The following is a 57671-nucleotide window of genomic DNA, read 5'->3' on the forward strand; positions in this document are numbered from 1 at the left end:
ATCTTCAACTACTGGTTCTTCGAGCATACGCTGCTCGGCAAGAAGCTGCAGGCGACTTCGCAGGATAAGGAGATGGCGTCGCTGCTCGGCATCTCCGTCTCCACCATGATCATGATCACCTTCATCTATTCCGCGGTGCTTGGCGGGCTCGCCGGCATCCTGGTGGCGCCGGTGCTGTTCGTCTCGATCCAGATGGGCTCGACGATTGCGCTGAAGGCGTTTGCCGCGACCATCATCGGCGGTTTCGGCGACGTGGCGGGCGCCATCATCGGCGGGCTCGCGCTCGGCGTCATAGAGACCTTTGGCGCCGCCTATATCTCCGTTCCCTACAAGGACGGTTTTGCGTTTCTGGTGCTGGTGGCGTTCCTGATCTTCCGGCCGCAAGGCATCTTTGGCGAACGCGTGGCGGAAAAAGCATGAGCGTGGGAAGCGAGAACATGACCGCTCAAGCGCCTGCCATCCGCAGCAAGCCGCTTATCCTGCGGCATCTGCCGTATTTCATGGCTGCTGCCGTGCTGGTCGCGCTCGCCGCCGGCATGCGGTTCGACGGCTACATCCTCAACATCCTGATGCAGGCGACGACCTTCTCGATCGCCGTATTCGGGCTCTCGGTCGTGCTCGGCCTGTGCGGACAGATCAATCTGGCGCAGGCCGCGTTCTTCGGCTTCGGCGCCTATGCCATGGCGATCGGCACGGCCGATCTGCATATGAGCTACTGGCTGTGCCTGGTCGCAGGTTGCCTCGTGGCGCTCGTCGCCGGTGCTTTCCTCGGCATGTCGACCTTGCGGCTCGGCGGGCACTACCTTGCCATGGTGACGATCTCGTTCCAGCAGATCGTGACGCTGGTGATGATCAACGCCATCTGGCTCACGCACGGGCCCGATGGCGTCTCCAATATCGGCCGTCCGCAGCTGTTTTCCAATTCGCAAAGCTATCTCGCGTTTTGCGTCGCGGTGCTCGCGATAGTCGGCTATCTGGTCTGGCACTTGCCTGACACCAAGCTCGGCCGCGCCATGCGCGCGGTGCGTGACAATGAGCTTGCGGCTGGCGTCAACGGCATCGACGTGTTCCGCACCAAGATCGCGGCCTTTGGCATTTGCGCTGTGCTCGGCGGTCTGGCGGGCGGGCTGTTCGCGGGCGGCTTTGCCTATATCAGCCCCGACCAGTTCGCCTTCTCCGATTCCATCGTGTTCCTGACCATGGCGCTGCTCGGCGGCGTGGCCTCGCCAATCGGCTCGGCGATCGGCACGGGGCTGTTGATCCTGATCCCGGAATGGCTGCGTTTTCTGAAGAGCGTGCCCGGCCTTTATCTCGCGATTTACGGCCTGTTCGTGATCCTGATCATCCGCTTCATGCCCGACGGCATCTGGGGCTTTGTCGCCGGCGCCTTCGAGCGCTGGCGGGCGAAGACGCAGGCGCCGCCTGCGAAGCGGGCCCTGGTGCTGAAGCCCGCCACCACCGGCGGCGACATCGTGCTCGAAGTGCGCGGGCTCTCCAAACATTTCGGCGGCCTGAAAGCGGTCGATGGTGTCGATATCGCGGTGAGGCGCGGCGGCGTGCATGCGCTGATCGGGCCGAACGGCTCCGGCAAGACCACGACGCTGAACGTGCTATCCGGCCTCTACAAGGCGACGTCCGGCGTCATCCTGCTCGACGGTACCGACATCACCAACATGCCGCCGCACCGGCGCACCGCGGCCGGCCTGGGGCGTACCTTCCAGAACATCCGCCTGTTCCGCTCCATGACTGCGCTCGAGAATGTCGAGATCGGCGCCGAGCGGCCCGGCAACAAGATGATCGGGCAGGGCGGCGCGGCATCGCTCACCGAGCGCGCCATGGAGGCCTTGACCTTCGTCGGGCTCGGCCATCGCGCCAACGAGGTGATCACGAGCTTCTCCTATGGTCACCAGCGTCTGATCGAGATCGCCCGCGCACTCGCCGGCAATCCGACACTGCTCCTGCTCGACGAGCCCGCCGCCGGGTTGAACTCGACCGAGAAGCTCGAGCTGCATGAGCTCTTGAAGCGCATCGCAGCGCAGGGGCTGACCATCCTGATCATCGATCACGACATGACGCTGGTCTCGGAAGCCGCCCAACACATCACCGTGCTCAATTTCGGCCGCCGCATCGCGGACGGCGAGTCAGTGGCCGTGCTGCGTCATCCCGACGTCGTCTCGGCCTATCTCGGAAGCGAATAATGGCTCTGCTCGAAATCCGCGATCTCGTGGTCCGCTACGGTGAAATCGAAGCGCTGCGCGGCATCTCGCTTCAAGTCGAGCAGGGCAAGGTGGTGACGCTGCTGGGCGCCAACGGCGCGGGCAAATCGACCACGCTGCGCGCGATCTCGGGGCTGGAGAAGCCGGCCTCAGGCGACATCCTGTTCGACGGCAAATCGATTGCAGGGCAGGGGCCGGAGGCGATCGTGCGGCTCGGCATCGCTCATGTGCCGGAAGGGCGGCGGGTGTTTCCCGGCCTGACGGTGAAAGAGAATATCATGTTGGGGGCCTCCAATCGCCGGGTCTCGAGCCGGGAGATCTCGCGCGAGGCGGACGCGATGTTCGACCTGTTTCCGGACATTCGCACCTTTGCCAACACGCTGGGCTGGACGCTATCCGGCGGGCAGCTGCAGATGGTTGCGGTCGCGCGCGGGCTGATGGCAAAGCCACGCCTGTTGCTGCTCGACGAGCCGTCGCTGGGACTTGCGCCCGTCATCGTGCAGGCGGTGTTCCGCATCATTTCCCAGATCCGCCAGACCACCACCGTCTTGCTTGTCGAGCAGAATGCGCGCATGGGACTGTCGGTCGCCGATTTCGGCTATGTGCTGGAAACCGGCCGCATCGTGCTCGGCGGCAAGCCTGATGAATTGTGGGGCAACGAAGCCATCCGCGCCGCCTATCTCGGCGGCCATGCCAAAGCCACTGCCTGAGAGGACGAAAGACTGATGGTCACAATCAAGGTGGACAATCTCATCGATTTCGTCGCTGATGTCTTCGGTCACGCCGAGTCCTCGGCCGAAGAGGCCCGCCGCATCGCGACCTACCTGACGACAGCCAACCTCACCGGCCATGACAGCCATGGCGTGATCCGCGTTCCCGTGTATATCCGCTGGAAGAAGACCGGCAATGTCGTGCCGAACCAGACCGCGGAGGTCGTGGTCGATACGCCCTCGCTTGCGGTGGTGGATGGCAAGTTCGGCTATGGCCAGACGGTAACGCCGGTGGCGGTGAAGCTCGGCATCGAGAAATGCAAGAAAGCGGGGCTCGCTGCTGTGGCGCTCCGCAACGCCGGCCATATCGGCCGTGTCGGCGACTGGGCCGAGATGGCGGCAGCAGAAGGTCTGGTCTCGGTGCATTTTGTCAATGCTGCCGGCTCGCTGCTGGTCGCGCCGTTCGGCGGCGTCGAGAAGCGTCTGTCGACAGCGCCATACTGCGTCGGCATCCCGCGCGAGGGGCAGGACCCGATCGTGCTCGACTTCGCGACCTCGATTGTCGCGGAAGGCAAGTGCCTGGTCGCGAGCCGTGGCGGCAAGAAACTGCCCAAGGGCGCGCTGATCGACGCCGACGGTACCTTGAGCGAAGATCCGCATGTACTCTATGGCCCCTACACACCGGACGGACCGCGCGACCACACCAAGGGAACCGGTGCGATCCGCGCTTTCGGCGAGCACAAGGGCTCAGGCCTTGCCTTCATCTGCGAACTGCTCGGCGGGGCGCTCACCGGGACCGGCGCGACCGCGCCCAACCGGCAATTCGCCAATGGCATGCTCGCCTTCTACATCGACCCCAAGGTGGTCGATCCCGCCAATTTCTTCGACGGTGAAATCGCCCGCTACAGCAATTTCATCCGGGAGACCAAACCGGTCGCCGGCGTCGATCAGGTTCTGATCCCCGGCGATCCCGAACGCATGACGCGCGCAGAGCGCACCAAAAACGGCATCCCCTTGCCTGACGATACCTGGGCGGCGATAGTGAACACCGCGCGCGAGGTGGGCGTAAGCGAAGTCAGCATCCAGCGGGCCACGGCTTAATAAGGGCATCGTCATTGCGAGCGCAGCGAAGCAATCCAGGACCGCCCGCGAGACTCTGGATTGCTTCGTCGGTTCGCTCCTCGCAATGACGGCGGATACGGGCAGAAAAGGAAGGAACGCAAAGTGGCAAATAACAAGGTCAAGCAAATCTGGGCGTCCGGCAAAGCGGTGGTGAATGCGTGGCTGGCGATTCCCTCCGGCTTCTCTGCCGAGATGGTCGCGCAATGCGGCTTCGACAGCGTCACCGTCGACATGCAACATGGCGTGCAGGACTACCTGTCCATGGTGCAGTGCTTCCAGGCGATGGACAAGCATCCGGTCACGCCGATGGTGCGCGTGCCCTGGAACGAGCCCGGCGTCATCGGCAAGGTGCTCGACGGCGGCGCCTATGGGGTGATCTGCCCGATGGTCAACACCCCGCAGGAGGCGAAGAACCTCGTTTCCTACGCTAAATATCCGCCGCAGGGCGTCCGCTCCAACGGCCCGATCCGCGCCGGCATGTACGGCACTGCGGGCTCCTACCAGAAGACCGCCAATGACGAGATCGTGCTGCTGCCGATGATGGAGACCAAGACCGCGGTCGAGAACATGGAAGCCATCCTCGACGTGCAGGGCATCGACGGCGTCTATATCGGCCCGTCCGATCTCGGCTTCTCCTACGGCCTCGAGCCGAAGCTCGACCGGAGCGAGCCCGAGATTCTCAAGATCTACGAAAAGATCATCAAGGAGTGCGACAAGCGCAAGCTCAACCCGGGCATCCATTGCTCGGGCGCCGAAGGCGCAGTGCGCGCGATCAACATGGGCTTCAAGCTGGTCACGCTGTCGAACGAAGTCGGGCTGATGGCCACCTACGCCAAGATGCAAGTGAATCAGACTCGCAAGGATTCAGCCGGCAAGGCCTGATCCACGCGAGCGACGCTCTAACCCTCATGCTGAGGAGGCCCGAAGGGCCGTCTCGAAGCACGAGGTCCCCGCGGCATCCGCGGTCATCCTTCGAGACGCCGCGCAAGCGCGGCTCCTCAGGATGAGGTACGAGGATGCTGCGGCATCTTTACAGGGAGACACCACCATGACCCCGGCACCCGTCATCCGCCTGCATCCTGACGACAGCGTCCTGATCGCACGCGCGAGCCTGCCGCCGGGGATGGTTGTCGCCGATGGCGTCACTACGGCGGAACGGATTCCTGCCGGCCACAAGGTCGCGATCAAGCCGATCGCGTCGGGTGAGCCGATCCGCCGCTACGGCCAGATCATCGGCTTCGCGCTCGTCCCGATCGCACCCGGCCAGCATGTCCACACCCAGAATTGCGGCATGGGCGATTTCGCCAAGGACTATGCCTATGGTGTCGACGTCAAGCCCACGCCGAATTTCGATTTGCCCGCGACCTTCGACGGCATCCGCCGCCCCGACGGGCGCGTCGCCACCCGCAACTATATCGGCATCCTCACCTCGGTGAATTGCAGCGCCCATGTCGCGGGCCTCGTCGCCGACGTCTTCAAGAAGAATCCCTTCACCGGCGAAAATCCTCTCGCCGACTTTCCCAATGTCGACGGCGTGGTCGCGCTCACCCACAAGACCGGCTGCGGCATGACCCAGGACGAGCCGCTGGCGCTGCTCCGTCGCACGCTCGGCGGTTATGCGCGTCACGTCAATTTCTCCGCGGTCGTCGTGCTGGGCCTGGGTTGCGAGGTGAACCAGATCGGCGGCTTGATGCAGGAGCAGAAGCTCGCCGGCCGCCTCCGTGCCATGGACATCCAGGAAGTCGGCGGCACCCGCAAGACCGTCGAAGCCGGCGTCGCGTTCGTGAGGGAGGCGCTGATCGATGCGAACAAGGTCAAGCGCGAGGCGGTGCCGGCGAGTGAATTGACGGTGGCGTTGCAATGCGGCGGCTCCGACGGCTATTCCGGCGTCTCGGCGAATCCGGCACTGGGTGCGGCGAGCGATCTCATCGTGCGCCATGGCGGCACCGTGATCCTCTCGGAGACACCGGAGACCTACGGCGCCGAGCATCTGCTGACCCGTCGCGCCGTGAGCCGCGAGGTCGGCGAGAAGCTGGTGTCGCTGATGCGCTGGTGGGAGGAATATACCGAGCGCGAGGGCGCGGAGATGAACGCCAATCCGAGCCCCGGCAACAAGGCCGGCGGTCTCACCACGATTCTCGAAAAGTCGCTCGGCGCCATGGCCAAGGCCGGCAGCACCAATCTCGTCGACGTGCTGCACTACGCGGAAGCCGTCACCAAGAAGGGTTTCGTGTTCATGGATACGCCCGGCTACGACCCGGTTGCAGCGACGGGGCAGGTGGCCGGCGGCGCCAATCTCGTCTGTTTCACCACCGGACGCGGCAGCGTGTTCGGCTGCAAGCCCGCGCCATCGATCAAGCTCGCGACCAACACCCCCATGTACAAGCGCATGGAAGACGACATGGACGTCAACTGCGGCACCATCCTCGACGGCGAGGAGACCGTGCAAGCCTGCGGCCAGCGCATCTTCGACCTGATCCTGCAGACGGCGTCCGGCAAGCCGACCAAGAGCGAGAGTTTTGATTTCGGCGGTGCCGAGTTCGCCCCATGGGTGCTCGGCGCGACGATGTAAGCACCGGCTCCGAGCGGTATGCCGAATCACTGCACCGGCCTATACTTCGGCAGTATTCCGTGAATCGCCGCATCGGATGACCAGCGCTTCCCGGGAGCAATCCCCGGGGGGCCTCGACATGAACCGGAAATTACGCCGCGCCAACGAAGCGGCCGCGAGGCGAAGCGGCGCGCCGTCGGACCCGCGCGTTGCGGGCCTGTTTTCATCCGGCCTCGTCCATCACCAGGCCGGCCGGCTTGCGCAGGCCGAGACGCTCTATCGCGAGACGCTGGCGCTCAAGCCCGATCACGCTGATGCGCTGCATCTGCTCGGCGTGATTGCGTCCCAGGTCGGGCAGCATGACGTCGCCATCGATCTGATCGAGCGGGCGATCGCGCACGATCCGAAAAGTCCGGTCTATCATTCCAACCTCGGCCTCGCGCTCGCCGGCCGGCAACGCTTCGCGGAGGCGATCAAGAGCTACGACCGCTCCTTGTCGCTGCGTCCTGGCGACGCCGAGGTGCTCTACAGCCGCGGCAATGCCCTGGTTGCGCTCGGGCGACCGCGCGATGCGCTGGAGAGTTACGAGCGCGCGCTGCTTGCAAGGCCAGACCACACCGAAGCGCTGTGCAATCGCGGCGCGGCACTGGCCGCGCTCGGCCGCAACGAGGAGGCGCTGGCAAGCTACGATCGCGTGCTCAAGGTCGCGCCAGATCATGCCGAGGCCCTGTCCAACCGCGGCAACGCGCTCAAGTGCCTGGCGCGCTTCGACGACGCGCTGGCGAGCTACGACCGCGCCTTGACGGCCCGGCCGGAGGACGCGCAGGCGCTGTTCAACCGCGGCGTGACACTGCACGACTTGAAGCGCTTTGCGGAAGCGCTTGCAAGCTACGATCGCGCGCTCGGCGTCGCACCCGATCACGCCGAGGCGCTGTCGAACCGCGGTGACGTGCTGCGCCAGCTCGGTCGCCGGGAGGACGCGCTCGCAAGCTACGACCGCGCACTCGTCGCGCGACCTGATTACCCCGAGGCGCTGTCCAACCGCGGCAATGTGCTGAAAATCCTCGGTCGTTTCGACGATGCGCTCGCAAGCTATGACGCCGCGCTCCGCCTCAGTCCGGATTATGCCGCGGCGCTGTCCAATCGTGCCGTGACGCTGCAGGCCCTCGATCGCCTCGACGAGGCGCTGGCAGATTGCGACCGCGCGCTTGCGTTGCATTCTGATTCGGTCGAGGCGTTGACCAACCGCGGCAGCCTCCTGCAAGAGCTCAACCGCTTCGACGATGCGCTCACGGCTTACGATGGCGCCGTTGCGATCGCGCCTGCATCTATCGATGCGCAGATGAACCGGGCCTTCCTGCTGCTGCTCACCGGCGATTTCGCGCGAGGATGGCCGGCCTATGAATGGCGCCGCAAGCTCCCGAGCTGGGTCGAGCGCGGCTTTGCGCAAGCCGAGTGGTCGGGGCAGGACATCGCAGGCAAACGGCTACTGCTGCATGCCGAGCAGGGGTTCGGCGACACCATCCAGTTCGCCCGCTACGCGCAGCTTGTAGCCGCGCGCGGCGCCAACGTCATTCTCGAGGTGCAGCCGCCGCTCAAGCCGTTGCTTGCCGGGCTATTCGGCGTCGAGGTGGTCGCGGCCGGCCGCGAAGAGCTTCCACCGTTTGATTTGCACTGTCCGTTGCTCAGCCTGCCGCATGTATTCGCGACAACTGTCGCAACGATCCCGGGCGGCATTCCCTACATCGCCGCGCCGGCAGACCGGTTCGCCGCATGGGCGCCACGCCTGCCGAAAGACGGTTTGCGTATCGGTCTCGCCTGGTCGGGCCACCGCGACAACGCCCGCGACCACGAGCGCTCCATCCCGTTCGCACGCCTGGCACCGCTGCTCGCTATTCCCGGTACTAGTTTCGTCAGCCTGCAGAAGGATGTCCGCGCCACCGATGCGGACGACGTCCGCAACTGCGGCAACATGCTCGACCTGGGCTGCGAGCTGAACGATTTCGCCGACACGGCGGCCGTCATTGCCGGGCTCGATCTCGTCATCACCGTCGACACCGCGGCCGGCCATCTCGCGGGCGCCATGGGCAAACCGGTCTGGCTGCTGCTGCCGCGCGTCCCCGACTTCCGCTGGCTGCGCGATCGCACCACAAGCCCGTGGTATCCAAGCGCACGCCTGTTCCGCAAAGGCCGGGCGGATACGTGGGATGAAGTCATCGCGGGTGTCGCCGCGGAGCTTGAGGCGGCGGAGCTCAGATAGCGCGCGGTCCGGGAGCGTCGTCGGACTCTCCACCGGGCGTGCGTGAAGAGAACTCGCCGATCTTTCGCGCCATCCAGATCGCGCCGATCGCCACCACGATGCCGGCGAGGACATCAACCAGATAGTGTCCTCCGCCCAGGGGTGTCGCCACCAGCATCATGGCGTTCCAGGCGACGGCCAACGGTCTTACCCAGCGCAGCGGCCAGAAAGCCCATCCATAGAGGATCGCCGATACCGCGTGGAAACTGGGAAAAGTAAGGACGCCGGCCAGATGCGTCACGCTCAATTCGCGCAGCGAGCCGTCGCGCACAAGCGGCGCATCACGCAGGGTCGCGTAATAGCCGCCCGGCTCGATCTGCGGGAAATCGGACGGGTGCAGGCCGAGCTCACCATAGACGCCGATGGCCGGCACGAGCGTCGAAATGATGGTCGTCACCAGGACGGCGAGCAGGTATGCGCAAAGCATCTCCCCACTTCGTCGGTAATATCCGACGAGGGGCAGAAGTAAGGTTGCTGTGAGGAGCTGCGGGCCGATGGAGTTGTATGAGCTGGCGAGCGGAGGGATCAGCTCGCGGTGACGATTGGTCAGATCGAGCAGGCTCCGGAAGTCGAACCCCAACGCACGGTCCCAGGCTAGCAGTCTGGCGTCTTGCAGTGGCAGGTCGATGGAGGTCGCGATGTAGGTCAGGGTCACGGTGATCGGCACCGCCAGCACCAGTTGAGCCAACGCGATGAGGCCAAAGAACAGCTTGGGATGGGTTTGTGCCGCTGATTGCGCGCCGCGTTGTCCGAACCACCAGTACACGCCGGCAACCGCGAAGACTGCGACATATCCCGCAGGTTGAATATAGAATTGGGATGTGACAAGCGACGCGACGATCACTCCGATGATGCCGGCCAGCACACGCCAATTGAAGCGAAACAGACTCCATGCCGCTGCGACTTCGGGATCGGCAAAAGTCAATGGTGGTCGAACCGGCCGTAGTGCCGGCGATGGTGTCCCGTGCATCGTGTTGTTCTCTTCTTGTTGATGCAGATGCGGGAAAACGCATGCCTGCGTGGGCGAGCGATTTCCCGCCCCGGCCGGTGCCGTCGTCCCAAAATGTTTGGATATTTCCGCAGAGCACGACGCGTCGTTGAGCGATGACCTGCAGGCAGGTCGTCGTCACTTAGCTCGAGATGCGCAATCGTATTCGGCAAAAATCGGTGCTAGCCGCCCTGCTGATTCGCTTGACCAGGCGCCGCCCGATGAGGGCAAAGCTCATTCCATGCGCAATATTCCATTCCAAATTACTATCTAAGGTAGAAATACGATCATAACATCTAAGGTTGTGTAAATATACGATCTGTTTTTCAGGTGGCGGTTGGACTCGGTGCCGGCGTGGCGGCCGCTGCGCTCGCGCGTGCGCAAGAGAATGCGGAGAACATAAACCCGTGCAGGTTTTGCGGTGACCAAATCGGGCCACGCTGCTCGTCCAGCGTGGACATCACATGATGCCGGTCGTTCCGAGGTGAGGAGATGCACAGACGCGACTGGTCGCCGCCGGTTGTCGAGCCTGCGCAGAGCCGCGCAAGACCCTATGCACCGGCCGAAGCTTTGGCGCGACCAAGTTCATAGGCCGCGACATGCGCTCGGGCCAGGTCGAGCAATGGCGTATTCACGTCCAGCGCTCGCGCGCGGCTCGCGAGATCACCCAGGATATGGTCGCCCTCGGTGACCGAGCCGCGTTCGATGTCCCGCAACATCGATGCCTTCAAGGGCGAGCCCTCCGTTGAAAGAAGCGTGTGGTCGAACTCGATGAATGCGGGACGCGGCCTGAAGCCGGCGGCGGTCGCGACGGCGCAGCATTCATCGAACAGTTGAAAGATCGCTTCGCGGCCGCGGGGCACCGCGAGAATGTCCCCGATGCTAGCCCGCATGATGCAGGTGATGCCGGCGACCGTGCTCAACTGCACAAACTTCTCCCACATGTCATGCATCACTGCTGGGCTTGCGCGTCCCTCAACGCCTGCGCTCGTGAACATGGAAGCAAGTGCAGCCGTTCGATCGCTCGGTCCACCCTGCAATTCGCCGAACAGGAGTTGGTTGTTGGGGAAGAACTGGACGATCCGGCCCTCGGTATCCAGCCCCGCGCTGATATTGGCCATCCCTCCCAGGACCTGGCCCGCACTGAATCTCGATGTCAGCCGGTCGATATGTTTCAGACCGTTGAGGATGGGCAGTATCATCGTGCCCGGCCCGACCACGTGGGCGAATTCCTCCATCGCTTCATCAAGGGAATAGGCTTTGACCCCGACCAGGATGACATCAAAGCTCCCTGCGAGGTCCTTCGCAGCCACGAGCTTGGGGGATACGACGAAGTTGTCGTGCGGACTCACGATGCTGAGACCGGTGCGGGCAAGTTGCTCGGCCCGCCGTGCGCGCACCAGGAAGGTCACGTCACGCCCGGCGCGAGCCAGGCAGCCTCCGAAATAGCCGCCGAGCGCTCCGGCGCCAATAACAAGCACTTTCATTCGACAACCCTCGAGGCCAACAAGTCTACTCCACCAGTCTGCAGCGGAGGGTGGAAGCACATCAAGGGCCGGCAACAGGCACTGCGAGGGTATTTTGAGCTACCCGATCTTGCTCGTCGGGCGACTCAAGCAGACAGCCCTGGCCGGCCGAGCAGATGGCATCGGCCAGAGCGTCAAAAATTAATTCGCGTAAAAGCGAGTTTCGAGAGCGATTTCAGACTGATCCCATGGCTGGCCTCATGCCCGGCAAATTCTTCTTTCTTTTTTTCAGAAAGTATGCTTAGCTATCTCCATTCCGAGCCGACACGAGGGGCGTTACGCGTCGTCACGAAACGTGGTGCGGAATTGCGGTGGACGTGGAGGTGCCGGAGACGTGCGGCATCATCGCGGACGGCGAAGTCGTGTGGTCCTGGCGCCCCAAGGTTCCGGCGCTAAGTGGGCTTTCGATGCTCAGGCATCGCGGCCTGCGACGGTGGCAAACGGGATGGTTCACCGAGGAGAGTACGTATAAGCCGTAAAACCACTGCGCAGGGAAGGCCGGGCTGATCCCGCCTGTACCTGTGGTCAACGCGCTCTTCGCGCAATCTTTTGCGCGGAGGCCCCGGGTGCATGCGGTCACCCGGTCTTCCCTGCGCCCTCGGCTTTTGAAGAGGGTGAAGAGGTCAGCAAAACTCGGGCGATTGGCGTCGCGAGGATAAGTCGTCGTGGCCCATGCGGACCCGCTTCATAATTCGTAGGATGCGTTACCGATCCTACGGCCGGGACGATGGGATACTTCGTAGGCATTTACTGCCCGTTGTTAATGCTTGATCCGTCCCCCCAGCAATGTTCTGCTTAAAAAAGCTGCTGGAGCGCTCCGCCTGTGTCGATCTTCGTCGCATTACATCACGTCACGCACTACAACTACGACCGTCCGATCGATCTGGGCCCGCAAGTCATCCGCCTGCGCCCCGCTCCGCACACCCGCACGCCGATCCTTTCCTATTCGCTGAAGGTCACGCCCGCGAACCATTTCGTGAACTGGCAGCAGGACCCGCAGGGCAACTGGCTCGCGCGCTACGTCTTTCCGGAGAAGACGACCGAGTTCAGAATAGAGGTCGACTTCACGGCGCAGATGACGGTCGTGAATCCCTTCGATTTCTTTGTCGAGCCTTACGCCACCAGCTTTCCGTTCGAATACGGCAAGGACTTGAAGACCGAGCTTACGCCGTATCTGGAGACCATCGAGCCGGGGCCGTTGCTCAAGGCGTGGCTCGATTCCATCCCGCGTGAGGCGGACTCGACCGTCAACTTTCTGGTCGAGCTCAACGCGAACCTGCAGAAAAGGATTCGCTACATCATCAGGATGGAGCCGGGCGTTCAGGCGCCGGAGGAAACGCTCTCTTCTTGCGCCGGCTCATGCCGCGACTCCGCGTGGCTGCTGATCCAGACGCTGCGCCATCTCGGCCTCGCCGCGCGCTTCGTCTCCGGCTATCTGATCCAGCTCAGGCCCGACATCGATCCGGTCGAAGGACCGGTCCAGGTCGCGAACGATTTCACCGATCTCCACGCCTGGGCTGAAGTCTATCTGCCCGGCGCGGGCTGGATCGGATTTGATGCCACCTCGGGCATGCTGGCGGGCGAGGGGCACATCCCGGTCGCCGCCACGCCGCATTACCGCTCGGCCGCGCCGGTTGCCGGCAGCGCCGGCTTTGCCAATGTTGACTTCGCCTTCGAAATGAGCGTGAAGCGCATCCGCGAAGCGCCTCGGATCACAAGGCCATTTTCCGATGACGCCTGGGCTGCGCTCGACAAATTGGGCGAGCGGGTCGATGCCGACCTCAAGGCACAGGACATGCGCCTCACCATGGGCGGCGAGCCGACCTTCGTCTCCGTCGACGACATGGAATCGCCGGAGTGGAATGTCGCGGCCGTCGGCCCCACCAAGCGCGGTCTTGCCGACGATCTGATCCGCCGCCTGCGCACGCGCTTCGCGCCGGGCGGGCTGCTGCATTACGGGCAGGGCAAGTGGTACCCGGGCGAAAGCCTGCCGCGCTGGGCCTTCGGCCTTTACTGGCGCAAGGACGGTGTGCCGATCTGGAAGAACGCCGACCTGATTGCGACCATCGAACGCCCGCGCAAGGCCAGTATCGACGATGCCGGGCGCTTTGCGGAGGCGGCTGCAGAGAAGCTCGGTCTCGGTCCCGACTTTGTCATCCCGGCCTTCGAGGATACAAACCACTGGTTGGCGCGCGAAGCCACGCTGCCGACCAATGTCACGCCGGCCGACTCCAAATTGCCCGATCCCGAGGAGCGGGCGCGCATGGCGCGCGTGTTCGACCAGGGGCTGAACATCCCGAAGGGTTTTGTGCTGCCGATCCAGCGTTGGAACGCCGATGCGTCCCGTTGGCGCAGCGAGCGCTGGCAGCTCCGGCGCGGCAATCTTTATCTGGTCCCGGGCGACTCGCCGCTGGGCTTGCGGCTGCCGATCAATTCGCTGCCCCATATCCCGGCCGAGGACTATCCCTATGTCGTCGAGCAGGATCCGATGGAGCCGCGCAGCGCCCTGCCGGTGTTCGAGCAGGCAAGCCACCCGGCCGCCGCGTCGCAGCAGGCGGTGCAGCAGCAGCGCGCAGGCGGTGGCGGCGTGCGCACCGCGATGTCGATCGAAATCCGCGACGGCGTGCTCTGCGCCTTCATGCCGCCGACCGAAAAGCTCGACGATTACCTGGAGTTAGTCGCGGTTGTTGAAGCAACTGCGGAAGACATGAAGATGCAAGTCCATGTCGAGGGCTATGCGCCGCCTTTCGATCCGCGCGTCGAGGTGATCAAGGTGACGCCCGATCCCGGCGTCATCGAGGTCAATGTGCAGCCGGCAGCCAATTGGCGCGAGGCGGTCGACATCACCTTCGGCCTCTACGAGGATGCCGCAAAAGTGCGGCTCGGGGCCAACCGCTTCCTGGTCGACGGGCGCCACACCGGCACCGGCGGCGGCAACCATATCGTGGTCGGCGGCTCGATGCCGCAGGACTCGCCCTTCCTGCGCCGCCCGGATCTGTTGAAGAGCCTGGTGCTGTACTGGCAGCGCCATCCCTCGCTGTCCTATTTCTTCTCCGGCATGTTCCTCGGCCCGACCAGCCAGGCCCCGCGCATCGATGAGGCGCGGCATGACGGCCTCTATGAGCTGGAGATCGCGATCTCGAAAGTGCCGCCGCCGGGCGGCGAGGAGATTCCGCTGTGGCTGGTCGACCGTCTGTTCCGGCATATCCTGGTCGACATCACCGGCAACACCCACCGCGCCGAAATCTGCATCGACAAGCTCTATTCGCCCGACGGCCCGACCGGGCGGCTCGGCCTGGTCGAATTCCGCGCGCTCGAAATGCCGCCCGATCCGCGCATGTCGTTGGCGCAGCAGCTCTTGGTCCGGGCGCTCCTGGCAAAACTGTGGCGCGAGCCGCAGGAGGGCAAGTTCGTGCGCTGGGGCACCTCGCTGCACGACCGCTTCATGCTGCCGCACTTCATCTGGCAAGACTTTCTCGACGTGCTGTCGGATCTGAAACTCTCGGGCTACGACTTCTCGCCCGAATGGTATCTCGCCCAGCTCGAATTCCGCTTTCCCGCCTTCGGCCGCGTCCACCACGGCGGCGTGTCGATGGAACTCAGGCAGGCGCTGGAGCCTTGGCATGTGCTGGGCGAGGAGGGCACGTCAGGCGGCACCGTGCGCTATGTCGATTCCTCGGTCGAACGGCTGCAGGTCAAGGCGGAAGGCTTTGTCGAGGGCCGCCACATCATCACCTGCAACGGCCGGCGGCTGCCCATGACCGCCACGGGCCGCGCGGGCGAAGCAGTCGCGGGCGTGCGCTTCAAGGCCTGGCAGCAGGCCTCAGGCCTGCATCCGACCATCCCCGTCCATGCGCCCCTGACCTTTGACCTGATCGATAGCTGGAACGGCCGCTCGCTTGGCGGCTGCGTCTATCATGTCGCCCATCCCGGCGGTCGTAACTATGAAACAAAACCGGTCAATTCTTACGAGGCCGAGGCGCGGCGGCTCGCCCGCTTTCAGGATCACGGCCACACGCCCGGCAAGATTGATCCGCCGCGCGAGGAGCGCAGCCACGAATTTCCTCTGACTCTCGACTTGAGAACACCGCTCCCGCATTGAAGAATAACGTTTTGGCAGGAGAGTCGGGATGGCGGACACTGACCAAGGGACGGGTCAGGGGACGGGGGACGGCGCCGGGCAGGCACAGGCCGCCGTCCGGCCGCGCCCGGGGCAGCGGCGGGTGGCGCAATGGATGCGCGATTACGCCCGGCTTCCCGGCATTCCCGACGAATATCTGGGCGAGGACGGCCCGCGCGCGGTCTGGACCCGCTTTTTCGACGCCTTTTCAAACTTGTCCGCCCCCGAGATCGAGCGCCGTTTCGGCGCCGCCGACCGGCATCTGCGCGAGGCCGGCGTCACCTACCGTGCACCGGGCGAGGCCGCCGAGCGGCTATGGCCGCTGAGCCATCTGCCGCTCCTGATCGACGAGGCCGAGTGGCAGCAGCTCTCCGCCGGCATCGTCCAGCGCGCGCAGCTCCTGGAACTCGTGCTGCGCGACATCTACGGCGAGGGCCGGCTGGTCGCGGACGGCGCGATCCCGGCGGCCGCGATCGCCGGCAGCGGCGAATATCTGCGGCCCGTTTGCGGCATCAAGCCGCCCGGCGGGCGCTATCTTGCACTCTACGCCGCCGATGTCGGCCGTGGCCCTGATGGCCGCTGGTGGGTGCTGTCCGACCGGACGCAAGCGCCGTCCGGCGCGGGCTATGCGCTGGAAAATCGCCTGGTGCTGTCGCGTGCCTTCGCCTCGCTGTTCAAGTCGATGAATGTCGAGCGGCTCGCGCCGTTCTTCGAAGCGTTCCGCGATTCCTTGCGCGGCAGCGCCGACCGCGACGAGCCGCGCATCGGCCTGCTGACGCCGGGCAGCTTCAGCGAGACCTATTTCGAGCATGCGACGCTCGCCCGCTATCTCGGCTTCCTGCTGGTCGAGGGCGATGATCTCGCCGTGTCAGGCGATCGCATCCATATTCGCACCGTCGCTGGCCTGAAGCGGCTCGACGTGCTGCTGCGGCGGGTCGATTCCAACTCGCTCGATCCGCTCGAGCTAGATGCCTCCTCGCATCTCGGCGTGCCCGGATTGATCGACGTGTTGCGCAAGAGCGGTGCCGTGGTCGCCAACATGCCGGGCTCGGGCGTCCTCGAAGCCCGGGCGCTGCTGGGCTTCCTGCCGAGCCTGTCCCGCCGCCTGCTAGGCGAAGAGCTGAAGATACCGCACATCGCCACCTGGTGGTGCGGGCAGAAGGCCGCGCGCGAGGAAGTGCTCTCGCGGCTCGACGATTTCGCCATTGAAGGCGCATATGGACGGGGCGTGCCGGGCATCGCCAATCACGGGCCGGTGCTGGCAGCCGAGCTGCCGCCGAGCGAGCGTGAGCAGTTGAAGACTGCTATCCGCGACCGCGGCATCGACTATGTCGGGCAGGAACTGGTGCGGCTCTCGACCATGCCGGTGTGGGACCAGGGACGGCTCGCCCCCCGCCCCTTTGTGCTCAGGGTGTTCGCGGCCGCGACCGAAAACGGCTGGGTCATGATGCCGGGTGGCTTCTGCCGGATCGCCGACCAGCTCGACGCGAGGGCGGTATCGATGGGCAATGGCGCCCGCGCCGCCGATGTCTGGGTCGTGGCCGACAAGCAAGTCTCGACCCACACGCTGTTGCCGGCGTCGGACACCGTGCGCATCCGCCGCATCGCCGGCGTGCTGCCCAGCCGTGCCGCCGACAATCTGTTCTGGCTCGGCCGCTATCTCGAGCGCGCTGAAGCGACCCTGCGCCTGGTGCGCGCGCTCGGCGCGCAGCAGCGCGATACAGGGAAGGGCGCGTCCGGTTCGCTTCAGGTCGCCGAGCGCATCCAGCGCCTCCTGGTCGCCTGGGGCGCGGCGTCGCAGACGTCGCGCGCGCAATCGGCGAAGGTTGCGGCCGAGGCGTTGCAGGCGGAGGGGCGGTTCGGCTCGGCGCTCAGTCTCGTGCGCTCGGCCCAGCGCACCGCGACCTCGCTGCGCGAGCGGCTGTCGCCTGATGCCTGGCAGGTCATCACCGAGATGGCGGAACGGCTTGCGTACGAGGTCGAGGATGACGACGGCGTCATCAGCGCCGCCGAGCTGACCTTGCAGGAGCTCGCAAGCTTCGCTGGCCTTGCGCAGGAGAACATGAACCGCGCCGCCGGCTGGCGCTTCCTCGAAATGGGCCGCCGCGCCGAGCGCGCCATCAATACCGCGCGCTTCGCGCGCCAATTCGCCTATGACGAGGCGGGCGACGAGGACCTCGACACACTGCTCACGCTGGTCGATTGCCAGATCACCTACCGCTCACGTTATCTGTTGGCGCCAGTGCTCGCGCCGGTCCGCGATCTGGCGGTGCTCGACAGCTACAATCCGCGCTCGGTCGCTTTCCAGGTCGAGGCGCTGAACGAGCACATCGCAAGCCTGCCGGCGCTGAAGGAGACCGGGCTGATCGAGCGGCCGCAGCGGCTTGCGGTCGGGCTGCGCTCGACGCTGACCACCGCCGAAGCCGCAACCCTCGACACCAAGACGCTGTTTGCGCTGGAGCAGGATCTGCTCAGCCTCGCCGACGCCATCGGGCAGCATTATTTCCCGCACGGACCCAATGCCAGCCGGCCCGAAAAGCTCACGGGCCTGGCGTGATCTACGACATCCGTCACGTGACGACCTATGCTTACGAGAGCGCGGTGAGCTACGCCCGCTGCACGCTCCGACTCGAGCCGTTGAGCGGCCATGGCCAGCAGCTGATCTCACATCATGTCGAGATCAGGCCGCGGCCGGCCGAGCGCACCGCGCGGCGCGATTTCTTCGGCACCTTGACCGAGAGCGTGGTGATCGAGGCCGCCCATCGCAATCTGCGCATCGACTCGCGCTCGCGCGTCGACGTCGACCGCAAGGCACCGGGCCGCACCATGACGAGTCCGGCGTGGGAAGAGATTCGCGATGTCGCCTTTGCAGCCAACAGCCTCGGGCCGGCGTCGCCCATAGGCTATGTCTTTGCAAGCGCGCTGGTGCCGGTGCTGTCCCCGATCACCGCTTATGCCGCGGCGAGCTTTCCGCCCGGTGGTGGCATTCTCGTCGGCGCAGTCGATTTCATGCATCGAATCCGCAGCCAGTTCAGATACGATCCCAAGGCGACCGTGATCTCGACGCCACTGACGGAAGTCTTCGAGAAACGCCACGGCGTCTGCCAGGACTTTGCACATGTGATGATCGCGGGGCTGCGCGGCCTCGGGCTGCCGGCGGCCTATGTCAGCGGTTATCTGCGCACCATTCCGCCGCCGGGAAAGCCGCGGCTCGAAGGCGCGGATGCGACGCACGCCTGGGTGTCGCTGTGGTGCGGGGCCGCGATCGGCTGGGTCGGCTTCGATCCGACGAATGATCTCCTCGTCGAGAACGATCACATCGTGCTTGCGATGGGCCGCGATTTCTCCGACGTCTCGCCGGTTGACGGCATCATCGTCGGCTCGCCCAGGCAAAAGCTCAACGTCGCGGTCGACGTGCTGCTGGTGGAGTAGAGCGTGATCCCGCAAAAGTGTGACGGAGTTTTCCGAAAGGATCATGCTCCCGCAGCAACGATGTTCCATCACGTAGCGGTGTTGGAACGACAAGGAACTGTCGGAACAACATCACGCATCATCGATTGTTCGTCGCTGAAGCCCGCATGCCTCGCGGGCTCGTCCTTTGTCAAGCGATGGAGAGTTCATGATGCGACGATTATCCCTGGTCATTGGCGTACTGGCTGCGTGTGCCGCAACCGGCGCTTCGGCCGAAACCGTCAATCTTACCGGCACCTATCGATGCATCCAGATGTGCCGCGATGGAATGCTCGGCGCACCGACCTTCGTGACGCAGAACGGCGATGCTGTGAACCTGACGACGGAAACCGGCGAGTCCTATCGCGCCTGGCCGGATTGGTCTGCGCCGTACAGCCGCCTGTGGATCGATGCACGCGACGAGAGCGTGGTCTATTCGCCCGATGGCATGCGCATCCAGTTCGACGATGGACGCGTCTGGCAGCGCGACATCGGTCCGCCCCCGCCGGTGGTGCTGCGACGGGCGCCCGTGGCCTGGCGACGCTATTAACGTCTGAAACAAGGGTGGGCTGCGGCGCCTGAGCGCCGCGCCCACCGCGCTCTGGGCCGGTCGCCATCCAGGCAAGCGATCAGAGCGCGCCGTTCAACAGTCTCTTGGCGGCTTGCGTGAGCAGCCTGGATCGCGTGAAGCCGTGGGTCTCTGCGTATTTATCGAGCTCCGTCAGCACATCTTCCGGCATGGTGACATTCACGCGAATGGCCTTCGGCTGCTCCGTCCGGACGCAGACCATGAAGGCGATGCCATTCTGGTTAGCGGGATCGGACATGATGCCGTCGAGCGTGGAGGGGGCAGGCATCGCCTCACCACCCTCCGTCAAGGCTGCGATCCGAAGCGCCAATGCTTCCTCGGCCACGCTGTGCGCGTCATCGAGCGTCGTGCCCGCCGCGATCACGCCAGGAAAGTCCGGAAAGGAAACGCCGAAATCCCCGTCGGCATCCTTATGAATGAGACCGATATAGCTACGCATGGCGCTCACCTTGGGCTTCAGCCCCGACTGTCGCATTTGAACAAAACAAGAACATTGTGCCGCGCTGGATGGGTAAGTCAAGAGGACCCGGACACCTCATGCGCCCTGCGGCTGGCAGAGCCGGTCGCTCGGGCGCTGGGCCAAGCGTCCCTCCGCCAAGCGTCCCTCCGCCAAGAGCCTCTCGCCAAGAGCCTCTCGCAAGAGTCCCTCGCCAAGGGTCCCTCGGACCAAGCGTCGTCCACGCAGGGCGACGCGGCCTTGCGAGGAACCAACCACCTGGAGCCGGCGTTTGCCCCGGTAGTCATGGCACCGCGGGGCGTCGTGTCCAATCTTAACCGGGCAGCAAAGGGAGGCCTCGAGGCGGAGCGGCTGTTCATCGGCCGCAGCGAGCTTGCCGCCATCATGGAGCGCTTCGATTGGGCCAGTACCCCGATCGGGCCGCCAGAGGATTGGCCGGCCAATCTGAAGACTGCGGTCCGAATCATGCTGACCTCACAGCAGCCGATCTGGATCGGCTGGGGCCAGGAGCTGATCTACCTCTACAACGATCCCTATAAGTCCATCATCGGCGGTAGGCATCCATGGGCGCTGGGACGGCCGGCTTCGGAAGTCTGGCGGGAGATATGGGATGAGATCTCGCCATTGCTTGCAAAGGCGATGGGCGGCGAAGAGGGGACGTATGTCGAAGCCCAGCTCCTGATCATGGAGCGCAACGGATTCCCCGAGGAAACCCACTACACCTTTTCATACAGCCCAATCCCGAACCCGGATGGCTCCTCGGGCGGCATCTTTTGCGCCAACACCGACGACACCCAGCGCGTCATCGGCGAGCGCCAGCTCTCCTTGCTGCGGGAGCTCGCGAGCCGTGCCGCCGAATCGCGCACGGTCGTAGAGGCCTGCCGGCGCAGTGCGCAGGCGCTCGGCACCGAGTTGCGCGATCTGCCTTTTGCAATGATCTACCTCGTCGATGCAAAGAACGGACTCGTGCAGCTTGCCGCGCTGTCGGGTATCGAGCACGGCCATCCCGCCGTGCTGGCGACGTTGCCGCTCACCGAAACCGAGTTCTGGCCGCTCGCCGAGACGTTGCAGACCCAGCGCGTCAAGCTGATCTCCAACCTGCCCGAGCGCTTCCAGGCGGATTTCCCGACCGGCGGCTGGCGCCAATCTCCCGATCGCGCCATCGTGGCACCGATCATGTCGAGCGGCGAGCAGGCGGTCATCGGCTTCCTGATGGCCGGCCTCAACCCGTTCCGGCTGTACGACGAACGCTATGCCAGCTTTCTCGAGCTGGTCGCGCGCCAGATCGCATCGGCGGTCAACAATGCTCATGCGTACGAGGAAGAGCGGCGGCGCGCTGAAGCGTTGGCCGAGATCGACCGCGCCAAGACCGCGTTCTTCTCCAACGTCAGTCACGAATTCCGCACGCCGCTGACCTTGATGCTGAGCCCGCTGGAGGATGCGCTCGCGCGGGAGGGCGAACGCCTGCCGCCGGAGCATCTCGCCACGCTCGGTCTGATTCATCGCAATGGCCTGCGGTTGTTGAAGCTTGTCAACACGCTGCTCGACTTTGCGCGCATCGAGGCCGGTCGCGTGGCGGCGTCGTTCGAGAAGGTCGATCTTGGTGCCTTGACGGCGGAGCTCGCCTCCAACTTCCGCTCCGCCACCGACAAAGCGGGATTGCAGCTTGCGATCATGACAAAGCCCTTGCCTCAGGACGTCTATGTCGACCGCGACATGTGGGAGAAGATCATCCTCAACCTGCTGTCGAACGCCTTCAAATTTACCTTCGAGGGAGAGATCGGGGTTGTCGTCAGGCCGGCCGTTGGCGGCGCGCACGCCGAGGTCCTTATGAACGATACGGGCACCGGTATACCGGCCGAAGAGCTGCCGCATCTGTTCGAGCGCTTCAAACGCGTCGAAGGCGCGCGCGGTCGCTCGTTCGAAGGCAGCGGCATTGGCCTTGCCTTGGTGCAGGAGCTGGTGAAGCTGCATGGCGGCGCCATTGCCGTTGCGAGCGAGGTCGGGCGCGGCACGACATTTTCGATTACGCTGCCGCTCGGCGCCGCTCACCTGCCATCCGATCGCCTGAACGCTGCATCGGGGCAGGCAAGCACCAGCCAGCGCGCCAAAGTCTATCTCGAAGAGGCAATGGGCTGGCTTGAAGGAGACGCGCCGGCCGACCGTCCGGATGCCTCCGCGCCGGAAGATTTTGGCCCGGGCATCGCAAATGCAGGAGCGAGCAAGGGCCGTATCCTGCTCGCCGACGACAATGCCGATATGCGGCAATATATTCGCCGACTCCTGAGCGACCATTATGACGTGGAAGCGGTTGGTGACGGCGAGGATGCACTGCAAGCCGCCTTGCGACAGCGCCCGGACCTCGTCCTGAGCGACATCATGATGCCGCGGCTCGACGGCTTCGGCCTTCTCAGGGCGCTGCGCCAGCACCGCGAACTGAGCGACATTCCGGTGATCTTCCTGTCCGCCCGCGCCGGCGAGGAGGCGAAAGTCGAGGGCTTGCGGCATGGCGCCGACGACTACCTGATCAAGCCGTTTTCGGCGCGCGAGCTGTTTGCCCGCGTCGAGGCCAATATTGAGCTGTCGGCGGTCCGCACGGAGCGGGCGCGGCTTCTGCAGACGCTGAATATCACGCTCGAGCAGCGTGTCGCCGAAGAGGTGCGTGAGCGAACCAAGGCCGAGGAGCAGCTGCGCCAGGTGCAGAAAATGGAAGCCGTGGGCCAGCTCACCGGCGGCATCGCGCACGACTTCAACAACATGCTCGCTGTGATCATCGGCGGCCTCAACCTGCTGCAACGACGGCTCGCCAAGGGCGAGAGGGACGTGCAGCGCTTTGTGGAAGGCGCGATCGACGCCGCGCAACGTGCCGCCGGGCTGACGCAGCGGCTGCTCGCATTCTCGCGCCAGCAGCCGCTTTCGCCAGAGCCGATCAACGCCAACAAGCTGGTCGCCGGCATGACCGATCTCCTCAGCCGGACGCTCGGCGAGCAGATCGCGATCCAGACGGTGTCATCGGCGGGCCTCTGGCAGGCCAAGGCTGACCCGGTGCAGCTGGAAAGCGCCGTCCTCAATCTGTGCGTCAATGCTCGCGACGCGATGCCGGATGGCGGCCGGCTGACCATCGAAACCTCGAACGCCTATGTCGACCACGTCGTGGCCAATGAGTATGCGATCCCTTCCGGCCAGTATGTGCTGATCGCGGTCGCCGACGACGGCGTCGGCATGAGCGCCGACATCGTGTCGCGCGCGTTTGATCCGTTCTTCACCACCAAAGACGTCGGCAGGGGTACCGGCCTCGGGTTGAGTCAAGTCTACGGCTTCGTGCGTCAGTCGGGCGGGCATGTCAAAATCTACTCGGAGATCGGAGTAGGCACATCGGTGAAGATCTATCTGCCCCGCTATGTCGGCGATGCTGCCGGCATCCCTGCGAGGACCGCCGCGAACGCTTCCTGCCGTGGATTGAAGAGCGAGGTCGTGCTGGTCGTGGAGGATGAAGCGCGGGTCCGCGCGGTTTCGGTCGAGGCGCTGCGCGACCTTGGCTATACCGCGATTGGTGCCGCCAATGCCAACGAAGCTCTGCATCTTTTGGAAGGAGGCTTGTCGATTTCGCTGTTGTTCACGGACGTGATCATGCCGCTGATGTCGGGACGCGAGCTTGCGGAGCGGATCAGGCAAAAGAGCCCGAGAATGAAAGTGCTCTTTACCACCGGCTATACGCGCAACGCGATCGTCCATAACGGCATCCTGGAGCCGGGGACCAGCCTGTTGACGAAGCCGTTCAGCATCGAGGAACTGGCAGCCAAGGTGCGAGAGACGCTGGACCGTGAGCCGTAGGCTGCAACCTTCGCCTTACGCCCGCTTGCGCCCTGCGACCGCTTCCGCGCGCAAATTCTGGAAGAATTTTTCCACCTCGGCCGACAGCATCTCGGCCGTCGAGGCAAGGCCGCCGGAGGCGGAGAGCACGGAAGCCGCCGCGGTCGAGGTCTCGCCGATGGCATCGCGCAGCGAGGCGATATTGCTGACCAGCGTCTGGTTGCCTTGCGCCGCCGACTGGGCGTTGACGGAAATTTCGCGCGTCGCCGCATCCTGCTGGCCGACAGCGCCCGCGATCGTCGCGGTGGTGTCGTTGATGCCGCGCACGGCATTGCCGATCTCGCGTACGGCGTCGACCGCGCTCCTGGTCGAGGCCTGGATCAGGGCGACGTTCTGGCTGATCTCCTCGGTCGCTTTCGCCGTCTGCCCGGCCAGTGCCTTGACCTCATGTGCCACCACGGCGAAGCCGCGACCGGCGTCGCCGGCGCGCGCAGCCTCGATTGTGGCGTTGAGTGCGAGCAGGTTGGTCTGCTCGGCGATGGTCTGAATGAGCGTCAGCACGCCATCGATCCGTTGCGTCGCGGCGGCGAGGCTTTCGATCTCGGCGATGGATTTTGCGGTGCGCGCGCCGGTCTGCTCGACCGCCGCCGCCGACTGCCGCACCTGCCGGCCGATCTCGGCGACCGAGGCGGAGAGCTCTTCGGTGGCGGCGGCAACCGCCGAAACGTTGCCGGAGGCTTGCGAGGTCAGGCCGGCCGCGGCACCGGCGCGGGCGTTCGCGTCCGACGTCACGCGGCTGATCGTCTCCGCCGTTGCGCGCATGGCGGACGCATTCTCGTCGACCGTGCGCACCACGCTGCCGATCGCCTGCCGGAACGCCTCGATCGCGCTTTCGGTGTGGCGGCCGCGTTCTTCGCGCGCGCGTGCATCTTCTGACACCTGCGCGTTGAGATTGCGGTTGCGCTGCATCGCCTCCTGGAAGATGCGGATGGCGCGTGCCAGCGCGCCGATCTCGTCGCTGCGCTCGCTATGCGGTACCTCGACATGGTCCTCGCCCTCGGCCACGCGCTTGATGGTCGCGGTGATCGCCGACAGCGGCCGCGCGATCGAGCGGGCGATGATGACGACGCCGATCACGACCAGCAGCAGGGCGAGACCGCCGAGAGAGGTCAGCAGGAAGGAGAGCTTGCGGTTGAGGTCGGTGTCGGCCGTGATCTGCGCGGCGCGCTCGGCATAGACCCTGGACAGCGCCTCAAGATCCTTGTTCAGCGCCGATCGCACCGCGCGGTTGGCGTCATTGTCGCCCCACTCGCGTCCCGCCGCAGGACTGATCTCGTTGGCGCGGCGCACCAGCTCCTTGCGGAAGTCGATGAACTGCTCGATGCGCTTCTTGAAGGTCCCAAACTGCGTGGCATCGTCGGCCTGGACGATGCCTTCCCACTTCCTGACCACGTCGAGGATGTGATCGTTGAACTTGAGCAATCCCTCGCCATACTTTCTCACCACGGCGGGATCGGTCGACATGTAGACGCCGCGGGATTCCATCACCACGGCATAGACCAGCGAATTGACCCGCTCGACATTGAGGGCGGCGGAATTGGCGCGCTCGATGGCCTGGGTGAGATCAGCGCCCCGCCGGCTATTGTAGTCGGACAGGACCGCGATGGCCGCGGTCAGCACGGCAAACAGGGCAAAAATCGAATAAAGCCTCGCGGCAAGCGAGAGGCGGGAAAAGATACCCATGATGGAACTTTTCGGTGGTTAAGGCTTGCGCTGGCATGCTTCCCCATGAGCCTGCATCAGCTGATCGATGGATTGTGCAGGAGTTGGATGGAGAAAGTCTTAATGGGCGAGATTTATCGTATTGCAACTGACGGAAATATTCCTGCGAAATCATGGCTTTGTATCATATGAAAGCGCAACCGGGTTGCCCGGTAAAAGTGCGGGACAGTCCGCTCCGCGCACTTTAGGCTTGGAGTGCACAGTCTTGAAGATCCGACAGCCTCATGGCCTATCGCCACACCATCGACGCCACGACTTACGTTTTCGAAGGTCTGCGCGACCTGCTCGCCAAGGCGACGCCGCCGCGCTCCGGCGACAGGCTGGCAGGCATTGCAGCCGGGACCTCCGAACAGATGATCGCAGCGCGGATGGCACTGGCGGACCTCCCGCTCAGCCGGTTGCTCGACGAGGCGGTCGTTCCTTACGAGGAGGACGAGGTCACCCGCCTGATCCTGGATAGTCACGACAAGGCGGCTTTCGCACCGGTCGCTGCGATGACAGTCGGGGAATTCCGCAACTATTTGCTGTCGGATGCGGCGACCACCGAAGCCCTGACGAAGCTTTCGCACGGCATCACGCCGGAAATGGCCGCCGCCGTGTCCAAGCTGATGCGCAACCAGGACCTGATCCTGGCTGCGAAAAAATGTCGCGTCACCACGGCCTTCCGCGACACCATCGGGCTCGCGGGCCGCATGAGCGTGCGGCTGCAGCCCAACCATCCTTTCGATGACGCTCGCGGTATCACCGCCTCTATCCTGGACGGTCTCCTGCTGGGGTCGGGCGACGCCTGCATTGGCATTAATCCGGCAAGCGACGATCCCACAACCATTGGCACCCTGCTGCGCCTGCTGGACGAGTTGATCGCGCGGCTCAGTATACCAACCCAGGCCTGCGTGTTGACCCATGTCACCACCACGCTTGGCCTGATCGACCAGGGTCTTCCTGTCGACCTCGTGTTCCAGTCCATTGCAGGCACCGAGGCCGCCAACCGCTCGTTCGGCGTCGACCTGAAGCTTCTGCGGGAGGCCCATGAGGCGGGACGAGCGCTACGGCGCGGCACGGTCGGCGAGAACCTGATGTATTTCGAGACCGGACAGGGCTCGGCGCTGTCGGCCAATGCCCATCATGGCGTCGACCAGCAGACCTGTGAGGCGCGGGCCTATGGCGTGGCGCGCGCCTTCGATCCATTGCTCGTCAACAGCGTGGTCGGCTTCATCGGACCGGAATATCTCTACGATGGCAAGGAGATCATCCGTGCCGGCCTGGAGGATCACTTCTGCGGCAAATTGCTCGGCCTGCCGCTCGGCGTCGATGTGTGCTACACAAATCATGCCGAGGCCGATCAGGACGACATGGACAATCTCCTGACGCTCCTTGCCGCGGCCGGAGTCAATTTCATCATGGGTGTGCCGGGCGCAGATGACGTGATGCTGAACTACCAGTCCACCTCGTTTCACGATGCGCTCTATGTCCGTGACCTGTTCAATCTCAAGCGCGCTCCCGAATTCGACGACTGGCTGGTGCGTACTGGTCTCGCCGATCCTGCTTTCCGTTTGGCCCGTGATGGGGGCCAGCTCCCTGATTTCGCCTCCCGATTGATTGCGAAAGAGGGCACAACCATTTGAATTTGTGAACCTGATCCTTGAGTTGCGCGTCTGAGGGGTAGGACGCCACAATGTTGAGCAATTTGGGGCCCAGCCTTGACGTGTGCGTCGATGGACGTGGTTTACAAAGATGCAGAGGAAGTCGATGAGAGCTGAGGGGATCGAGACCACTCGCCGTATTCTGTTAGTGTTTCCACGCTACACATCCGCTTTCGGGACCTGGGAATACGCCTATCCACTCACCGACGGCGTCCAGGCATTTATGCCGCCGCAGGGCCTGCTCCTGATCGCGGCCTATCTGCCGGCGGACTGGCAGATCCGCTTCGTCGACGAGAACATCCGCGCCGCCGACAGGGAAGACTTCGAATGGGCAGAAGCGGTTTTCGTCAGCGGCATGCATATCCAGCGCAAGCAGATGAACGACATCTGCAATCGTGCGCATGAATATGATCTGCCGGTCGCGCTCGGCGGTCCCTCGGTCAGCGCCTGCCCGGACTATTATCCCGCGTTCGACTACCTGCATATCGGCGAGCTCGGCGATGCGACCAATACGCTGATAGCGACGCTGTCGCGCGACGTCTCACGGCCCGCGGAGCAGGTCGTGCTCAAGACGACCGACCGTTTGCCGATGACCGAGTTTCCGGTGCCGGCCTACGAGCTTGCGCAACTCGACAAGTATTTCCTCGCCAGCATCCAGTACTCCAGCGGCTGTCCCTATCAGTGCGAGTTCTGCGATATTCCGGGTCTCTACGGCCGCAACCCGCGCATGAAGACGCCGGAGCAGATTATCGCCGAGCTCGACAAGCTGCGCGAGGGCGGCTCGACCAACACGGTCTATTTCGTCGACGATAATTTCATTGGTAATCGGAAGGCGACGCTCGAGCTGCTGCCGCATATCATCGAGTGGCAGAAAAAGCATGGCTATCCGGCCAGGCTCGCTTGCGAGGCCACGCTCAACATCGCCAAGCGCCCCGAGATTCTCGAGAAGATGCGGGACGCGTTCTTTATCACCGTGTTCTGCGGCATCGAGACACCGGATCCTGACGCGTTGAAGGCCATGCACAAGGACCACAACATGATGGTCCCGATTTTGGAAGGCGTGCAGACCATCAATTCCTACGGCATGGAGGTTGTCTCTGGCATCATCATGGGGCTCGACACCGACAAGCCCGAGACCAGCAATGCGCTACTGCAATTTGTCGAGCAGTCCAAGATACCGCTTCTGACCATTAACCTGTTGCAGGCCCTGCCCAAGACGCCACTGTGGGATCGGCTGGAGCGCGAGCAGCGGCTCAACCACGACGACAGCCGGGACTCCAACGTCGAGTTTCTGTTGCCCTACGACTATGTGGTCGGCGAATGGAAGCGCGTCATGAAGATCGCCTATACGCCGGAGAATCTGTTCGAGCGGTATGAATATCAATGCGAATTCACTTACGCCAAACGCGTGAAGCCGCCGGCCGCGACACAGGCGACCTGGGCAAATATCAGGCGCGGTCTGATCATGCTGCGGAATGTGTTCTGGCGGGTCGGCATTCTTGGCGACTACAAGAAAGTCTTTTGGAAATTCGCGCTGAAGCGGCTGCGCAAGGGTGATATCGAGGGTCTGCTCGGCGCGGCGCTGGTCGCCCATCACTTGATCCGCTTCGGGCAGGAGGCGACCAGCGGCAACCAGAACGCCTCGAACTACTCCGTGCGCCTGCGCGAGACAGCAGTGCCCGCCGAGTAAGTTGGATGAAAGAGCCGGCGCTCGCCTCGATCGATGATTTGCGCAAATTGACCCCGGCACGCGTCGCGCTCGGCCGCGCCGGCGTGAGCTTGCCGACGAGGGCGCTGCTCGATTTCACGCTCGACCATGCGCGCGCCCGCGACGCCGTGCACGCCACCTTCGACGTAGCGTGCCTGATCGCCTCTCTCGGCGCGCTCGGTTGCGAGAGCGTCGCCGTGGCGAGCCGCGCCGGTAACCGCCAGGACTATCTCAGGCGGCCCGACCTCGGCCGGAGGCTCGACCAGCCCTCCGTTGATCTCCTCACCGGGCGACAGAGCAATCCATGCGACGTTGCGATCGTGATCGGCGACGGCCTGTCGCCCACGGCGGTGCACGCTCATGCGATCGACGTGCTGCGACAGCTGTTGCCGCGCCTAGCCGCTGATGGCGTCACGGTGGGACGCATCGTGGTCGCATCGGGCGCGCGCGTTGCGCTCGGCGACGAAATCGGCGCGCTGCTCAGGGCGCGCATGGTAGTGATGCTGATCGGCGAGCGGCCGGGGTTGTCCGCGCCCGACAGTCTCGGTGCCTATCTGACATTCGCGCCCGAAATCGGCCGCACCGATGCCGAGCGCAATTGCGTCTCCAACATTCATCGTGAGGGACTTGCCCACGACGAGGCGGCCCACCGAATCGGTTGGCTGGTGCGTGCGGGGTTGCGGCGGAGTGTTACAGGTGTAGCTTTGAAGGACGAGAGCGGTGAGGGGACAGCCTCACGAATCGCGCCGCCAGTAGCCTCCGCGTGACATATTCGCAACTTGAGGCGCAAAATCACTCAAACCGCGCCGGTTTTTCATGGTTTTGTGAGGTAAACTTGCGACACGCGGGACAGACCTGCTAAACCGGCTCCGCGCGTTTTTTCGTCACATTATCAGGACTTAAACGGCGACCGATGAGGGCCCCGCGCGATGATTTGAGATCGGGCTTGTGGCCTGGTCGACTTTTCTGAAGTTAAGCTATCCAAAATTGTCCCAATCCTCAGAACTGGTCAGGGCATGCTCGATAAGAATTACGACAGTCAGGTTCATGTCGAGAAGGTCGAGGAGCGCCCAAGTGGCAGCAGCATCGCCTTTGGCCTGGAGCGCATCGGCCTGATTGCGGTCAAGGCGCCGATCCTGTCGATGATCATTCTGGTCATACTGATCGTCGGCGCAGTGTTCGGCATCGAACGGATCAAGATCGACGATTCGCTCTCTCAGCTGTTCCGCTCCAACACGAAGGAGTTCCATCAGTATGAGGAAGTGACAAAACGCTTTCCGGCGGAAGAGTTCGACGCGCTGGTCGTCGTCGAAGGCAAGAACCTGCTCGCGCGCGACAATCTGGAGAAGCTGCGCGACTTCGTCACCGATCTGCAGCTCGTCGACGGCACGCGCGGACTGGTTTCGCTGTTCTCGGCGCGACAGGCGCCGGCTCCTGGCAAGCTTCCGGCGGCGCTGTTCCCGAATGAGCTGCCAGAAGGCGCCGCCTACGACAAGTTCATCGAAACCGTCAAGGCCAACGAGATCATCCGGGGCAAGTTGCTGTCGGACGACGGCACGCTCGCTTTGATCGTGCTGTCGCTCGATCCCGAAGTCGTCGCCTCCAACAAGCTCGGGGCAACGGTCGGTGATATCCGCAAGCTTGTGAAGCAGGATCTCGGCGACACCGGCCTCAATGTGGAGCTGTCCGGCGTGCCGGTGATGCAGCTCGAGATCCGCAACGCGGTCGAGCGCGACGGGCTCACCTACAACGTTCTCGGCATTCTCGCCGGCTGTATCATCGCCATCATCTTCTTCCGCAAGATCTCCTTCATGGTGGTGGCGGCGTTCCCGCCGATGATTGCGATCCTGCTGGCGCTCGGAGGGCTCGGCTGGGCCAATTTCAATCTCAACATGTTCCTCAACGTGATGACGCCGCTCATCATGGTGATCAGCTTCTCCGACTCGATGCAGCTCACGTTTGCCGCGCGCGATCGGCTGATCGCGGGCCAGGACAAATTCACCGCGTTCAAGAACGCGGTGCTGGTCGTCGGGCCTGCCTGCGTGCTCACCCACGGCACCGCCGGCATCTCGTTCATCGCCCTGCAGTTCTCCGATTCGGACCTGATTCGAAAATTCGGCGAGGCGGGGCTGGCCGCGACCATCATCGCGCTGCTCACGGTGTTGTCGCTGGTGCCGGTGTTCGGCGTGCTGTTCGTGCGCAACGAAAAGGTCTTTGCTGTCAAGTTCCAGGGTGCCGATGCCGGCGTGCAGATGCTGCGCAATTTCTGCTACTGGATTGCCGTGCGCATGGTGGGCCGTCCCGGGTTGTTCAGCCTGATCGCGGTGCTGTTCGTGGGCGGTCTGGGGGCGGTTTATGCCAATCTCCAGCCACGCTACCGTCTCGCCGACCAGGTGCCGGACAAGCAGCAGGCGGTCGCGGCCTCCCAGAGGCTCGACGCCAAGCTCACCGGCGCCAATCCGGTCAATGTGCTGATCCAATTCCCAAAGGGTGAATCACTCTATTCGCCCGAGACCCTTGCAACCATCGCCGATGTCCACGCGACCGTGGAGCGCGCAGCCGGCGTCGGCAATGTCTGGTCGCTGGAGACGCTGCGGCGCTGGCTCGCCGAGAAGGCCGGCTCGTCCGATGTCGCGACGCTCAAGGAGTATGTCGATCTGATTCCCAAATATCTGGTGCAGCGTTTCATCGATCCTGAGCAGGATGCGGTCGTGGTGGCGGGCCGGGTGCCCGACGTCGATTCCAGCCAGCTGCTCCCGGTGGTCGACAAGCTCGACCATGAACTGGACGCAGTGCGCAAGAAGCACCCGGGCTATGAGATTGCCGTCACCGGCCTTGCCGCGATTGCCGCGCGCAACTCCGCCAACATGATCGAGAAGCTCAATCGCGGCCTGACCATCGAGTTTGCCTTCGTCGCCATCTTCATCGGGCTGGCGTTCCGTTCCTGGGTGGTGATGTTTGCCTGCGTCCTGCCGGGCATTTTCCCGGTGGTGATGTCGGGCACGCTGCTATATCTCCTCGGGGAGGGGCTGCAGTTTGCAAGCGTCGTGGCGCTCACGGTCTCCTTCGGTCTTGGGTTGAGTGCCACCATTCATTTCCTCAACCGCCTTCGGCTGGAGAGCAAGCCGGGCGTGAACTCGGCGATTGCGGTCGAGCGCGCAACCGTGCTGGTCGGCCCGGCGCTGATTCTGACGACGGTGGTGCTCGCCTGCGGCCTCGTGGTGACCGTGTTCTCGGACCTGCCGTCGCTGCGTCTGTTCGGCTGGCTCTCGGCTTTCTCGATGGTGTCGGCGCTGGTCGCGGACCTCTTTATCCTGCGGCCGACGGCGATGTGGCTGATCAACCTGCACGAGCGCATCCACGGAACGCAGAGCCGCTCGGTGTGAAGCTAAAGCATGATCCGGAAAAGTGTGTAGCGGTTTTCCGAAAAGATCATGCTCAATCAAAGACCTAAAGCGCGATGACGATTCAACCAAATCTCATCGCGCTTTAGGATTGATGTGGCCTGCAGGATAGGTAGAGCGCAGCGAAACCCAACTTCTTGCGGTGTGTCATGGGTGTTGGGTTTCGCAACGCGCTACGCAACCTGCGTAATGGCACGCATGAAAAAGCCTTCGGCTCTCGGGGCCGAAGGCTTTCGCGAATTTCGACGGTAGGCGAGGGGGCTTAGCCCTTCACCATCGTGATGTTGACGCCGCGGATCTCGCCTTTCGAGCTGATCTGAACGGTCTGCTTGTTGCCATTGGTGCGCAACGTCAGGTTGGCGGCAAAGCCGTTGGCCTGCACGAACACCTCGATCTGGCCGCCGCCTGCGGTGCCCTGCAGATCGCCGAACACGTTGCGGCTGGCTTCGCTCCAACTCCCGGAAATCCGGTCGCCGTTGCTGGTCACGTCGCTAGACAGATCGAACTTGTAGCTGTCGCTCGCGCAGTGCAGGCTCTGCTTCAGCCCCGTGCCGCTGCTGTTGATCTTGTAGTCTGCCTTGCAGCGGATGCGCTCGACCGAGCCATCCGACAGTGCGACCGTGCCAGTGCCGGACCATGCACCGTCGAAGCCAGCGAACGGACTGCCGGACTGGGCATGTCCCGCCGAGACCGACATCATCAGAGCGACACCGATGCCCGCAGCCCTAACGCCACGCACGAACGGTGCTGAGCCAAACAGTTTCATATCGGTTTTCCATCTCTTGAAAATAGACGCGTCTTATATAGGGGCGTCCGCGCCGCATCGAAGGTTTAGTGTCGCCGTTCTGTGTTAGGTTCAAATGACGGTGATTCGGCACAACGTCAGCGCCAGCAAAGACCGGCGCCAATTCGCGTACCGTACCCGCAAAGCCAGTGCATGCTTGCAACAGCCAAGCGCGAAAAGCAATCACCGGCAAATAATGTTCTAGTATCAAAAGCTTATTTGTGCCAATGAACGAACCTTCCGGAAGCTCGTGAAGGGTTGTGGACCGCCGCAAATTCGGCCGCATTTGGCCTTCGCCTGAGTTTCCTTAAAGCGTGTCGCGCGGGGGTTCGCGGCGCAATCAATCTCACGGAAAACCTTCCCGGCGAGGGCTCGCGCAGGGCGGGGAACGCTTGCTTCAGAATGAAGGAACAAGATGCGCAAATATCTTCTCGCTCTCGCCCTGACATCGCTTGCTTTTTCGACGGCCGCCAATGCCCAGGATGGTCGCGGAACCGCGGAAGAGCAGAAGGCCTGCACTCGCGACGTGCAGAAGCACTGCCGCACGGTCATCGATCAGGGCGATTTCACCATCCTCGCCTGCCTTAAGGAAAACCGCGCCAAGATCAGCACGGCTTGCGACGCGGTGCTGAAGGCGCACGGCCAGTAAATCGCGTTAAGTCAACCCGGTTAACGTTCGAAATGGCGTCCCGGCACGATGAGCCGGGGCGCACTGGATTGTTGGGATAGCATTGGTTTTACGCGCGTATTCCCCTATATGGGGATCGTTCCCTTCGCGGCCTTTGCGAAGCTTCCGCCGGAGGGGCTTACCTCCACGCCTCAACGAATGGGTTCAGCCTGTCCCGATGACCGCAGCGAGCGAATTGCGATCCGGCAAGACTCACCGCGACGAGAACTTTCCGGTCGCCTCCTTTCTCATTCACCCGCGGCACCGGCGGCTCATTCTCGCGTTCTACAATTTTGTCAGGACCGCCGACGACATCGCCGATCATGCGACGCTGCCGCCGGCCGACAAGCTCGCTTATCTCGATCTGCTCGAGGCGGAACTCACCGGCAAGGGCGAGAGCCAGAAGGAGGCGGTCGCATTGCGCGCGGCGCTCGCTGAACGCGGCATGCCGCCGCGCCATGCCCTCGACCTGCTCACCGCGTTCCGAATGGACGTAACCAAGCTGCGCTACGAGAACTGGGAAGATCTCATTCACTATTGCCGCTATTCGGCGATGCCGGTCGGCCGCTTCGTGCTCGACGTCCATGGCGAATCCACCTCGACCTGGGCGGCGAACGACGCGCTCTGCGCGGCACTGCAGATCAACAATCACCTGCAGGATTGCGGCAAGGATTTTCGCGAGATCAATCGCGTCTATCTGCCCCGCGATGCGCTTGAAGCAGCGGGTGCGAGCGTCGAGATGCTGGGGGCCAACAGATCGTCGCCGCAGCTTTTGCAATGCCTGCATGCGCTGGCTGCCCGCAACGAGCGCCTGCTTGAAGAAAGCAAGTCGTTCAGCGCGGAGGTGAAGGATTTCCGACTCGGGCTTGAGATCTCGGTGATCTATGCGTTCGCGGAGAAGATTGTGCGCCTCCTGCAGGCGCGCGACCCCTTGAGTGAGCGGGTGCATCTGTCGCCGCTCGAGCTTCTGGCGAAAAGCCTCGGCGGCATGGCGGGCGAGACGGCACGCCGTGCGTTTGGGCGGCGTCCCGTGTCAAAAAAGGCGGCCGGCGCATGACGCTTCAGGCCGCAACCGTCGCCACCGACACCACGAGCTACCAGACGACGGCCTCGGGCAGCTCGTTCTATGCCGCCATGCGCATCCTGCCGCGCGAGCAGCGCGAGGCGATGTTTCACATCTACAGCTTCTGCCGGCACGTCGACGACATCGCCGATTCCGACGGGCCCCGCCCTGAGCGGCTCGCGGCGTTACAGCGGTGGCGCGACGACATCGACGCGCTGTACGCGGGCAATCCGCCGCCGCGTGTCGTCGACTATGCCGCCTCGGTGAAGAGGTTTTCGCTCCAGCGCGAGGACTTCCTCGCCATCGTCGACGGCATGGAAATGGACGTGCCGCAGGAAATCCGCGCGCCCGACATGGCGACGCTCGATCTTTACTGCGATCGCGTCGCGAGCGCGGTCGGACGGCTCTCGGTGCGGGTGTTCGGGCTGCCGACCGACGACGGCATCCTGCTTGCCCATCATCTCGGACGGGCACTGCAGCTCACCAATATCCTCCGCGACATCGACGAGGATGCGGGCCTCGGCCGGCTCTATCTGCCGAGCGAGGAGCTGCGCAAGGTCGGCATCACCTCCACCGATCCGAAAGTGGTGGCGCAGGATTCCCACCTGCCGGAGGTCTGCGCGCCGCTCGTCGATCGTGCGCGCGGGCATTTCGCCAAGGCCGACGAGATCATGGCGCGCCATCCGCGGCGGCTGGTGCGCGCGCCCAGGATCATGTCGAAATATTATCGCGCAATCCTGCAATTGCTGATAGCGCGCGGCTTCGCGGCCCCGCGCGCCGCCGTGCGCATCGGTAAGGTTGCCCGTCTCGCCATCGTTTTGCGCTACGCCTTCATCTGATGCAAAAAACCGCCCACATTATCGGCGCCGGAATTTCGGGCCTGTCCGCAGCTGTGCGGCTGGCTGATGCCGGCTACCGGATCGAGGTGCACGAGGCGACCCAACAGATCGGCGGCCGCTGCCGGTCCTATTTCGACGCCGCGACCAACCTCGTCATCGACAACGGCAATCACCTTCTGCTCTCCGCCAATCACCATGCGCTGGCCTATGCGCGCGCGATCGGCAGCGAGGCGGGCCTGGTCGGGCCGTCGCGCGCGAAATTTCCCTTCTGCGACCTCACCACCGGGCAGCGCTGGGAGCTTGATCTCGGCGAAGGGGCCCTGCCGCTCTGGGTGTTCGACCCGGCGCGCCGCGTCCCAGACACGTCATTGACCGATTATCTCAAGCTCGCGCCGCTCGCCTGGGCCAGGGAAAGCCAGCCTATCGGCGATGTCATCCGCTGCGAGGGCACGCTCTATGACCGCCTGGTGCAGCCGCTGCTGCTCGCAGCGCTCAATCTCGATCCGCCCGAAGGCTCGGCCGGTCTCGCCGGCGCCGTCGTGCGCGAGACCCTGCTTGCGGGCGGCAAGGCCTGCAGGCCACTGATCGCCCGCGACGGGCTGAGCGCGGTCCTGATCGACCCCGCGATCAAACATCTCGAAGGCAAAGGCGGGAGCGTCCGCATCGGCCATGAGCTGCGCGAGCTTGCGATGACGGGCGAACGCGTCGCGGCGCTGAAATTTGGCGGCAATGACACGGTCGCGCTGGGGCCGGCGGACGCCGTGGTGCTCGCCGTTCCGCCGAGATCGGCGGCTTCGCTGCTGCCGGGGCTGAAGACGCCGACGAAGTTCCGCGCCATCGTGAATGCGCATTTCCGCATCGATCCGCCCGTGGGCGCGCCGCCGATCCTCGGCGTGGTCGGCGGGCTCGTGGAATGGCTGTTCGCCTTCCCGCAACGGCTCTCCGTCACCATCAGCAATGGCGACCGCCTGATCGACCAGCCGCGCGAGGAGCTCGCGCTGGCGATCTGGCGGGACATCTGCAAGGCCGCCGGCATTGCCGGCGAGATGCCGCCATGGCAGATCGTGCGCGAGCGCCGGGCCACATTCGAGGCCACGCCCGAGCAAAATGCACTGCGCCCTGGGCCGGTCACGTCCTGCAAAAACCTGTTCCTCGCGGGCGACTGGACTGCTACGGGATTGCCCGCGACCATCGAAGGGTCCATCCGATCGGGGGACCGTGCCGCAGATCACGTATTGGCCGTGCGGCAGGCCTGACTGAGTAGCTCACGAGGCCACCTTCCGGCACTGCCGGTCGCGGGCAGGCACGGGAGAGTTGAGAGATGCTTGCTGACAACAAAGCTTTCGGAATCGAAAACGCAACCGAGCTCGAAAAGAGCATTGGCTCGGCGACCCAAGCGCTGATGGGATTTCAGCGTGCGGACGGCCATTGGGTGTTCGAGCTCGAGGCCGACTGCACCATTCCGGCCGAATATATCCTGCTGCGCCATTATCTCGCCGAGCCGGCCGACGCCGAGCTCGAGCGGAAGATCGGCAACTATCTGCGCCGCGTGCAGGGTGCCCATGGTGGCTGGCCGCTGGTCCATGACGGCGAGTTCGACATGAGCGCCAGCGTCAAGGCCTATTTCGCGCTCAGGATGATCGGCGACGACATCAACGCGCCGCACATGGCCCGTGCACGCGAGGCGATTTTGGCACGAGGCGGGGCCATCAACAGCAACGTCTTCACCCGCTTTACGCTGGCGATGTTCGGCGTGCTGACCTGGAAGAGCGTGCCGGTGCTCCCGGTCGAGATCATGCTGTTGCCGATGTGGTCGCCGTTCCACATCAACAAAATCTCCTACTGGGCGCGCACCACCATGGTGCCGCTGATGGTGCTGGCTGCGCTGAAGCCGCGTGCGAGGAATCCCAAGGGCGTCACCATCGATGAATTGTTCCTGCAGGACCCGCGCTCGATCGGCATGACGCGAAAGGCGCCGCACCAGAGCTGGGCATGGTTCCTGCTGTTCCGTTCGCTCGACGCCGTCCTGCGGGTGGTCGAGCCGCTGTTTCCCAAACGCTTGCGCCAGCGCGCCATCGATGCCGCGCTCGCCTTCACCGAGGAACGGTTGAACGGCGAGGATGGCATGGGCGCGATCTATCCGCCGATGGCCAACACCGTGATGATGTATGACGCGCTCGGCAAGGGCGCCGACTACCCGCCGCGTGCCGACACGCGGCGCGGGCTCGATCTATTGCTTGTTGTCGGCGAGGAGGAGGCCTATTGCCAGCCTTGCGTCTCGCCGGTGTGGGACACGACGCTGACCTGCCACGCGCTGATCGAATCCGGCAACGACAAGGCGATGGCTTCGGCCAAGCAGGGCCTCGACTGGCTGGTGCCGAAACAGGTGCTCGACGTCAAGGGCGACTGGGCGGTGAAGGCGCCGGACGTGCGGCCGGGCGGCTGGGCCTTCCAGTACAACAACGCCTATTATCCCGATCTCGACGACACCGCGGTCGTGGTGATGTCGATGGATCGTATGCGGCGGTGGAATGGGACCAAGGATTACGACGTTGCGATCGATCGTGGTCGTGAGTGGATCGAGGGCCTGCAGAGCCGTGACGGCGGCTGGGCCGCGTTCGACGTCGATAACCTCGAATATTATCTCAACAACATTCCGTTCTCGGACCACGGGGCGCTGCTTGACCCGCCAACCGAGGACGTTACCGCGCGGTGCGTCTCCATGCTGGCGCAGCTTGGCGAGACCGCGCAGACCAGCAAGTCGATGGCGGCAGCGATCGAGTATCTGCGCCGTACCCAGCTTGCCGAGGGCTCCTGGTATGGCCGCTGGGGCTTGAACTACATCTATGGCACCTGGTCGGTCATGTGCGCGCTCAACGCGGCCGGAATCAGCCATCAGGATCCGATGATGCGCAAGGCGGCCGACTGGCTGGTCTCGATCCAGAACGACGACGGCGGCTGGGGCGAGGACGCCAACACATACCGACTCGACTACAATGGCCTGACGCCGGCGCCCTCGACGGCCTCACAAACGGCATGGGCCTTGCTTGCCCTGATGGCGGCGGGCGAGGTTGATCATCCGGCTGTGGCCCGCGGAATCCGGTACCTATTGGCAACACAGACGGAAAAAGGCTTGTGGGATGAGCAGCGCTACACGGCGACAGGGTTTCCCCGGGTATTTTATCTGCGGTACCATGGCTATAGTAAGTTCTTTCCGTTGTGGGCGCTGGCGCGTTACAGGAACTTGAACAACACCAACAGCAGGGTGGCAGGGGTCGGGATGTGAACTTGGGGACGGGGGGTGATGCGTCCGCGGGCAATCGAATTGACCCGCGGCCGGTTCTGATTGTGACTGGTCTGGTGCAGGAGGCTCGTATCGCGGCCGGCCCAGGCATGGTCGTCGTTTGCTCGAGCAGCGATCCCAAGCAGTTGCGCGCGCTTTTGACCGTGTTCGATCCGAGCACGATACGCGGCGTGATTAGCTTTGGCGTGGCAGGGGGCCTGGATCCCTCGCTGAAGCCGGGCGACATCGTGCTGGCGACCGAGGTCGTCGCGGGCGACGCGCGCTGGCTGGCCGGACTGTCCCTGAATGATGAGGTGGTGGCGAATCTCGCGCTGAAGCGCCGCATCGTCCGCGGCGGTCTTGCCGGCGCCGAGGAAGTTGTCGTGCAGCAGGCCCGCAAGGCGGCGCTGTGGCTGCAGACCGGTGCCGCCGCGGTCGACATGGAGAGCCATATCGCGGCGGCCTATGCAGCCGACGCCGGCCTTCCGTTCGCAGCATTGCGGGTGATCAGCGATTCGGCCCAGCGTTCGCTGCCGACGCTGGCGAAATCGGCGATTCGTCCCGATGGCAAGATCGACCTGCGCAAGATCCTGAGCGGAGTAGTGCGCAATCCCAGCGCGCTTAGCGCGCTGGTCTCGACTGGCATCGATTTCAACCGCGCGCTGCGCTCCTTACGCGGCTGTCGAAGCTTTCTGCTGGGCAGCGAGGGCTTCGTCACGGCGGATATCTGAGAGCTTCTTCTGGACCTGCTCTGAGAAGATGTACTGGGCTGGGCGCTGCTTGGAGAGGTCGATTTCCGGCGCCATCGGTCCGGTCGTGCGGATGCCGCGCATCGCCACCCACATCGCCTTGATCGGGTTGTTCAGCGAGGCGATCGCCGCCGTCGGTTCGTAGCCGCAATGGGCCATGCAATCGGCGCACTTTTCATACTTGCCGGTGCCATAGGTATCCCAGTCGGTGGTGTCCATCAGCTCCTTGAAGGTCTTGGCATAGCCTTCGCCGAGCAGATAACACGGCTTCTGCCAGCCGAAGATATTGCGCGCGGGCATGCCCCAGGGCGTGCATTCGAAGTTCTGATTCCCGGCCAGGAAGTCCAGGAAGAGGCCGGAATGCATGAAGTTCCACTTCTTGCCCTTGCCCAGCGCAAAGACATCGCGGAACAGTTTCTTGGTCTTGGTGCGGTTGAGGAAGTGTTCCTGATCGGGCGCGCGCTCATAGGCATAGCCCGGCGACATCGACACGCCGACACCAAGCTCGCTGCAGAAATCGAGGTATTTCGCGATCTCTTCCGCCGGATGTCCATCGAAGATGGTGGCATTGACGTTGACGGTGAAGCCCTTGGCCGTCGCGGCCTTGATCGCCGAGACCGCCTTGTCGAACACGCCCTTCTGCGACACCGCCTTGTCGTGGTGGTCGCGCAACCCGTCGAGATGCACTGAGAAGAACAGGTAGGGGGAGGGCTCGAACAAATGCAGCTTCTTCTCCAGAAGCAGTGCGTTGGTGCACAGCGAGACGAACTTCTTCCGGGCCACGAGGCCCTTCACGATCTCGCCGATGTCCTTGTGGATCAGCGGCTCGCCGCCGGGGATTGCCACCATCGGCGCACCGCATTCGTCAGCGGCGTCCAGGCACTCCTGTACCGTCATGCGGCGGTTGAGGATGGCATCGGGATAGTCGATCTTGCCGCAGCCGGCGCAGGCGAGGTTGCAGCGGAACAAGGGTTCCAGCATCAGCACGAGGGGATAGCGCTTGCGGCCAAGCATCTTCTGCTTGATGAGATAGCCGCCGATGCGCAGCTCCTTCAGGAACGGTATTGCCATTACGGGTTTCTTTCTCAACTTGACAACTCGAAGCAGTTGGCCGCTCAGCTCGCCGCAAGTTCGGCAGGCAAGCGGAATTCAATGTTCTCCTCCCGGCCCGGAAGCACCGAGACGGTCACCGGTCGGATGCGCCGTAGCGCCTCGATCACGTCATCGACCAGGACTTCCGGCGCCGAGGCGCCGGCGGTAATACCGACTGCCCTGGCGTCCCTCAGCCAGTCCGGGTTCAGTTCGCTCCCATCCGCAATCAAATAACTCGCGACCCCGGCCTCGGTGCCGATTTCGCGTAAGCGATTCGAATTGGAGCTATTGGCGGCCCCCACCACCAGAATGACATCCACCAGCTTGCTCAGGTCCCTTACCGCAGATTGGCGGTTCTGTGTCGCATAGCAGATATCCCGGATGTCCGGGCCTTGAATATCTGTAAATTTGGCCCGAAGAGCTACGATTATGTGCTTGGTGTCATCTACGGACAACGTTGTCTGGGTGATGTAGGCGACCGGCGTGTCCCTGGTCAGGGTTAACGCTGTCACATCCTCGACGCTCTGCACCAAAATGACCGGGCCGGGAACCTGGCCCATGGTTCCCTCGACCTCGGGATGGCCGGCATGGCCGATCAGGATCACGGTCCGGCCCCTCGACACATAGAGCTTGCCCTGGTTATGGACCTTGGTGACCAGGGGGCAGGTGGCGTTGAGCACCGGCAAGCCCCGCTCTGTGGCTTCCTTCTCGACCGAGCGCGCCACGCCGTGGGCGCTGAACACCGTTACCGCCAGCGGCGGGACCTCAGAGAGGTCCTCAACAAAGATCGCGCCCTTGTTTTTCAGGCTTTCGACGACGTATTTGTTGTGCACGATCTCGTGGCGCACATAGACCGGCGGACCATACTTCTCCAGGGCCCGTTCGACGATCTCGATGGCGCGCACCACGCCCGCGCAAAAGCCCCGCGGCTGGGCGAGATACAACTGTATCGGATGCCCGCTGTCTGCACTCAAACTCATTACCCATCACCCTTTCGAATGGTGCCGATGCTGCAATATCCGCACCACCACGCCCCTTGTCCCGTCCGTCCCCGCTGCACGGAGGTACTGCGCTTTGTGTCAAAAATTCATCTGTCAGAAAAGGGGCGGAACTGCTCAGAAAGAGGTAGTGCCCCGCTGAGGTATTTAGGTAATCGAGTATAAGTCTTTAAAATAAAATGACTAAAATCTTGACCTGTTCGTTACTTTACCGCCGGTCAACCCCGCTATATCAGCGGCGATCATCGGGCCCTGTTGCCTCGGGCCTCTCCGCCCCAAATCCCCAGAGGAAAATGCTTTAAAGACAGGCTCGCTCGGCTTACGAAGCTCGGCTTGGCAGCGGACGTTTCCGCAGACTGTCTTCTGGGGCTACCTGACCGGCCGATTTCCGGCAGTTTCTTAAACATTGGAAAGCAAAGAAGTGCTGACACGTAGCGTCGTCTCGATCGTTAGGATCTGTACCCGATTTGCCGTTCTGACCGTGCTTGTCGGACTAATTCTGGCGGTGGCGGCGGGTTTCTACACGGCACGACATTTTTCCATCAACACCGACATCAACACGCTGATCTCCGACAAGCTGGACTGGCGGCAGCGTGACCAGGAGTTCGACCGCGCCTTCGACCGCGACAGCACGATCCTGGCGGTGGTGGAAGCGCCCACCCCGGAGCTGACCTCCACGGCGGCGGCTGCGCTGCTGGACAGGCTCAAGGGCGACACCACGCATTTCCGGTCGATGCAGGCGCTTGGCTGGGGCGAGTTCTTCGACAGGGAGGGGCTGTTATTCCTGTCGACCGAGGAGGTCGGCAAGGCTACCAGTCAATTCGAGGCAGCTGCACCCCTGGTCGAGATCATGGCCGGCGACCCCTCGATCCGTGGCCTGACTGGCGCGCTGGAAACCGGGCTTGCCGGCGTCAAGCGCGGCCAGGTCAAGCTCGACAACACCGCGCGGCCTTTCAACATGATCGCGCAGACGGTCGAGGACGTGCTCAACAAGGGCAAGGCCAATTTCTCCTGGCGCGAACTCACCAGCGACCAGCCGCTCACCGATTCCGACAAGCGCGCTTTCATCGAATTCAAGCCGGTCCTCGACTACAACGCACTCGAGCCCGGCAAGGACGCCACGGACGCGATCCGCAACGCCGCCGTTGCGCTCGACTTTCCCGGCAAATATCAGGCGCGGGTGCGTTTGACCGGGCCCGTTCCCATCGCGAACGAGGAATACTCGACCGTACAGGAGGGCGCGATTTTCAACGGCATCGGCACCGTAGTCGTCGTGCTGTTCATCCTGTGGCTCGCGCTGCACTCGGCCAAGATCATCTTCGCGGTGTTCGTCAACCTCTTCGTCGGCCTGTCGATCACGACCGCGGCGGGGCTTGCGATGGTAGGATCGCTGAACCTGTTGTCCATTGCGTTCGCCGTGCTGTTCGTGGGGTTGGGCGTTGACTTCGGCATTCAGTACAGCGTTCGCTACCGCTCGGAGCGCTACAAGAACGACAACCTCGAGGAGGCGTTGGAGGAGGGGGCACGGCGCGCCGCCGTGCCGCTGTCGCTTGCCGCGATGGCCACTGCAGCGGGCTTCCTCTGCTTCCTGCCGACCGCCTACAAGGGCATTTCCGAGCTCGGCGAGATCGCTGGCATCGGTATGCTGATCGCGTTTGTCTCCAGCATCACCGTGCTGCCGGCGCTTTTGAAATTGCTCAACCCGCCCGGTGAGAAGGAGCCGGTGGGCTATGCCTTCCTCGCGCCCGTCGATCATTTCCTGGAGAACCACCGCGTCCTGATCGTCGGTGGCACACTGGCGGTGGCGCTCGCCGGGCTGCCGCTGCTCTATTTCATGCGGTTCGACTTCAACCCGATGCATTTGCGCAATCCCAATGCGGAGTCGATTGCAACCTATCTCGACCTGCGCAAGGACCCGAACACCGGTGCTAGCGCCATCGACGTGCTGACGCATTCCGACGCCGAGGCCAGGCAGATCGCGGCGCGTCTTGAGAAGCTGCCCGAAGTGCTTCGCGTGATGTGGCTGGAGAGTTTCGTGCCGGAAGACCAGGCTTCGAAGCTCAAGTTGATCGCGCAGGCAGCGAAAACGTTGGAGCCGGCGCTCAATCCGGATTCCGTCGATGCCCCACCGTCCGACCAGGAGAACGTGGATTCGCTGAAGAGCTCGGTCGAGAGCCTGCGTCGGACCGCAGGCAGCGGGAAGGGGCCGGGAGCGGTCGCTTCCCGCCGGCTCGCCGACGCCCTGGATAAGCTTGCCGCATCCAACGAGGCGACTCGCAACCAGGCGGAGGCGGTGTTCGTTACGCCGATGAATGTCGTGTTCGACCAGCTCAAGAACGTGCTGCAAGCGCAGCCGGTCAGCCTCAACACGCTTCCGCCGGAATTGGTATCGGCCTGGAAGAGCAAGGACGGCTTGCTACGGGTCGAGGCGTCGCCGCGCGGCGACCCCAACGACAACGACAATCTGCGCAAATTCGCCAGCGCCGTGCTCGCCGCCGAACCGACCGCGATCGGCGGTCCGGTCTCGATCCTGAAGTCGGGCGACACGGTGGTCGAGGCCTTCATCCACGCCGGCATCTATGCGCTGGTGGTGATCGGCGCATTGCTCTGGATCACGCTACGGCGCCTTACAGATGTGGCGATGACCCTGGTTCCGCTGCTCGTTGCGGGCGCGGTGACGCTGGAAATCTGCGTGCTGATCGGGCTGCCGCTGAATTTCGCCAACATCGTTGCGCTACCGCTTCTGCTCGGTATCGGCGTCGCCTTCAAGATTTACTATGTCACGGCGTGGCGTTCGGGCAGGACAAACCTGCTGCAGACCAGCCTGACACGGGCGATCTTTTTCAGCGCGCTCACCACGGCGACCGCGTTCGGCAGCCTGTGGCTGTCGAGCCATCCCGGCACGTCCAGCATGGGCAAGCTGCTCGCGCTGTCGCTGGTGACAACGCTCGCCGCTGTCTTGCTGTTTCAGCCGGCGCTAATGGGCAAACCGCGCGAGATCCGGGAGTAGGCAAATATCGCCGACGGGATCGCTGGGGCGGAGCGCCGCCTGCTTCTGGCCGGCAGGTGGCGTGGCCGCACCGGCAGTGCCCGTAGTCTTGGGTGCTGAAGCGGGGGCGGCCGCGCTGTTTGTCTGCCCCTTGGGCGCGCTGCTCTTGGCTATGCCCTCCTTGGCCATGCTGTTCACGGGGCTCGAGGGAATCGGCGGGGCGACACGGGTCCAGGTCTCGCCGCCGCAGAGAAAGCCGAGCACGCAGCCCTGGATTTCGAGATGATTGGCGTCGGCCGGGGTGATGGTGGAACTATAGGTCTGGCCGTCCTTGGCGTTGTAGACTTGGCCTTCCCACCGTTCGGCGCCCGGCTTCCGCTTCATATCGAGAAGGATCGGCATACCCAGCGTCGGCCTGTTTCGTTTTGATGCATCCGGATTGTTGGTGTCGCGTCCGCCTGACTCTTTTTCCCAAGCCACGACGCCCCACATGCTGCCATTGCATTGTGCAACTCTGATATTTGCGACACCATCAGCAACGCGCCAGTCGCCGGTCGGGTCGAGGGCAAAAGCCGGCGCAGCGCCACTCAAAAGAACAATTCCCGCAAGAATACTGGTCGTGCGAAGGGGCATGCAAATGGCCTTTCTTGGGCGGTGCAACATGGCCTAAACCTGGACTTGCTTTGACGGTGCGAATGAGGGCAAAACGCCGCATTGACCGTTTTCAGTTGACGAAATAGCCATCAACCGAAGTATGTAGCTGATGCTAAGTCCGAATCTAGACGTTTCCGAGATGTTTGTGGAGCGCCAGGCGCAACGCAGCGCGATGCACGCGCGCCATCTCAATGAACAGTTCGTCCGCGTACTTAAAACCATCGGGTACGACGTTGGTTTCCAGAAGGGCCAGGGGCAATATCTGTATGACCGCGATGGAGCGCGTTATCTCGACCTTCTGAGCGGCTTTGGCGTCTTCGCGATCGGACGCAATCATCCGGCGCTCCGCGCGGCTTTGAAGAGCGTCCTGGACAGCGACCTGCCGAATCTTGTCCAATTCGACGTGTCGACCCTTGCCGGCGTCCTGGCCGAGCGCCTGCTCAAGCTTGTTCCCTATCTGGACAAGGTGTTTTTCGCCAATTCCGGTGCCGAGACGGTGGAGGCGGCGATCAAGTTTGCGCGCGGCGCCACCGGGCGTCCGGGCATCGTGTATTGCAGCCACGCCTATCACGGCCTGTCCTATGGCGCCCTCTCTTTGACGGACGACCCGAACTTCCGCAAGGGTTTTGAGCCGCTGTTGCCGGGCTGCACCCCGATCCCGTTCAACGATCTGGCTGCGCTCGAGCAGGCATTGTCTTCCCGCGAGATCGGCGGCTTCATCGTCGAGCCGATCCAGGGCAAGGGCGTCAACATGCCGACCGACGAGTTCCTGCCGGGCGCGGCCGCGCTCTGCAAGAAATACGGCACGTTGTTCATTGCCGACGAGATCCAGACCGGCATGGGCCGGACCGGCCGTTTTCTCGCGGTCGAGCACTGGAATGTCGAGCCTGACATGGTGCTGTTGTCGAAGGCGCTGTCGGGCGGCCATGTTCCGGTTGGCGCGCTGCTGACGCGCAAGAACATCTTTGACAAGATCTTCAACCAGATGGACCGTGCTGTCGTGCACGGCTCAACATTTGCGAAAAACGACCTCGCGATGGCCGCCGGCATCGCCACGTTGGAAGTGCTCGAGGCGGAAAAGTTGATCGAGGCGGCGGCCAAGCGTGGCGCCGAGCTCCGGCTTGCGCTCACGCGCCTCGTGCCCGGTTACGAGCTGATGAAAGAGGTTCGCGGCAAGGGGCTGATGATCGGCGTCGAGTTCGGCCCGCCGAAGTCGCTGCGGCTGAAGGCTTCCTGGAACGTGCTGGAGACCGCGAGCAAGGGCCTGTTCTGCCAGCTCATCACCGTGCCGCTGTTCAAGGATCACAAGATTCTCACCCAGGTCGCCGGCCACGGCAGCCACACCATCAAGCTGTTGCCGTCGCTCAATATCACCGAAGATGACTGCAAGTGGATCGAGACGGCGTTCGATCAGGTGATCGCCGCAAGCCACAAGGTCCCCGGTGCGATCTGGTCGCTCGGCAAGACGCTGGTCGACAACGCGGTGCGCAAGTCGGCATAGACCACGACGCATGTCGTCTGTAGCCCGCGCGGGGGCAGCGATACGCGGGGACATTGCTTCCGGATATCGGTCGCGCTCATCCGCGCAACACGGCCCAATTATCCCTCCGTATTCGTCCGCGCGGCCGCCTCGAACTTGTCGCTGAACTCGACGAGCTCGTCGGCGCCGATGTCGCTGATCGCCCAGAAATTCAGGCCGCGCTCGCTCCAGGTACGGATGTTGAAACCCTGAATGGTTTCGGTGCGGGCCGGGCGGCGCGCGGTGCTGGACGTCTGTGCCACGAACAGGTTGATCACATGCGCGCGCCGCTTGTAGACCACCGCACCGATGGGACGGGCATCGACATAATCAAGCCGGCCGCCGATCAGCGTAAAGCCCTGCGCGGTGAGATCGATCACGGGCGGCGCTACGTCGAGCCTGCCGTTGAACCAGGGCTTTACAGTGTGCTGGTCGGTCGAGAGTACGTCGGTCAGATGGCCGGCCTGCAGCGAGCGCAAATGCGCAGACACGATCTCGGAATTGATGCGTTCCTGGTCGTCGTTGCGCAGCACGATGGCGAACAGTCCGGTCGCGGCGATGGCCGAAAGGCCCGAGCCGAGCGCAAAGCCGCGCAGCACGTTGCGGCGGCTTGGCGCGGCCGCAACTAGCATCGTTGGTTTCGGCAGCGCCGCCTCGACGCGAAGGCGCAGGCTCTGCGGCGCGCTGTAGCGTAGATCAGCGCTTGCGATGGCTTGGCTCATCTGGCGGTAGGCGGCAAGCGAAGCTGCGCAACGCGGGCATTGCGCGACATGGGCTTCGACCTCGCGCGCGTGCCCGGCGTCGAGCTCGCCGTCGATCAGCGCATGAATGAGGATTTCGGCTTCGTCGCAGGTCATTTGGTCGGCTCCTGTTCCGCCATCCATGCCGAACGCAGCATGGCGCGGGCCCGCGCGAGACGGGACATCACGGTACCGACCGGAGCCCCGACCGCGTCGGCAATTTCGCGGTAGGACAGATTGTTGATCTCGCGCAGCACGAACGTCTCGCGGAATGGTTCGGCGAGCGCGTCGATCAGCCTGCGAACGGCGCTGGCGTCGCGCTCGCGCAGGATCTGCGCTTCCGGCGTCTCCTGGGTCTCGTGCCAGAGCGGCGTTTGCTCCGCCGTCTCAACGGTGTCGTCGACCGTGGTTGCGGGAGATGCGGCGCGGCGCGCGAATTCAGCGCGGCAGACATTGCGCAGGATCGCGAACAGCCACGGTTTGATGGCTGGCCCGCGATAGGTGTCGAAGTGCTTCAGCGCGCGCAGGTAGCATTCCTGCACCGCGTCCTCGGCGTCCGACGCATCGCGCAACAGGTAGCGTGCGAGGGTGTAGACGTCGTCCAGATAAGGCAGCGTCATTTCGCGAAAACGCCGCGCCTTGTCGGGGTCGTTGTCGAGACTCGAGACCGGCATCGCCTTTTTTCCGGCGGTTTCTGAAAGTGCGCTTGCCCGGCCGGTGGCGACCCACCGGCCGGACATCATGGTGATGCCTTGGTTTGCGGCGTTACTCAACCTTGATCATTCCCGTCATATGCGGGTGCAGGGAACAAAAATACTTGTAGTCACCCGCGGCGGCGAAGGTGAAAGTGAAGCTGTCGTCGGTATCCAGCGTCTTCGACCTGAACTTGCCCGCCGACACAATGGTGTGGGGAATGTCGTCGTGGTTGGTCCAGGTGACGGTGTCGCCGACCTTGAGGTTGAGTTCGGCGGGGGTGAAGGTGAAGTTGTCGATCGTCACCTTGATCTCCTGGGCATGCGCCGGGAGGCTTCCGAGCGTCAGCACGGCGGCCGCGGCAAGGCCCAGGCAAGCGAAGAGGTGGCGGCCGACGCCGCGGCTTGAAACAGACGTCATTTCTCGACTTCCCCTCAGCCCTGCAGCGGTGTGTCGATGATGGCAAGGCGCTGATCGCCGAGCTTGAAATTGACGCTGGCGATCCCGAGCATGCTGCGTAGCTTGGCGTCCTCGACCTTCATCGGCCCGGGTGAGGGGGCCGCGCCCGGCGCAGGCTGCGGAAAGGCGGTTGAGCGCGCGGTGTGGAAGGTGACGTTGCCTTCGACCTTCTGCATCACCTGATGGATATGGCCATTCAGGACGGTGACCGAGCCGAAGCCTTTCATCATTTCCAGCACCCGCCCGCCATCTTCGGTGCCCCAGCCCCATTCCGGATAGACCGTCCAGAGTGGGATATGCGCGAACACCACGATCGGAGTGGATTTCGACTTGCCCTTGAGGTCGTCGGTAAGCCAGGCGAGCTGCTCGGCGCCGAGATTGCCGAGGCCGCCGGCCTTGAGGTCGACGACATTGACGAGGCCGACGAAGTGCACGCCATTGGCGTCGAAGGAGTAGTAACCGGCACCCTTGGTGCCCTTGCCGTAGCGCTCCTTGTAGAATTTCACCTCCTCGTCGAGGAAGTCGTGTTCGCCCGGCACGTAATGCACGTCGAGCCTGGCCTGTGAGATGATGCGATCGGCATTGTCGAACTCGGCGGCCTTGGATAGATGCGTGATGTCACCGGTGTGGATCATGAAGGACGGCTTCATCGGCATCGCATTGATTTTGTTGATCGCCTCTTCCAGCGTGCCGAGCGCATTCGGGTTGGCAGGCTTGTCGAAGCCGACGTGGCTGTCGCTGATCTGCAGGAAGGAGAGCCCCGCCGGCTGCTCGGCGGCGTTGGCGGCATCCACAAGCCCGAGCGAGCGCGGCACGCCGCCCGAAATGGTCCAGAGCACGCCGGTGCCGGCCCAGGTCATGCACTCCAGCACCTTGCGGCGGCTGACGCCGCCATCCTCGCTGTGATTATGGTCGTGGCTCATCGCTCTCTCCTTGGACCCGTGATTGGGCAACCAAAGCCGTGATCGGGAGAAGGCGGGGTTTATTCCCGGCTGACGCCGGTCCTGTTGGCGGGCTGATGACGTTCCCGTGAGGGCACTCGGCCCTCAGCGCGCCTCGTGCGCGATCCGCTGGCGGGGCTTGGCGTGCCATTTCGGACCGGGGCCGCGCATGCAATAAAGCTCGGGCCGGAGGGATCGGGAGGTGAGAGCCGATGCAGAGAGCTGCCGATCACGAACGCGAGAGCAAGACAACCGCCGAACGCATCATTCCGTTCGATCGCGCGCGGACCTTCATCACCTTCTCGGTCGTGCTGTACCACTCCACGATCAACTACACCCATTTCGGCATCGGCGGCGATCGCATGCGCTGGCTCGGCTTCGACCTCGTGGTGCTGTTCAACGACAGCTACTTCATGGCCTGCATGTTCTTCATCTCCGGACTGTTCGTTCACGGCAGCCTGATGCGAAGAGGGGCGGCGGATTTTCTTGAAATGCGTGGCTTTCGACTCGGCATCCCCTTCCTGGTCTCCATCCTGGTCGTGATGCCGATTGCCTATTACCGCTACTACTTCACCGAATTCGATTTCCTGCAGTTCTGGCGACACATGATCGTGGTCGGCCCATGGTCGAGCGGATCGGCCTGGTTCCTGTGGGTGCTGCTGGTCCTCAATGCGCTCGCAGTCCTGGTTTGGCGCGCGGCGCCCCAAGCGATCGGGCGGCTTTCGCGGCGCGCCGCCGAGCTGGGCGACCGCCCGATGGCCGCCTTTGCCGCCTTCCTGCTGTTCTCGGTCGTCATCTACCTGCCGCCGCGGATCGCGTTCGGCGATGCCACATGGTTCACGCCGGGCCACTATCCATTTCCGATCCAGGATAGCCGCATCCTGCTTTATGCCGGCTATTTCTTCGCCGGTGCGGCCGTCGGCGCGGCCGGTTTGCGAGCCGGGCTGCTTGCCGAGACCGGCGAGATCGCGCGTCGCTGGTGGCTGTGGGCGCTCTTTGCGCTCATCTTCTATGGCGCCATCCTGCTTTTCGTCTACGTGCACCACAACTGGATCTCCGATTTCCGCTCGCCGCCATTGTGGTGGCACATGGCCTATGCACTGTCCTTCGCGTTGTTTTGCGCGTCGATGACCTTCACCGTTCCGGCGGCATTTCTGCGCTTTGCCCAAACCCCCTTCCGCCTGCTCGACGCCATGCGGCCCTCGGCCTACGGCATCTATCTCCTGCATTTCGTCCCGCTGCTCTGGCTGCAATACCTGGTCTACGACCCGGCCTTTCCGGCATTCGTCAAATTCGCCATCGTTTTTGCCGGCACGCTTTCGGCGAGTTGGGCGATGACGATTGTGTTGCGAAAGTTTTCTGTCGTCGCGCGAATGATTTGAGGTGGCAGGTTTGCGCCGCGAGATGCCCGCGCCAAGCGTTGACAAGCGAGCCGATTGCCCCTGTAATTCCCCGATATTTTACTGTTGATCCTGCCCGTGGAGATTGCCCCATGATGAATTTCAGCCGGCGCGACGCCTTGAAGCTATCTGCGGGCATGGCTCTGACGGCCGCGGGATCCGGTTTCTCCTGTGTCGAGGTCGCCAAGGCCGGCCCGATCGAGGTGCCGACCATCGATAAGCTCAGCGTGCGGGTTCTGGTCGACAGCGCGAGCGACATCTTCTTCCGCCCGATGGTCGTGAGCGGGGTCAAGACCGAGCCCGGTCGCTCCTCGGACTCGAAGCGACCGCTGCACAGCGAGTGGGGGCTTTCGCTCTATGTGGAGCCGCAGCGCGGCGACGAGAAGAAGACGTTCCTGCTCGACTTCGGTTGGACGCCGGAGACCATCAACGGCAACATGGAGCTGTTGAAGGTCGATCCGTCCAGGATCGACGCCCTGATCATGAGTCACGGCCATTTCGATCATTGGGGTGGGCTGCTCGGCTTTCTCGACAAGCACCGCAAGGACCTGCCGGATGACCTCACCATGTATGCCGGCGGCGAGGACAATTTCTGCCAGCGCTATGTCCGGGCAGGGGCACAAGGCGAGCTCAGCGATTACGGCATGCTCGACCGCCGCGATCTCGCCAGACAGAATGTGAAGGTCGTGCTGTGCGAAACACCGGTCGTGATCGGCGGCCAGGCTTTTACCACCGGCAAGATCAAGCGCAACAGCATCGAGAAGGTGCTGCCGAACTCGCTGGTCGAGTTCAAGCTCAAGGATGGCGCGGGCTGCAACGCCAGCCACTATCTGCCGGCGGAAATGGAGGGCAAGATCGTGCCCGACGAGCATATCCACGAGCACGCCACCTGCTTCAACCTGAAGGACAAGGGCCTGATCGTGATCTCCTCCTGCGGCCACGTCGGCATCGTCAATTCGGTGCGGCAGGCGATGGAGGTGTCGGGCGTCGAGAAGGTCCACGCCATCATGGGTGGCTTCCATCTCGGCCCCGCGCCGGCCGACTATCTCAAGCTCGTGGTTGGCGAGATCAGCAAGCTGAATCCGGACGTCCTGATACCCATGCATTGCAGCGGGCTCAATTTCACCGAGGAGGCGATGCGGCAGATGCCGGGCAAGGTGCTGACCACGACGACCGGCAGCCGCATCACCTTCGGCATCTGACCTGCGCCCACGATGAACGCGCTGCGGCCTTGCGCGCTTCTGCTTGCCACATTGCTGATCGGCGCGGGCGCTGGCGTGGCGGAGGAGCAGCCCTCCGCCGCGCAGATGATGGACGACCTGATGTACGGCCGCGGCCCGATCGGCGGGCCATTCACGCTCACCGATCACACCGGGCGGCTGCGCAGCGACAGCGAATTTCGCGGCAGGCTGATGATCGTCTATTTCGGCTATACCTTCTGCCCCGACGTCTGCCCCACCGACCTGCAGGCAATCACCCAGGCGCTGCACGCGTTGGGACCGCTGGCGGCCGAGGTGCAGCCGATCTTCATCACCATAGATCCCGAGCGCGATACCAAGGTGCTCGCTGACTACGTCTCGGCTTTCCATCCCAGCCTGGTCGGCTTGACCGGTTCGCCCGCCGAGATCCGAAAAGTCGCCAATTCCTACAAGGCGTTCTACACCAGGGTCAGTGACGAGCGGACCGGCGAGTATTCGATCGACCATTCCGGCGTCATCTACCTGATGGGTCGGAATGGCGAATATCTGGGCTTCATGCCGCCGCAGACGGGTCCGGAGCGCCTCACCGACATTCTGCGCACTCACCTTACGAAGTAGACGCCTCTCTCACGAGCTCCACAGCGCCAGCGTCGCCTGCGCGCATTCGTTCATCACGGTGAGCGCGCGCTGCACGGTTGCCTCGCCCAGCACGAACGGGTTCGGCCCATCTGCTTTCTTTTCCGCGAGCTTCTCGACGGCGTGGTCATATTGACTGTGGTTGGAGATGAAGACGTCGACACCCTGCTGTTTCGCAATCTTGAGTGCGCGGGCGGTCGCGCCGATATAGGCCTGCAGCCGCTCCGGCTTCTTGCCGAAATTGAAGGCGGTCCCACCCCACAGCAGCGCGCGATGCTTCTGCGATCCCGACCACACGTCGAACAGCGGGGAGATCGTGCCCATGGTGTGACCGGGGGTGACCAGGATGTCGAGCGTGGTGTCGCCCAGCGTCACCTTCGCGCCATCGGTGACCGAGACATCGCGCCTGGGTGGCCGGTCCCAGAGCGGGCTGTCGAATTCAAGCTTGGTCTCCATCATGGTCCAGTCGGCCTCGCTCGCGACCACGCGCGATTTGTATTTGTCGACGAAGTAGTTGGCGCCGCCATAATGATCGCCGTGCCCGTGGGTGACGATGATGGTCTTCACCTCGGCCGGATCGAGCCCGAGCGTCTTGAGCCCGCCCTCGACGATGCGCTGGGCCTCGTCCTCATTATCCATGGCGTCGATCAGGATGATGCCGGCTGATGTGGTGATCGCCCAGCAGCTCACCCATTTGCTGCCGACGAAATAGAGATTGTCGAAAGCCTTGCCCGGCGGCGGCGCCGGCATGGTCATCAGCGCCTTTAGGTCGGGGCTCTCCGGCTTGAAGTTCGGATCGGCCGATTGGCCGAGGGTGAGATAGGCGGTGAGATCGGACCCGGCGGCCTCCTTCGCCGCCGCCAGATGCTGCGCTACACCGGGCGAGGGCGTCTGGCCGAAGGCGAGGGAAGGTGCGGCAAGCATGGCGCAGCAGGCGCAGCCAAGTTTCAAGAACGCGCGCCGGCTGGCCGCGCTGGAGGAGGTTTCTTCGGCGCGGAACGATGTGACGGGCGGACGTTGGAAGCGTGGCATCTTTCTTCTCCTTTATTGTTATTGTTGTTGCGGCTGCGCAGGTCAGCGCGCATCTTCCAGGATCATTGTGGCACCTTTTTCGGCGATCATCGCGGTCGGCGTATTGGTGTTGCCCGAGGTGATGGTCGGCATGATCGAGGCGTCGACCACGCGAAGGCCGCCGAGGCCGAAGAACCGCAGCCGCTCGTCGACCACGGCCATGGGATCGTTCGCGGTGCCCATCTTCGCCGTGCCGACGGGATGGAAGATGGTGGTACCGATGTCGCCGGCGGCCTTTGCCAGGGCCGCATCGTCGTCACCGACGGAGGGGCCAGGCAGGAACTCGCTCGGCGAGAACGGCGCCAGCGCCTTCTGCCGCATCAGCCGGCGCGTGGTGCGGATGGCATCGGCCGCGACCTGGCGGTCATCTTCGGTCGACAGGTAATTCGGTGCGATCGAGGGCGCGGCCGCCGGATCAGCGGAGCGGATCTTCACCATGCCGCGTGAGGTCGGCTGCAAATTGCAGGCGCTCACGGTAATCGCAGGGAAGCGGTGCAGGGGATCGCCGAACTTGTCGAGCGACAGGGGTTGCACGTGGAATTGGATGTTGGCCCGCGCCCGCGTCGTGTCGGAGCGTGTGAAAATGCCGAGTTGCGACGGCGCCATGGTCAGCGGCCCACGACGACGGAAGGCGTAATCGAGCCCCATCAGCGCGCGGCGCGGCAGCGACCAGTAGGTCTCGTTCAGCGTGCGCACGCCGCTGACCTTGTAGATCGCGCGCTGCTGCAGGTGATCCTGCAGATTGCGCCCGACGCCGGGCTTGTCGAGCACGATTTCGATGCCGAGTTCATTGAGCCAGTCGGCGGGGCCAATGCCGGAGCGCTGCAGCACCTGCACCGATCCGATCGCGCCGGCACTGAGGATCACCTCGCCCTTGGCGCGTGCTTCGATCATCTCGCCGCCCTGGCTGAAGCGCACGCCGACGGCGCGGCCGTTCTCTATCAGGAGACGCTCGACCAGTACGTTCGTTTCCAGCCGCAGGTTCGGCCGGCTCAACGCGGGCTTGAGGAAGCCGCGAGCGCTCGACCAGCGGCGGCCGCGCTTCTGGTTGACATGGAAATAGCTGACGCCTTCGTTGTCGCCGGTGTTGAAGTCCGGGATCTTCCTGATCCCCATCTCGGCGGCGGCTTCGCCGACCGCATCGAGCACCGCCCAGGACAGCCGCGGCGCCTCGACGCGCCAGCCGCCTCCGACCCCGTGATGCTCGCTTTCGCCGAGGAAATGATCTTCGAGCTTCCGAAACAGCGGCCAGACATCGTCGCGGCCCCAGCCGGAAAGCCCCAATTGCCGCCAATGGTCGTAATCGGCGCCCTGGCCGCGCATCGAGATCATGGCGTTGATTGCGGAGCAGCCGCCGATCACCTTGCCTCTCGGATAGGCCAGCGAGCGGCCGTTGAGCCCCGGCTCAGGCTCGGTGCGAAACATCCAGTCGGAGCGGGGATTGCCGATCGCGTAGAGGTAGCCGACCGGGATGTGGAACCATATCCAGTTGTCGTCACCGCCGGCTTCCAGGATCAGGACCCGCTTTCTGGCATCCTGCGACAGCCGGTTGGCGAGAATGCAGCCGCTGGTGCCGGCGCCGACCACGATATAGTCGAAATCCCCTTCGAGCCGCTTCATAGCTCCCTCACGTCCAGTGCTTTTTCATGCCCATAACGGGCCATGCGGCCGCTGTACAGGTCGGCTTTCAGGGTTGGGCGGAACGCGGCTTGCATGCTAAACAGGCACATATTTGTTTTGTCCCAACCATAAAAACCGAGGCTGTCATGCCCATCGTCAATCGCGTCGCCGATCTGCACCCCGAAATCCAGGCCTGGCGCCGCGACATCCACCAGCATCCCGAACTGCTTTATGACGTCCACCGCACCGCGGCCTTCGTTGCCGACAGGTTGCGCGAATTCGGCTGCGACGAGGTCGCAACCGGCCTCGGCAAGACCGGCGTGGTCGGCGTCATCAGGGGCAAGAAGTCTGCGAAGGATGGCGATCTCAAGGTGATTGGTCTGCGCGCCGACATGGATGCTCTGCCGATCGAGGAGGCGACCAATCTGCCCTATGCGTCCAAGACGCCGGGCAAGATGCACGCCTGCGGCCATGACGGCCACACCGCGATGCTGCTCGGGGCTGCGCGCTATCTCGCCGAGACCCGCAATTTCGCCGGCAACGCGATCGTGATCTTCCAGCCGGCGGAGGAGGGCGGCGCGGGCGCGGCCGCAATGATCAAGGACGGCTTGATGGACCGGTTCGGCATCGAGCAGATCTATGGCATGCACAACGGGCCGGGGATTCCGATCGGCTCCTTTGCGATCCGCCCCGGCCCCATCATGGCGGCAACGGATGAACTCAACATCTCGATTCAGGGGCATGGCGGGCATGCCTCGCGGCCGCACAAATGCATCGACTCCGTGCTGGTCGGTTCGCAGATCATCACCGCGCTGCAGCAGATCGTGTCGCGCAACGTCGATCCGCTGGAGTCGGCCGTGATCTCGGTCTGCGAATTCCACGCCGGCACCGCGCGCAACGTGATCCCGCAGACGGCGGAGCTGCGCGGCACCATCCGCACCTTGACCCCCGAAGTGCGCGCGCTCGTGGAACGGCGGATCGGCGAGGTCGTCGCCGGTGTCGCCCAGATGACCGGCGCCAAGATCGATCTCGATATCAAGCGCGGCTATCCTGTCACCGTCAACCATGTCGCCCAGACCGAGCTTGCCACCGACATTGCCAAGGAGGTCGCCGGGAACAACAACGTGCTGGAGACCCCGCCGCTGATGGGCGCCGAGGATTTCTCCTACATGCTGGAAGCGCGTCCCGGCGCCTTCATCTTCTGCGGCAATGGCGACAGCGCGGGCCTGCATCACCCCGCCTATAATTTCAACGACGAGGCGATCCTCTACGGCACCTCGTTCTGGATCAAGCTGGTGGAAAACACGCTCGCGGCGTGAGGTTGCGTCGGCAGGTGTTGCTATCGGGGCCTCGTGGTTCGAGACGGCGAGGCGAAATCTGGTCCGGAGACCTGACCGCCCTTCCTCACCATGAGGGTCTGAGGGCGTGCCGCACCTGACGCCGTCATCCTCAGGAGGCCGCGAGCGCGGCCGTCTCGAAGGATGGGCCGCGATTGAGACTGCCGACACGACCTTGCGTTCTCGCGGCGCATTCTGCCCGCGGCTTTGGGTTTCACTGCGCTCCGCTGCCATGCATTCCCGCTTCGCCATCCGCTCTAGCGGAGCGGCCGCCTGTCATGCTTTGATGGTATCGGGTGATAAACAAGCCGCGCAAAAGCGGCAGCCGACGGCTTTTGCCGCTGGATCTGAGACCTCAAAGGGAGGACGGGCTTGGAAAAGACCGGTCGAACGATGCTGGCCAAGATCTGGGACCGGCACGTCATCGCGCGCTTGAGCGAAGATACCGATCTCCTGCATATCGACCGCCATCTGCTGCACGATCTCGGCGGCTCGCGCGGGCTGCTCAATCTCAAAAGCAAGGGACTGAAAGTCCACAACCCCGAACTGACTTTCGCGAC

43 protein-coding genes (2 of these 43 only partly in view) are annotated in these 57671 nt (G+C 63.6%); 29 read left to right on the plus strand and 14 right to left on the minus strand.

Annotated elements, in window-relative coordinates; translation table 11 throughout:
- From A3AI_RS0120330 to A3AI_RS0120360, 7 genes are all read left to right on the plus strand, one after another.
- Positions 1-420, plus strand: the 3' portion of a protein-coding gene (locus tag A3AI_RS0120330; protein WP_024517336.1) for a branched-chain amino acid ABC transporter permease. The gene continues 456 nt to the left of window position 1, outside the view; the window shows 420 of its 876 coding nt (coding positions 457-876); the start codon falls outside the window, past its left edge; its stop codon occupies positions 418-420.
- The gene (locus tag A3AI_RS0120335; protein WP_024517337.1) at positions 417-2198 is read left to right on the plus strand and encodes a branched-chain amino acid ABC transporter ATP-binding protein/permease; all 1782 of its coding nucleotides are present in this window, start codon (positions 417-419) and stop codon (positions 2196-2198) included. Before A3AI_RS0120330 ends, A3AI_RS0120335 begins: the two co-directional genes overlap by 4 nt.
- Positions 2198-2926: an ABC transporter ATP-binding protein gene (locus tag A3AI_RS0120340; RefSeq protein WP_024517338.1), complete on the plus strand. Its 729-nt coding sequence runs from the start codon at positions 2198-2200 to the stop codon at positions 2924-2926. The genes A3AI_RS0120335 and A3AI_RS0120340 overlap by 1 nt, the downstream gene beginning before the upstream one ends.
- Positions 2927-2941: 15 nt before the next feature.
- A complete protein-coding gene (locus A3AI_RS0120345; protein WP_024517339.1) occupies positions 2942-4027 on the plus strand; it encodes a malate/lactate/ureidoglycolate dehydrogenase in 1086 nt (361 codons plus the stop codon).
- 123 nt (positions 4028-4150) lie between these two features.
- Positions 4151-4930, plus strand: a complete 780-nt coding sequence (locus A3AI_RS0120350) for an HpcH/HpaI aldolase family protein (protein ID WP_024517340.1) — start codon at positions 4151-4153, stop codon at positions 4928-4930.
- A 166-nt stretch (positions 4931-5096) separates the two neighbouring features.
- Positions 5097-6620 carry a UxaA family hydrolase gene (locus tag A3AI_RS0120355; protein ID WP_024517341.1) on the plus strand — a complete coding sequence of 508 codons (1524 nt, stop codon included), beginning with the start codon at positions 5097-5099 and terminating at the stop codon, positions 6618-6620.
- Between the two features lie 118 nt (positions 6621-6738).
- A complete protein-coding gene (locus A3AI_RS0120360; RefSeq protein WP_024517342.1) occupies positions 6739-8859 on the plus strand; it encodes a tetratricopeptide repeat protein in 2121 nt (706 codons plus the stop codon).
- Here the strand turns inward: A3AI_RS0120360 and A3AI_RS0120365 are convergent.
- Together A3AI_RS0120365 and panE are read right to left on the minus strand one after the other, a co-directional pair.
- Positions 8852-9763, minus strand: a complete 912-nt coding sequence (locus tag A3AI_RS0120365) for a phosphatase PAP2 family protein (protein ID WP_198030155.1) — start codon at positions 9761-9763, stop codon at positions 8852-8854. The genes A3AI_RS0120360 and A3AI_RS0120365 overlap by 8 nt on opposite strands.
- A 674-nt stretch (positions 9764-10437) precedes the next feature.
- Positions 10438-11373: a 2-dehydropantoate 2-reductase gene (gene panE, locus A3AI_RS0120370; protein ID WP_024517344.1), complete on the minus strand. Its 936-nt coding sequence runs from the start codon at positions 11371-11373 to the stop codon at positions 10438-10440.
- An 862-nt stretch (positions 11374-12235) separates the two neighbouring features.
- On the opposite strand from panE, the gene A3AI_RS0120380 reads away from it, so the two are divergent.
- From A3AI_RS0120380 to A3AI_RS0120395, 4 genes are all read left to right on the plus strand, one after another.
- The gene (locus tag A3AI_RS0120380; RefSeq protein ID WP_024517345.1) at positions 12236-15514 is read left to right on the plus strand and encodes a transglutaminase family protein; all 3279 of its coding nucleotides are present in this window, start codon (positions 12236-12238) and stop codon (positions 15512-15514) included.
- Positions 15515-15542: 28 nt separating this feature from the next.
- The gene (locus A3AI_RS0120385; protein ID WP_024517346.1) at positions 15543-18089 is read left to right on the plus strand and encodes a circularly permuted type 2 ATP-grasp protein; all 2547 of its coding nucleotides are present in this window, start codon (positions 15543-15545) and stop codon (positions 18087-18089) included.
- Positions 18086-18964, plus strand: coding sequence for a transglutaminase family protein (locus tag A3AI_RS0120390; RefSeq protein WP_024517347.1), 879 nt, complete (start codon positions 18086-18088; stop codon positions 18962-18964). The genes A3AI_RS0120385 and A3AI_RS0120390 overlap by 4 nt, the downstream gene beginning before the upstream one ends.
- 190 nt (positions 18965-19154) lie before the next feature.
- A complete protein-coding gene (locus A3AI_RS0120395) occupies positions 19155-19532 on the plus strand; it encodes a hypothetical protein (RefSeq protein ID WP_024517348.1) in 378 nt (125 codons plus the stop codon).
- A gap of 79 nt (positions 19533-19611) precedes the next feature.
- On the opposite strand, the gene A3AI_RS0120400 is transcribed toward A3AI_RS0120395, so the two are convergent.
- The gene (locus tag A3AI_RS0120400; protein WP_024517349.1) at positions 19612-20010 is read right to left on the minus strand and encodes a type II toxin-antitoxin system HicB family antitoxin; all 399 of its coding nucleotides are present in this window, start codon (positions 20008-20010) and stop codon (positions 19612-19614) included.
- A gap of 321 nt (positions 20011-20331) precedes the next feature.
- Here A3AI_RS0120400 and A3AI_RS0120405 point away from each other — a divergent pair, with 321 nt between their 5' ends.
- Positions 20332-23862, plus strand: a complete 3531-nt coding sequence (locus A3AI_RS0120405) for an ATP-binding protein (RefSeq protein WP_245286921.1) — start codon at positions 20332-20334, stop codon at positions 23860-23862.
- A gap of 15 nt (positions 23863-23877) precedes the next feature.
- Here the strand turns inward: A3AI_RS0120405 and A3AI_RS0120410 are convergent, their stop codons facing one another.
- The gene (locus A3AI_RS0120410; protein ID WP_024517351.1) at positions 23878-25584 is read right to left on the minus strand and encodes a methyl-accepting chemotaxis protein; all 1707 of its coding nucleotides are present in this window, start codon (positions 25582-25584) and stop codon (positions 23878-23880) included.
- Positions 25585-25847: 263 nt separating this feature from the next.
- Here A3AI_RS0120410 and A3AI_RS0120415 point away from each other — a divergent pair, with 263 nt between their 5' ends.
- The 4 genes from A3AI_RS0120415 to A3AI_RS0120430 all read left to right on the plus strand — a co-directional run bounded on the left by A3AI_RS0120415 (position 25848) and on the right by A3AI_RS0120430 (position 32360).
- Positions 25848-27248: an ethanolamine ammonia-lyase subunit EutB gene (locus A3AI_RS0120415; protein ID WP_024517352.1), complete on the plus strand. Its 1401-nt coding sequence runs from the start codon at positions 25848-25850 to the stop codon at positions 27246-27248.
- Positions 27249-27372: 124 nt separating this feature from the next.
- Positions 27373-28956 (plus strand): B12-binding domain-containing radical SAM protein, encoded by a 1584-nt coding sequence (locus tag A3AI_RS0120420; RefSeq protein WP_024517353.1) that lies wholly within the window; start codon positions 27373-27375, stop codon positions 28954-28956.
- Positions 28957-28961: 5 nt separating this feature from the next.
- Positions 28962-29741: an ethanolamine ammonia-lyase subunit EutC gene (gene eutC / locus A3AI_RS0120425; protein ID WP_024517354.1), complete on the plus strand. Its 780-nt coding sequence runs from the start codon at positions 28962-28964 to the stop codon at positions 29739-29741.
- Positions 29742-29990: 249 nt separating this feature from the next.
- On the plus strand, positions 29991-32360 hold the full coding sequence (locus A3AI_RS0120430; RefSeq protein WP_024517355.1) for an efflux RND transporter permease subunit: 2370 nt from the start codon (positions 29991-29993) through the stop codon (positions 32358-32360).
- Positions 32361-32640: 280 nt separating this feature from the next.
- On the opposite strand, the gene A3AI_RS0120435 is transcribed toward A3AI_RS0120430, so the two are convergent.
- On the minus strand, positions 32641-33144 hold the full coding sequence (locus A3AI_RS0120435; protein WP_024517356.1) for a hypothetical protein: 504 nt from the start codon (positions 33142-33144) through the stop codon (positions 32641-32643).
- A 433-nt stretch (positions 33145-33577) separates the two neighbouring features.
- Here A3AI_RS0120435 and A3AI_RS0120440 point away from each other — a divergent pair, with 433 nt between their 5' ends.
- The 6 genes from A3AI_RS0120440 to A3AI_RS0120465 all read left to right on the plus strand — a co-directional run bounded on the left by A3AI_RS0120440 (position 33578) and on the right by A3AI_RS0120465 (position 39745).
- Positions 33578-33811: a hypothetical protein gene (locus tag A3AI_RS0120440; protein WP_024517357.1), complete on the plus strand. Its 234-nt coding sequence runs from the start codon at positions 33578-33580 to the stop codon at positions 33809-33811.
- A gap of 196 nt (positions 33812-34007) precedes the next feature.
- A complete protein-coding gene (gene hpnC / locus A3AI_RS0120445) occupies positions 34008-34886 on the plus strand; it encodes a squalene synthase HpnC (protein ID WP_024517358.1) in 879 nt (292 codons plus the stop codon).
- Complete coding sequence (gene hpnD / locus A3AI_RS0120450; protein WP_024517359.1) at positions 34883-35731, plus strand: presqualene diphosphate synthase HpnD; 849 nt, start codon at positions 34883-34885, stop codon at positions 35729-35731. The genes hpnC and hpnD overlap by 4 nt, the downstream gene beginning before the upstream one ends.
- Positions 35731-36987: a hydroxysqualene dehydroxylase HpnE gene (gene hpnE / locus A3AI_RS0120455; protein ID WP_024517360.1), complete on the plus strand. Its 1257-nt coding sequence runs from the start codon at positions 35731-35733 to the stop codon at positions 36985-36987. Before hpnD ends, hpnE begins: the two co-directional genes overlap by 1 nt.
- Before the next feature lie 65 nt (positions 36988-37052).
- On the plus strand, positions 37053-39017 hold the full coding sequence (shc, locus tag A3AI_RS0120460) for a squalene--hopene cyclase (RefSeq protein ID WP_024517361.1): 1965 nt from the start codon (positions 37053-37055) through the stop codon (positions 39015-39017).
- Positions 39014-39745 carry a phosphorylase gene (locus A3AI_RS0120465; protein WP_024517362.1) on the plus strand — a complete coding sequence of 244 codons (732 nt, stop codon included), beginning with the start codon at positions 39014-39016 and terminating at the stop codon, positions 39743-39745. Before shc ends, A3AI_RS0120465 begins: the two co-directional genes overlap by 4 nt.
- Here A3AI_RS0120465 and hpnH read toward each other — a convergent pair.
- Together hpnH and ispH are read right to left on the minus strand one after the other, a co-directional pair.
- Positions 39686-40834, minus strand: a complete 1149-nt coding sequence (gene hpnH / locus A3AI_RS0120470) for an adenosyl-hopene transferase HpnH (RefSeq protein WP_024517363.1) — start codon at positions 40832-40834, stop codon at positions 39686-39688. The genes A3AI_RS0120465 and hpnH overlap by 60 nt on opposite strands.
- A gap of 44 nt (positions 40835-40878) precedes the next feature.
- Positions 40879-41805, minus strand: a complete 927-nt coding sequence (ispH, locus tag A3AI_RS0120475; RefSeq protein ID WP_024517364.1) for a 4-hydroxy-3-methylbut-2-enyl diphosphate reductase — start codon at positions 41803-41805, stop codon at positions 40879-40881.
- A 469-nt stretch (positions 41806-42274) separates the two neighbouring features.
- On the opposite strand from ispH, the gene hpnN reads away from it, so the two are divergent.
- Positions 42275-44863, plus strand: a complete 2589-nt coding sequence (gene hpnN, locus A3AI_RS0120480) for a hopanoid transporter HpnN (RefSeq protein WP_024517365.1) — start codon at positions 42275-42277, stop codon at positions 44861-44863.
- On the opposite strand, the gene A3AI_RS0120485 is transcribed toward hpnN, so the two are convergent.
- The gene (locus A3AI_RS0120485; RefSeq protein WP_036048970.1) at positions 44831-45475 is read right to left on the minus strand and encodes a DUF2147 domain-containing protein; all 645 of its coding nucleotides are present in this window, start codon (positions 45473-45475) and stop codon (positions 44831-44833) included. The two genes, hpnN and A3AI_RS0120485, sit on opposite strands and share 33 nt — an antisense overlap.
- Positions 45476-45605: 130 nt before the next feature.
- Between A3AI_RS0120485 and hpnO the strand changes: the two genes are divergently transcribed.
- A complete protein-coding gene (hpnO, locus tag A3AI_RS0120490) occupies positions 45606-46997 on the plus strand; it encodes an aminobacteriohopanetriol synthase HpnO (protein WP_024517367.1) in 1392 nt (463 codons plus the stop codon).
- 98 nt (positions 46998-47095) lie between these two features.
- Here hpnO and A3AI_RS0120495 read toward each other — a convergent pair whose 3' ends face one another.
- The 4 genes from A3AI_RS0120495 to A3AI_RS0120510 are packed head-to-tail and all read right to left on the minus strand — an operon-like array spanning position 47096 to position 49830.
- Complete coding sequence (locus A3AI_RS0120495) at positions 47096-47872, minus strand: anti-sigma factor family protein (RefSeq protein WP_024517368.1); 777 nt, start codon at positions 47870-47872, stop codon at positions 47096-47098.
- Positions 47869-48528, minus strand: coding sequence for a sigma-70 family RNA polymerase sigma factor (locus A3AI_RS0120500; RefSeq protein WP_024517369.1), 660 nt, complete (start codon positions 48526-48528; stop codon positions 47869-47871). Before A3AI_RS0120500 ends, A3AI_RS0120495 begins: the two co-directional genes overlap by 4 nt.
- Positions 48521-48868, minus strand: coding sequence for a cupredoxin domain-containing protein (locus A3AI_RS0120505; protein WP_024517370.1), 348 nt, complete (start codon positions 48866-48868; stop codon positions 48521-48523). The genes A3AI_RS0120500 and A3AI_RS0120505 overlap by 8 nt, the downstream gene beginning before the upstream one ends.
- A 14-nt stretch (positions 48869-48882) precedes the next feature.
- The gene (locus A3AI_RS0120510; protein WP_024517371.1) at positions 48883-49830 is read right to left on the minus strand and encodes a metallophosphoesterase family protein; all 948 of its coding nucleotides are present in this window, start codon (positions 49828-49830) and stop codon (positions 48883-48885) included.
- A 230-nt stretch (positions 49831-50060) separates the two neighbouring features.
- On the opposite strand from A3AI_RS0120510, the gene A3AI_RS0120515 reads away from it, so the two are divergent.
- From A3AI_RS0120515 to A3AI_RS0120525, 3 genes are all read left to right on the plus strand, one after another.
- On the plus strand, positions 50061-51230 hold the full coding sequence (locus A3AI_RS0120515; RefSeq protein WP_024517372.1) for an acyltransferase family protein: 1170 nt from the start codon (positions 50061-50063) through the stop codon (positions 51228-51230).
- A 110-nt stretch (positions 51231-51340) separates the two neighbouring features.
- Positions 51341-52450, plus strand: a complete 1110-nt coding sequence (locus tag A3AI_RS0120520) for an MBL fold metallo-hydrolase (protein WP_024517373.1) — start codon at positions 51341-51343, stop codon at positions 52448-52450.
- A 12-nt stretch (positions 52451-52462) separates the two neighbouring features.
- Entirely contained in the window at positions 52463-53065 is a 603-nt protein-coding gene (locus A3AI_RS0120525) for an SCO family protein (protein WP_024517374.1), read from the plus strand.
- 9 nt (positions 53066-53074) lie between these two features.
- Here A3AI_RS0120525 and A3AI_RS0120530 read toward each other — a convergent pair whose 3' ends face one another.
- Entirely contained in the window at positions 53075-54115 is a 1041-nt protein-coding gene (locus A3AI_RS0120530; protein ID WP_051382460.1) for an MBL fold metallo-hydrolase, read from the minus strand.
- 42 nt (positions 54116-54157) lie between these two features.
- The gene (locus A3AI_RS0120535) at positions 54158-55774 is read right to left on the minus strand and encodes a GMC family oxidoreductase (RefSeq protein WP_024517376.1); all 1617 of its coding nucleotides are present in this window, start codon (positions 55772-55774) and stop codon (positions 54158-54160) included.
- Between the two features lie 146 nt (positions 55775-55920).
- Here A3AI_RS0120535 and A3AI_RS0120545 point away from each other — a divergent pair, with 146 nt between their 5' ends.
- Together A3AI_RS0120545 and leuC are read left to right on the plus strand one after the other, a co-directional pair.
- Positions 55921-57093, plus strand: a complete 1173-nt coding sequence (locus tag A3AI_RS0120545; protein WP_024517377.1) for a M20 aminoacylase family protein — start codon at positions 55921-55923, stop codon at positions 57091-57093.
- Positions 57094-57504: 411 nt separating this feature from the next.
- Positions 57505-57671 carry the beginning of a 3-isopropylmalate dehydratase large subunit gene (gene leuC, locus A3AI_RS0120550; RefSeq protein WP_198030168.1) on the plus strand. 1222 nt of this gene lie beyond the right edge of the window, so only the first 167 of its 1389 coding nucleotides appear in the window; the start codon lies at positions 57505-57507; its stop codon lies beyond the right edge, outside the window.

It is taken from the genome of Bradyrhizobium sp. Tv2a-2 (assembly GCF_000472425.1).
Classification (GTDB): Bacteria; Pseudomonadota; Alphaproteobacteria; order Rhizobiales; family Xanthobacteraceae; genus Bradyrhizobium.

Coding starts and splice junctions, on each gene's coding strand:
- A3AI_RS0120335 (WP_024517337.1), top strand. CDS start 417: ATGAGCGTGGGAAGCGAGAACATGACCGCTCAAGCGCCTGCCATCCGC.
- A3AI_RS0120340 (WP_024517338.1), top strand. CDS start 2,198: ATGGCTCTGCTCGAAATCCGCGATCTCGTGGTCCGCTACGGTGAAATC.
- A3AI_RS0120345 (WP_024517339.1), top strand. CDS start 2,942: ATGGTCACAATCAAGGTGGACAATCTCATCGATTTCGTCGCTGATGTC.
- A3AI_RS0120355 (WP_024517341.1), top strand. CDS start 5,097: ATGACCCCGGCACCCGTCATCCGCCTGCATCCTGACGACAGCGTCCTG.
- A3AI_RS0120360 (WP_024517342.1), top strand. CDS start 6,739: ATGAACCGGAAATTACGCCGCGCCAACGAAGCGGCCGCGAGGCGAAGC.
- panE (WP_024517344.1), bottom strand. CDS start 11,373: ATGAAAGTGCTTGTTATTGGCGCCGGAGCGCTCGGCGGCTATTTCGGA.
- A3AI_RS0120385 (WP_024517346.1), top strand. CDS start 15,543: ATGGCGGACACTGACCAAGGGACGGGTCAGGGGACGGGGGACGGCGCC.
- A3AI_RS0120395 (WP_024517348.1), top strand. CDS start 19,155: ATGCGACGATTATCCCTGGTCATTGGCGTACTGGCTGCGTGTGCCGCA.
- A3AI_RS0120400 (WP_024517349.1), bottom strand. CDS start 20,010: ATGCGTAGCTATATCGGTCTCATTCATAAGGATGCCGACGGGGATTTC.
- A3AI_RS0120410 (WP_024517351.1), bottom strand. CDS start 25,584: ATGGGTATCTTTTCCCGCCTCTCGCTTGCCGCGAGGCTTTATTCGATT.
- A3AI_RS0120415 (WP_024517352.1), top strand. CDS start 25,848: ATGGCCTATCGCCACACCATCGACGCCACGACTTACGTTTTCGAAGGT.
- A3AI_RS0120420 (WP_024517353.1), top strand. CDS start 27,373: ATGAGAGCTGAGGGGATCGAGACCACTCGCCGTATTCTGTTAGTGTTT.
- eutC (WP_024517354.1), top strand. CDS start 28,962: ATGAAAGAGCCGGCGCTCGCCTCGATCGATGATTTGCGCAAATTGACC.
- A3AI_RS0120430 (WP_024517355.1), top strand. CDS start 29,991: ATGCTCGATAAGAATTACGACAGTCAGGTTCATGTCGAGAAGGTCGAG.
- A3AI_RS0120435 (WP_024517356.1), bottom strand. CDS start 33,144: ATGAAACTGTTTGGCTCAGCACCGTTCGTGCGTGGCGTTAGGGCTGCG.
- A3AI_RS0120440 (WP_024517357.1), top strand. CDS start 33,578: ATGCGCAAATATCTTCTCGCTCTCGCCCTGACATCGCTTGCTTTTTCG.
- hpnC (WP_024517358.1), top strand. CDS start 34,008: ATGACCGCAGCGAGCGAATTGCGATCCGGCAAGACTCACCGCGACGAG.
- hpnD (WP_024517359.1), top strand. CDS start 34,883: ATGACGCTTCAGGCCGCAACCGTCGCCACCGACACCACGAGCTACCAG.
- hpnE (WP_024517360.1), top strand. CDS start 35,731: ATGCAAAAAACCGCCCACATTATCGGCGCCGGAATTTCGGGCCTGTCC.
- shc (WP_024517361.1), top strand. CDS start 37,053: ATGCTTGCTGACAACAAAGCTTTCGGAATCGAAAACGCAACCGAGCTC.
- hpnH (WP_024517363.1), bottom strand. CDS start 40,834: ATGGCAATACCGTTCCTGAAGGAGCTGCGCATCGGCGGCTATCTCATC.
- A3AI_RS0120485 (WP_036048970.1), bottom strand. CDS start 45,475: ATGCCCCTTCGCACGACCAGTATTCTTGCGGGAATTGTTCTTTTGAGT.
- hpnO (WP_024517367.1), top strand. CDS start 45,606: ATGCTAAGTCCGAATCTAGACGTTTCCGAGATGTTTGTGGAGCGCCAG.
- A3AI_RS0120495 (WP_024517368.1), bottom strand. CDS start 47,872: ATGACCTGCGACGAAGCCGAAATCCTCATTCATGCGCTGATCGACGGC.
- A3AI_RS0120505 (WP_024517370.1), bottom strand. CDS start 48,868: ATGACGTCTGTTTCAAGCCGCGGCGTCGGCCGCCACCTCTTCGCTTGC.
- A3AI_RS0120510 (WP_024517371.1), bottom strand. CDS start 49,830: ATGAGCCACGACCATAATCACAGCGAGGATGGCGGCGTCAGCCGCCGC.
- A3AI_RS0120515 (WP_024517372.1), top strand. CDS start 50,061: ATGCAGAGAGCTGCCGATCACGAACGCGAGAGCAAGACAACCGCCGAA.
- A3AI_RS0120520 (WP_024517373.1), top strand. CDS start 51,341: ATGATGAATTTCAGCCGGCGCGACGCCTTGAAGCTATCTGCGGGCATG.
- A3AI_RS0120525 (WP_024517374.1), top strand. CDS start 52,463: ATGAACGCGCTGCGGCCTTGCGCGCTTCTGCTTGCCACATTGCTGATC.
- A3AI_RS0120530 (WP_051382460.1), bottom strand. CDS start 54,115: ATGCCACGCTTCCAACGTCCGCCCGTCACATCGTTCCGCGCCGAAGAA.
- A3AI_RS0120535 (WP_024517376.1), bottom strand. CDS start 55,774: ATGAAGCGGCTCGAAGGGGATTTCGACTATATCGTGGTCGGCGCCGGC.
- A3AI_RS0120545 (WP_024517377.1), top strand. CDS start 55,921: ATGCCCATCGTCAATCGCGTCGCCGATCTGCACCCCGAAATCCAGGCC.